52 protein-coding genes (2 of these 52 only partly in view) are annotated in these 57671 nt (G+C 68.2%); 29 read left to right on the plus strand and 23 right to left on the minus strand.

Annotated features, from left to right (window positions below):
- Both ACOQFL_RS01780 and ACOQFL_RS01785 read left to right on the plus strand, forming a co-directional pair.
- A protein-coding gene (locus tag ACOQFL_RS01780; RefSeq protein ID WP_435542304.1) for a PPE domain-containing protein crosses the window boundary here: on the plus strand, positions 1-395 show its 3' portion. It extends 1123 nt beyond the left edge of the window; 395 of the gene's 1518 nt are visible here — the last part of the coding sequence; the start codon falls outside the window, past its left edge; it ends in the stop codon at positions 393-395.
- A 64-nt stretch (positions 396-459) separates the two neighbouring features.
- Positions 460-1284, plus strand: a complete 825-nt coding sequence (locus ACOQFL_RS01785; RefSeq protein ID WP_435542305.1) for an ESX secretion-associated protein EspG — start codon at positions 460-462, stop codon at positions 1282-1284.
- Between the two features lie 66 nt (positions 1285-1350).
- Here the strand turns inward: ACOQFL_RS01785 and ACOQFL_RS01790 are convergent, their stop codons facing one another.
- Positions 1351-1755, minus strand: coding sequence for a hypothetical protein (locus tag ACOQFL_RS01790; protein WP_435542306.1), 405 nt, complete (start codon positions 1753-1755; stop codon positions 1351-1353).
- Positions 1756-1858: 103 nt separating this feature from the next.
- Entirely contained in the window at positions 1859-2467 is a 609-nt protein-coding gene (locus ACOQFL_RS01795; protein WP_435542307.1) for a hypothetical protein, read from the minus strand.
- 334 nt (positions 2468-2801) lie between these two features.
- On the opposite strand from ACOQFL_RS01795, the gene ACOQFL_RS01800 reads away from it, so the two are divergent.
- The 3 genes from ACOQFL_RS01800 (at position 2802) to ACOQFL_RS01810 (ending at position 6537) form a co-directional block, all read left to right on the plus strand.
- Positions 2802-3122: a type VII secretion target gene (locus ACOQFL_RS01800; protein WP_435542308.1), complete on the plus strand. Its 321-nt coding sequence runs from the start codon at positions 2802-2804 to the stop codon at positions 3120-3122.
- Complete coding sequence (locus ACOQFL_RS01805) at positions 3086-5479, plus strand: hypothetical protein (RefSeq protein WP_435542309.1); 2394 nt, start codon at positions 3086-3088, stop codon at positions 5477-5479. The genes ACOQFL_RS01800 and ACOQFL_RS01805 overlap by 37 nt, the downstream gene beginning before the upstream one ends.
- Before the next feature lie 431 nt (positions 5480-5910).
- On the plus strand, positions 5911-6537 hold the full coding sequence (locus ACOQFL_RS01810) for a hypothetical protein (RefSeq protein WP_435542310.1): 627 nt from the start codon (positions 5911-5913) through the stop codon (positions 6535-6537).
- A 93-nt stretch (positions 6538-6630) separates the two neighbouring features.
- Here ACOQFL_RS01810 and hypF read toward each other — a convergent pair whose 3' ends face one another.
- The gene (gene hypF, locus ACOQFL_RS01815; protein ID WP_435542311.1) at positions 6631-8979 is read right to left on the minus strand and encodes a carbamoyltransferase HypF; all 2349 of its coding nucleotides are present in this window, start codon (positions 8977-8979) and stop codon (positions 6631-6633) included.
- 205 nt (positions 8980-9184) lie between these two features.
- On the opposite strand from hypF, the gene ACOQFL_RS01820 reads away from it, so the two are divergent.
- The 3 genes from ACOQFL_RS01820 to rraA all read left to right on the plus strand — a co-directional run bounded on the left by ACOQFL_RS01820 (position 9185) and on the right by rraA (position 11733).
- A complete protein-coding gene (locus ACOQFL_RS01820; protein ID WP_435542312.1) occupies positions 9185-10054 on the plus strand; it encodes a metallophosphoesterase family protein in 870 nt (289 codons plus the stop codon).
- Positions 10051-10698: a 4'-phosphopantetheinyl transferase family protein gene (locus ACOQFL_RS01825; RefSeq protein WP_435542313.1), complete on the plus strand. Its 648-nt coding sequence runs from the start codon at positions 10051-10053 to the stop codon at positions 10696-10698. The genes ACOQFL_RS01820 and ACOQFL_RS01825 overlap by 4 nt, the downstream gene beginning before the upstream one ends.
- Positions 10699-11256: 558 nt before the next feature.
- Positions 11257-11733 carry a ribonuclease E activity regulator RraA gene (gene rraA / locus ACOQFL_RS01830; protein ID WP_435542314.1) on the plus strand — a complete coding sequence of 159 codons (477 nt, stop codon included), beginning with the start codon at positions 11257-11259 and terminating at the stop codon, positions 11731-11733.
- Positions 11734-11904: 171 nt separating this feature from the next.
- Here rraA and pgl read toward each other — a convergent pair whose 3' ends face one another.
- The 6 genes from pgl to tkt form a co-directional block, all read right to left on the minus strand.
- Positions 11905-12669, minus strand: a complete 765-nt coding sequence (pgl, locus tag ACOQFL_RS01835) for a 6-phosphogluconolactonase (protein ID WP_435542315.1) — start codon at positions 12667-12669, stop codon at positions 11905-11907.
- Positions 12669-13637 (minus strand): glucose-6-phosphate dehydrogenase assembly protein OpcA, encoded by a 969-nt coding sequence (gene opcA / locus ACOQFL_RS01840; RefSeq protein ID WP_435542316.1) that lies wholly within the window; start codon positions 13635-13637, stop codon positions 12669-12671. Before opcA ends, pgl begins: the two co-directional genes overlap by 1 nt.
- Positions 13634-15163, minus strand: coding sequence for a glucose-6-phosphate dehydrogenase (zwf, locus tag ACOQFL_RS01845; RefSeq protein WP_435542317.1), 1530 nt, complete (start codon positions 15161-15163; stop codon positions 13634-13636). Before zwf ends, opcA begins: the two co-directional genes overlap by 4 nt.
- A gap of 27 nt (positions 15164-15190) precedes the next feature.
- On the minus strand, positions 15191-16816 hold the full coding sequence (locus tag ACOQFL_RS01850; RefSeq protein WP_435542318.1) for a phosphoglucose isomerase-related protein: 1626 nt from the start codon (positions 16814-16816) through the stop codon (positions 15191-15193).
- Between the two features lie 258 nt (positions 16817-17074).
- Positions 17075-18181: a transaldolase gene (tal, locus tag ACOQFL_RS01855; RefSeq protein WP_435542319.1), complete on the minus strand. Its 1107-nt coding sequence runs from the start codon at positions 18179-18181 to the stop codon at positions 17075-17077.
- 52 nt (positions 18182-18233) lie between these two features.
- A complete protein-coding gene (gene tkt / locus ACOQFL_RS01860; protein ID WP_435542320.1) occupies positions 18234-20303 on the minus strand; it encodes a transketolase in 2070 nt (689 codons plus the stop codon).
- Between the two features lie 415 nt (positions 20304-20718).
- Here tkt and ACOQFL_RS01865 point away from each other — a divergent pair, with 415 nt between their 5' ends.
- The gene (locus ACOQFL_RS01865) at positions 20719-21765 is read left to right on the plus strand and encodes a DUF2157 domain-containing protein (protein WP_435542321.1); all 1047 of its coding nucleotides are present in this window, start codon (positions 20719-20721) and stop codon (positions 21763-21765) included.
- 28 nt (positions 21766-21793) lie between these two features.
- On the opposite strand, the gene ACOQFL_RS01870 is transcribed toward ACOQFL_RS01865, so the two are convergent.
- A complete protein-coding gene (locus tag ACOQFL_RS01870; protein ID WP_435542322.1) occupies positions 21794-22465 on the minus strand; it encodes a DedA family protein in 672 nt (223 codons plus the stop codon).
- 147 nt (positions 22466-22612) lie between these two features.
- Entirely contained in the window at positions 22613-24280 is a 1668-nt protein-coding gene (locus ACOQFL_RS01875; protein WP_435542323.1) for a purine-cytosine permease family protein, read from the minus strand.
- A gap of 293 nt (positions 24281-24573) precedes the next feature.
- On the opposite strand from ACOQFL_RS01875, the gene ACOQFL_RS01880 reads away from it, so the two are divergent.
- A complete protein-coding gene (locus tag ACOQFL_RS01880; protein ID WP_435542324.1) occupies positions 24574-24936 on the plus strand; it encodes a group I truncated hemoglobin in 363 nt (120 codons plus the stop codon).
- A gap of 90 nt (positions 24937-25026) precedes the next feature.
- Here the strand turns inward: ACOQFL_RS01880 and ACOQFL_RS01885 are convergent, their stop codons facing one another.
- Positions 25027-25995: a quinone oxidoreductase family protein gene (locus ACOQFL_RS01885; protein WP_435542325.1), complete on the minus strand. Its 969-nt coding sequence runs from the start codon at positions 25993-25995 to the stop codon at positions 25027-25029.
- Positions 25996-26171: 176 nt separating this feature from the next.
- Between ACOQFL_RS01885 and ACOQFL_RS01890 the strand changes: the two genes are divergently transcribed.
- The 3 genes from ACOQFL_RS01890 (at position 26172) to ACOQFL_RS01900 (ending at position 28161) form a co-directional block, all read left to right on the plus strand.
- Complete coding sequence (locus ACOQFL_RS01890; protein WP_435542326.1) at positions 26172-26492, plus strand: hypothetical protein; 321 nt, start codon at positions 26172-26174, stop codon at positions 26490-26492.
- The gene (locus ACOQFL_RS01895) at positions 26489-27418 is read left to right on the plus strand and encodes an ATP-grasp domain-containing protein (protein ID WP_503169957.1); all 930 of its coding nucleotides are present in this window, start codon (positions 26489-26491) and stop codon (positions 27416-27418) included. Before ACOQFL_RS01890 ends, ACOQFL_RS01895 begins: the two co-directional genes overlap by 4 nt.
- A 254-nt stretch (positions 27419-27672) precedes the next feature.
- Positions 27673-28161: a GbsR/MarR family transcriptional regulator gene (locus ACOQFL_RS01900; protein WP_435542327.1), complete on the plus strand. Its 489-nt coding sequence runs from the start codon at positions 27673-27675 to the stop codon at positions 28159-28161.
- Between the two features lie 58 nt (positions 28162-28219).
- Here the strand turns inward: ACOQFL_RS01900 and ACOQFL_RS01905 are convergent, their stop codons facing one another.
- From ACOQFL_RS01905 to mptB, 6 genes are all read right to left on the minus strand, one after another.
- Positions 28220-29191, minus strand: coding sequence for a COX15/CtaA family protein (locus tag ACOQFL_RS01905; protein ID WP_435542328.1), 972 nt, complete (start codon positions 29189-29191; stop codon positions 28220-28222).
- A 124-nt stretch (positions 29192-29315) separates the two neighbouring features.
- Positions 29316-29672 carry a helix-turn-helix domain-containing protein gene (locus ACOQFL_RS01910; RefSeq protein ID WP_435542469.1) on the minus strand — a complete coding sequence of 119 codons (357 nt, stop codon included), beginning with the start codon at positions 29670-29672 and terminating at the stop codon, positions 29316-29318.
- Positions 29597-30166: an SCO6745 family protein gene (locus ACOQFL_RS01915; RefSeq protein ID WP_435542329.1), complete on the minus strand. Its 570-nt coding sequence runs from the start codon at positions 30164-30166 to the stop codon at positions 29597-29599. Before ACOQFL_RS01915 ends, ACOQFL_RS01910 begins: the two co-directional genes overlap by 76 nt.
- Before the next feature lie 42 nt (positions 30167-30208).
- Complete coding sequence (locus ACOQFL_RS01920; RefSeq protein WP_435542330.1) at positions 30209-31054, minus strand: ABC transporter permease; 846 nt, start codon at positions 31052-31054, stop codon at positions 30209-30211.
- Positions 31051-31989: an ABC transporter ATP-binding protein gene (locus ACOQFL_RS01925; protein WP_435542331.1), complete on the minus strand. Its 939-nt coding sequence runs from the start codon at positions 31987-31989 to the stop codon at positions 31051-31053. Before ACOQFL_RS01925 ends, ACOQFL_RS01920 begins: the two co-directional genes overlap by 4 nt.
- A 286-nt stretch (positions 31990-32275) precedes the next feature.
- Positions 32276-33892, minus strand: coding sequence for a polyprenol phosphomannose-dependent alpha 1,6 mannosyltransferase MptB (gene mptB, locus ACOQFL_RS01930; protein WP_435542332.1), 1617 nt, complete (start codon positions 33890-33892; stop codon positions 32276-32278).
- Between the two features lie 137 nt (positions 33893-34029).
- On the opposite strand from mptB, the gene ACOQFL_RS01935 reads away from it, so the two are divergent.
- The 7 genes from ACOQFL_RS01935 to ACOQFL_RS01965 all read left to right on the plus strand — a co-directional run bounded on the left by ACOQFL_RS01935 (position 34030) and on the right by ACOQFL_RS01965 (position 40650).
- On the plus strand, positions 34030-34875 hold the full coding sequence (locus tag ACOQFL_RS01935) for a helix-turn-helix transcriptional regulator (RefSeq protein WP_435542333.1): 846 nt from the start codon (positions 34030-34032) through the stop codon (positions 34873-34875).
- A complete protein-coding gene (gene sufB / locus ACOQFL_RS01940) occupies positions 34872-36332 on the plus strand; it encodes a Fe-S cluster assembly protein SufB (RefSeq protein WP_435542334.1) in 1461 nt (486 codons plus the stop codon). The genes ACOQFL_RS01935 and sufB overlap by 4 nt, the downstream gene beginning before the upstream one ends.
- Positions 36332-37525, plus strand: coding sequence for a Fe-S cluster assembly protein SufD (gene sufD, locus ACOQFL_RS01945; RefSeq protein WP_435542335.1), 1194 nt, complete (start codon positions 36332-36334; stop codon positions 37523-37525). Before sufB ends, sufD begins: the two co-directional genes overlap by 1 nt.
- A 105-nt stretch (positions 37526-37630) precedes the next feature.
- Positions 37631-38404, plus strand: coding sequence for a Fe-S cluster assembly ATPase SufC (sufC, locus tag ACOQFL_RS01950; RefSeq protein WP_435542336.1), 774 nt, complete (start codon positions 37631-37633; stop codon positions 38402-38404).
- Positions 38401-39741 (plus strand): cysteine desulfurase, encoded by a 1341-nt coding sequence (locus tag ACOQFL_RS01955; protein WP_435542337.1) that lies wholly within the window; start codon positions 38401-38403, stop codon positions 39739-39741. Before sufC ends, ACOQFL_RS01955 begins: the two co-directional genes overlap by 4 nt.
- 10 nt (positions 39742-39751) lie before the next feature.
- Positions 39752-40213 (plus strand): Fe-S cluster assembly sulfur transfer protein SufU, encoded by a 462-nt coding sequence (gene sufU, locus ACOQFL_RS01960; RefSeq protein WP_092927881.1) that lies wholly within the window; start codon positions 39752-39754, stop codon positions 40211-40213.
- Positions 40210-40650 carry a metal-sulfur cluster assembly factor gene (locus ACOQFL_RS01965; protein WP_435542338.1) on the plus strand — a complete coding sequence of 147 codons (441 nt, stop codon included), beginning with the start codon at positions 40210-40212 and terminating at the stop codon, positions 40648-40650. The genes sufU and ACOQFL_RS01965 overlap by 4 nt, the downstream gene beginning before the upstream one ends.
- Positions 40651-40895: 245 nt before the next feature.
- Here the strand turns inward: ACOQFL_RS01965 and ACOQFL_RS01970 are convergent, their stop codons facing one another.
- Positions 40896-42368, minus strand: a complete 1473-nt coding sequence (locus tag ACOQFL_RS01970; RefSeq protein ID WP_435542339.1) for an MFS transporter — start codon at positions 42366-42368, stop codon at positions 40896-40898.
- A gap of 38 nt (positions 42369-42406) precedes the next feature.
- Between ACOQFL_RS01970 and ACOQFL_RS01975 the strand changes: the two genes are divergently transcribed.
- Positions 42407-42676 carry a hypothetical protein gene (locus ACOQFL_RS01975; RefSeq protein ID WP_435542340.1) on the plus strand — a complete coding sequence of 90 codons (270 nt, stop codon included), beginning with the start codon at positions 42407-42409 and terminating at the stop codon, positions 42674-42676.
- On the opposite strand, the gene ACOQFL_RS01980 is transcribed toward ACOQFL_RS01975, so the two are convergent.
- Together ACOQFL_RS01980 and ACOQFL_RS01985 are read right to left on the minus strand one after the other, a co-directional pair.
- The gene (locus tag ACOQFL_RS01980) at positions 42677-44473 is read right to left on the minus strand and encodes a GGDEF domain-containing protein (protein WP_435542341.1); all 1797 of its coding nucleotides are present in this window, start codon (positions 44471-44473) and stop codon (positions 42677-42679) included.
- Between the two features lie 384 nt (positions 44474-44857).
- A complete protein-coding gene (locus tag ACOQFL_RS01985; RefSeq protein WP_435542342.1) occupies positions 44858-46048 on the minus strand; it encodes a lycopene cyclase family protein in 1191 nt (396 codons plus the stop codon).
- A 64-nt stretch (positions 46049-46112) separates the two neighbouring features.
- On the opposite strand from ACOQFL_RS01985, the gene ACOQFL_RS01990 reads away from it, so the two are divergent.
- The 5 genes from ACOQFL_RS01990 (at position 46113) to ACOQFL_RS02010 (ending at position 52094) form a co-directional block, all read left to right on the plus strand.
- Positions 46113-47708: a deoxyguanosinetriphosphate triphosphohydrolase family protein gene (locus ACOQFL_RS01990; RefSeq protein WP_435542343.1), complete on the plus strand. Its 1596-nt coding sequence runs from the start codon at positions 46113-46115 to the stop codon at positions 47706-47708.
- Positions 47709-47771: 63 nt separating this feature from the next.
- Complete coding sequence (locus tag ACOQFL_RS01995; protein ID WP_435542344.1) at positions 47772-48449, plus strand: acVLRF1 family peptidyl-tRNA hydrolase; 678 nt, start codon at positions 47772-47774, stop codon at positions 48447-48449.
- A gap of 410 nt (positions 48450-48859) precedes the next feature.
- A complete protein-coding gene (locus tag ACOQFL_RS02000) occupies positions 48860-50488 on the plus strand; it encodes an ABC-F family ATP-binding cassette domain-containing protein (RefSeq protein ID WP_435542345.1) in 1629 nt (542 codons plus the stop codon).
- A 432-nt stretch (positions 50489-50920) separates the two neighbouring features.
- Entirely contained in the window at positions 50921-51130 is a 210-nt protein-coding gene (locus tag ACOQFL_RS02005) for a helix-turn-helix domain-containing protein (protein ID WP_017975887.1), read from the plus strand.
- Positions 51131-51284: 154 nt separating this feature from the next.
- Positions 51285-52094 (plus strand): enoyl-CoA hydratase/isomerase family protein, encoded by an 810-nt coding sequence (locus ACOQFL_RS02010; protein ID WP_435542346.1) that lies wholly within the window; start codon positions 51285-51287, stop codon positions 52092-52094.
- A gap of 214 nt (positions 52095-52308) precedes the next feature.
- On the opposite strand, the gene ACOQFL_RS02015 is transcribed toward ACOQFL_RS02010, so the two are convergent.
- Positions 52309-53052, minus strand: a complete 744-nt coding sequence (locus tag ACOQFL_RS02015; protein ID WP_435542347.1) for a sugar isomerase domain-containing protein — start codon at positions 53050-53052, stop codon at positions 52309-52311.
- A gap of 375 nt (positions 53053-53427) precedes the next feature.
- On the opposite strand from ACOQFL_RS02015, the gene ACOQFL_RS02020 reads away from it, so the two are divergent.
- On the plus strand, positions 53428-54144 hold the full coding sequence (locus ACOQFL_RS02020) for an Imm1 family immunity protein (protein WP_435542348.1): 717 nt from the start codon (positions 53428-53430) through the stop codon (positions 54142-54144).
- Positions 54145-54300: 156 nt separating this feature from the next.
- On the opposite strand, the gene ACOQFL_RS02025 is transcribed toward ACOQFL_RS02020, so the two are convergent.
- Positions 54301-55128, minus strand: a complete 828-nt coding sequence (locus ACOQFL_RS02025; protein WP_435542349.1) for a M55 family metallopeptidase — start codon at positions 55126-55128, stop codon at positions 54301-54303.
- Between the two features lie 156 nt (positions 55129-55284).
- Between ACOQFL_RS02025 and ACOQFL_RS02030 the strand changes: the two genes are divergently transcribed.
- Complete coding sequence (locus ACOQFL_RS02030) at positions 55285-57120, plus strand: ABC transporter substrate-binding protein (RefSeq protein ID WP_435542350.1); 1836 nt, start codon at positions 55285-55287, stop codon at positions 57118-57120.
- 3 nt (positions 57121-57123) lie between these two features.
- Positions 57124-57671, plus strand: the 5' portion of a protein-coding gene (locus ACOQFL_RS02035) for an ABC transporter permease (RefSeq protein WP_435542351.1). The gene runs 487 nt beyond the window's last position; only the first 548 of its 1035 coding nucleotides appear in the window; the start codon lies at positions 57124-57126; its stop codon lies beyond the right edge, outside the window.

Consider the following 57671-nt stretch of genomic DNA (forward strand, 5'->3'; position numbering starts at 1 on the left):
GCCCGGGAAGTGCGGGCGGCACCGGGGCGGGTGGCGGTGCCGCCGGGCGCGGCGCGGGCGGCGTCGGAGGTGTCGGCGGTGTAGGCGGTTACGTCGGTGGGGGAGCGGGTGGCGGAACGCCCGCCACGTCGGGCCGTGGCGGCACCACGCCGGGCTCGGGTGGTCGTTCGGGCAGCGCCCCGGTCCGGGGTGGCTCCTCGAGTTCCGGCACGGCGGCTACCGGCGCCACCTCGGGGCGTGCCGGAGGCGGACGCGCGCCGATGGCGGGCGCCCCCGGCGGGCGCGGTCAGGGCAGCGACGAGGACCAGGAGCACGAGCGTCCCAGCTGGCTGGAGGAGTGGGAGGACGTGTGGTTCAACGACATGCCCAGAACCGCTCCACCGGTCATCGAGTGACAACAGCGACGGTGCGCCCCCACCCTGAAGAGTCTCGGGCGCACCCCGGCACGAGAGGAACACCGTGGCCGTCTCCGGCCGTTGGCAGTTGCATCCGCTGCACCTGTACTTCCTGCACAGCTATCTCGGACTGGACGATCTGACGCTTCCGCTGGAAGTGGAACCCTTCACCCACACTCGGCAGCAGTTCGCCGAGGTGGGCAAGCGCGAGTACGAAACCATGCGCTCCGAAGGGCTGATCGTCGACGACGAGGTGGAGCCCGGACTCGCGCACGCGTTGACCGTGCTGGCGAAGCCCTACCTGTGGGTCGATTCGATGTGGTTGCCGAGGTTCGGCGAGTACCCGATGTGGCGCACGGTCGCCGCCGTGACCGCGGGCAACCAGGTGGTGCTCGGCGTGCAACCGCCGGGGGAGACCGAACGTTACGGTGGCCCGCTCACCGTAGAACTCCACGACCGGGTGAGCCTGTCCCAGGCGCTGCTGCCCACGCTGCCCCCGGCACCGCCGGGTAACCAGGGACCGGTGCGAGTCCCCGAGAGTTCCTTTCCCGGGCAGGAATCCGAAGCGGACTCCGAGACGCACGGTTTGCTGCGTCCCGCCGCGGGTTCCTCCGGCGGGGGCAGCGGCGAGCGGCAGTTGGCGCTCTACAGAGCACTCGGTGCGGCCGAACACCTCCGGGCGGGCCAGTTGGCCGCCAATGTCCGGGACCGCAACGGGCGCGTCACCCGCTCCCGGGTGGTGCGCTGGTTCGACAACGTCGAACCCGACGGGCGCTACCTCGACCACAACGAGCGAGGAAACACCGGAGAGCGAGTCTACGCACTCACCCCGGTGGACGCGCGCGCACTCGGCGGCAAGATCGAGGAGCTGGTGGCCGAGATCCGGTGACCCGGTCGACCCGTCGGAGCTTTCCAATGGGAGCCACGGCCACCGGAGCGTGGTGCTCGGGTTCGTTCAGTGCTTGCCACCCGGTAGCAGCTCGTGGAGGAACTCGATCGTTCGACAGTAGTTCTCGTAGGCCTCGGGATCGTCCGGGCCACCCGCCTCGATCATCTCCTCGTAGGCACGTGCCTGGGCGGAGACGGCGCTGTGTATCAGCAGCGCCTGCTGCCGGAACCCGTCGAGAGCATTCCGCAACAGGGCGCTGTCCATGCCGATCTCGTCCAGCCTCTCCAGCGCGGGCTGCTGGTCCGGGTGCATCCTGTCGGCCAGCAGCCGCCAACCCGCCGAATGGCTGCGCAGCAGCTCACCGTAGTCGCTGTAACCGGCGTTTCGGTCCTTCCCGGCCCCGGCCCCGGCCCCCAAGGGTCCGGAGGATTCGATGTCGTCCTGCTCGTCCCGACCGGCTGCCTCGTCCATTCCCCGATCGTGCCACGGAATACAGCTGTGCAGCGGTCGTGGTGGCCCGGCGGCTTGTTCCGAACCCCGGCCGGAGCACGATTCGCACAACAAAACCTCACTATCAGGTGAGGCGCTCGAGCAGCTCCGCGGCCAGCAGCAGGGCCACTCCGAAACCGGCGCACGGCAACGCCATCAGCACGATCCTGCCGAACTGCCGCTTCGACACCACCGCAAGCAACAGGATCACCAGTACGACCAGCAGGGTGCACACCAGGAACACGGGGTCGGCGCTGAGCGTGGGGTAGAGCTCCCGGGCGGCGTCACCGGACAACAGCCCGATGGCGGTGGTCGTGGCGATCGCCGCCGACCAGCCCTCCCGTCCGATGTGTCGGAACACCGTCCCGCAGGTGATACCCGCCAGCACCGCCACAGCCAACCAGGCGGTCATTCGTACCGGGTCGAGCGAGTACTCCGCCCCGGTGTACTGCAGCACGTGCACCCACTGCTTGCCGAGATAGAACACCAGCACACCACTCAGCAGCGCTGTCGATGCCCGACGGACCGCCGTACGCAGCGTGTGCCCCGCCGTGGTCGTCACTCCCAGCACGATCCAGATCAGGAAACCGTGTGCCAGCCATTCCAGCCCGGGCGCGTAGTAGGAAATCGCGGCCAACCCGCCGGAGAACATTCCCGACACCACGATTCCCAACTGGACACCCGTCGATTTCACGAGCGAACGATCGGAATGCGTTTCCTCGCGTTCCGCGACTGTGGCTGGCACTGCTCACTCTCTCGGACGACCGGCACCGAACAGTCGAATGCTACCGGATCGCGGGAATCGAGGCCGTGACCAGTCACTTCCGGGGCAGCGACACGCCGGGGTCTTACGTTCGACCCCCGACGGACCTCGCCGGTCCGCCACGGATCCCAGCGGCCGCCGGCCATCGTTCGACCGCTCCGTCGCGCGCCGTATGCGATCGCTCACTTCGGAGTGACGATCTCGCGGCACCTCGGTAACTTATCGATCCGCAACAGCGCTGTGTCGTTTTCCTGGGGGACGCGAGATGGGGAGTTCCGCCGATGGTGGTCGTTACGCCGTTCATCCCGAGGAGCTGACCAAGATCGGCGGGAGATCCGCTGATCTGGGGGAGAGGTTGCTCGAACTGAAGCGAGCCACGGCCGAGGAGTCCGCCGCGGCCGTTCGGACGCACGGTGACTGGGCGTTCTCGGCAGCGCTGGAACGGCTGCAGTCCAGCTGCGAGCACAACGTCGAGGGCTTCGGCCGCTGGCTCGACGACATGGGGGACAGGCTGATGGCCACGGCCCGGAACTACGAGGAGACCGACGAGTGGGCGGTCGCGAAGCTCCGAGGGGTGGGGGTCTGAGCGCCGTGGACTACCGGCAGCTGACGGAAGCCGAGCCTTCGGCGATCACCCGAGCCGCCGAGGCGTGGAGATCGCTGGCCGAGAAGTACGACAAGGTTCTCGGTGACTTCGACGCGGAGGTGCGGGACCCGCTCGACAACGAGGAGGCCTGGCACGGCGAGGCCAAGAACGCGGCCACCGCCCACGCCGAGCGCATCCGCGACAAGATGCGCGAGTACCTCGACAGGATCGAGTCCGTTTCCGGGACGCTGGAACAGGCGTCATCCGAGATCGAGACCTGCCGGGCGCGCCTGGAGCGGCTGTCCGACGAGATCAACGAGGGCGAGCACTGGACGATTTACCGCGACGGTCGGATCGAGTACCCCGAGGACCAACAGACCCGCTACGAGTCCTACGCCGCCGAGATCGAAGGGTTGCTCTCCAGAGCGGAACAGGCCGATCAGGACGCGGCCCGCGCGCTCGGCGAAGCCGACGACTCGCTCGGCTATCTCGACGAGGTGCTGCGCGAGGAGCGTGCCGAACAGGAGAAGGCAGCCAAACAGGCGGCCAAACTGGCCTCGCAGCCGCCGGGAGAACTGGACTTCGCCGAAGGCGAGCGGCTCGCACGCCTGCTGCGGGAAAACGGGCAGGACCCCGCGTTCGCGGGCGAGTTCCTGGAGCGGGTGCGGCCGAAACAGCTGCTCAAAATGACCGAGCACCTGCAGGACATGGGGATGACCCACTGGGACGGTCACCACGGGGAATCCGGTCCGAACCGCTCCGAGCTGATCGGCGAGCTGCAGCAGCACCTCGGCGAAACGCTGGCGGCCGGGACGAGCGAGAGCGGCAGGCGGTATCTCGGTGAGGACCTGCACGGTGACGGGGCGGACGACAAGCTCGAGAACCGGGCCGAGACCTACGGCAAGCGGCTCGTGCGGGCCGCGGAGAACTGGGACACCGGTTTTCTCGGCCTCGGAGATCACGAGGACACCGGCTACCGCGCGCTGGGGATGCTGCTGCACAGCGGCGAGTACGCCGCGGACTTCCTGAACCCGGTCGGGGACGCGATGATCGAGTCCGACAAGAAGGACACCTTCGACCGGCTCCAGAGCAGCGACCTCAACCACGTCGACGATCGCGGCCGAGGTGGTGACCCGCTCGTGGGGTTGATGACGGCGATGGAGCACAGTCCCGACGCCGCCGGTTCCTTCTTCGACCCGGCGCGGGAAACCGGCCACATGGGATATCTGTTCGAGCGGGACTGGCCTGTCGATACCTACGATCACGCCCCGGGACCTGGCAGCGACTACACGCCAAACGAACGGGAGAAGGGGCTGGGGCACGACGTGCTCGGCAAGGCATTGGAGTCGGCGACCCTCGGTGAGCAGCAGGGCACTGCGGAAGGGGCCCGCGTGATGTCGGGGGTGGTGCACGAGTTGGCCAACACCGAGCAGTCGATGGAGAACCCCGGCGAGGGGACGGTGCCGGGCTCGATGCGCGACAGCGTCGGCCGCATGCTCGCGCACAACATGGACGCGGTGCACGACTCCGGGGCCGTGTCCCCGAACAGCAGTGGTTCGCTGGGCCTGGACGGGGAAGACCCGAAGTGGGCGAAGGGCACGAGCGGGGAGATGAGTCCCCGGTTCAGCCAGGGCGAGGTGTACAAGGTGATGGGGTCGGCGGCCTACGATTCCGAGGCCTACGCGCAGCTGCGCGACGCCAACATGGTGCACACCGGGCAGCGGCTCGACGAGATCGCGGGCGACGAGGGTCGGTCGATGAGTGATCGGCGGGACCACATGGCAACGGTGGCGAAGGGGTCGGCATCGGTGTTCGGCGCGCTGGACGAGGCGCGTACCTACGCGGTGGACCAGGCCAAGGACGACGACGATGCCGACCACAACGCGATGATCGACGCGGGTGGCACGCTGGCTTCCTGGGCTCTTACCGGGGCTGGTGGTGCCGTCGGCGGGGCCGCGGGTGGGATCGGTGGTGCGGTGGGCGGTGAGGCCGTCAACCAGATCGCCGAGCAGCTCAAGCAGGACAGCTCCAATGTCGTGACCCGGGATACCGCCGCCATCAAAGAAGACGGCCCCAGCGATGCGAGTAATCTGCTGAATCAGGTGTTGTGGGAGAACCGGATGTGGCAGGAGGATGTCTACCCGCCGCCGATTTCCCCGGGATCCGAGGAACTCGAAAACCCGAACAGACTCGTCGATTCCGATGGAAATATGCCGCGCAGCATGAAAGACTGGATAAGCGAACGCGATCCTTATGGGTTCGATCAGCAAGTCGTGCAGAATACTTACCAGAACGGCGCCGCTGTATACTCCGATGCTGCCGGTCATCAACCTGTGTCGGCGAGTGAGACCGAATGAAGGGCATGCGAATTCTTTCGAATAGTTCTGTGGTCGGTTGTTTGGCTTTCCTGCTGATGCTGACTGGTTGCTCGGGGGTTGATGACAAAGGCAAAAATATTCCGGATTGGGTGCGGTCACCGCCGGAGTACTTATCGTGCGGAGGCGTGACGAGTTCGAGGCTGATGGTTGCTCTGATTCAGGCTGCGGGGCTTGGTGATCCGAGAGCCGAAGGATCAAGCATTGAAATAGACGAGGGCCGCCCTTCGGTCGACTGCAACCAAATAGGAGCGGGTGAGCTCGGAATCGGAAACTATCCAGCGGAGAGTGGTTACATGGCCAGCGGTTACAGGCCGCCTCCTCCGTTGTCGGTGCCGATTTCCGATCTTCCGGGGTTTGTGGTGCATGACTACGGAAGGCTGTACGTGTCGTGCACTATGGGCTCGGAAAAGGTGACTCTGAAAAATTCGATCAGTATCGATTCGACCGAGCTGGACAACCCTGATGCGCGGTTGGCGATGGCGCGGTTGTTGGTGGATATGACCAACAAGGCGCGTGCGCGGTTCGGGTGTGCGGAGTCGGCGAACGCATTGCCGTTGCCGAGTGAGTTGCCGGAGATCCCCGAGGTCGGGCGGGAGGCCGCCAGCCAGTCAGAGGACCCGTTCCGGGGGACGGCGTGTTCGTTCGTGGAACGGTCGTCGTTGCCCGATTACGAGCGGGAGCGGGGTGAGGAATGGGCGATGGGGACGCCGCAGCCCAGTGGGTTGATCAGTACCTGTGACATTCGGACCGGAAGCCTTGATTCCACGGACGGCGATGTGCCCGGCAGGCCGAGGTCGGCTTTCGTGATGTACGAGGGTCCGCTCGCGAAGGCGCGGCACGAGTCGGAGAAGTACTCGTTGCCGGAGTACGACGTGATGTGCCACGGCGAGCCGGTCTCGTTCCGGCTCTATACTCCCAGCGAGGACGACCCGGCGCACTGGGACAAGGATCCTGCCGATCAGCCGTCCGACAGTGGCCTTTTGGACCACTTCGCCCGCGCCGCCGCCGAGCGGGCCGGGTGCCCGCTGCCGGAGTGACGCGAGCGGGCCCCGGCCATGTTCGTCGCGGCGGCGTGACTCCGCTCGCTGACTCCCGGCTCGGGAGTCCGCGAGGTCCCGACCGGAGAGTCGCTACTCCCGCTCCGGGGAGTTTCCTCCTCGGCGGTCGCGTTCCCCCGCGATCGCCACCTGGCCGAGACAGATGCCGCCGTCGTTGGTGGGCACATTGGAGTGCAGCAGCACCCGGAAACCACTTCGCCGCAGCGCGTCCACGGTCCGCCGCAGCAGCAGCGTGTTCTGGAAGACCCCGCCGGAGAGCGCCACCTCGTCGACACCGGTCGTGTCCCGCAGACGTTCGCACAACCGAGCGATCAGCTCGGCGACCCCGTTGTGGAACCTGGCGGCGATCACCTCGTACCGTTGCCCGCCGCGTAGCTCGTCGACCACCGCCCGGACCAGCTGACCGGCGGGCACCGACAGCGGCGGATTCCCGACCTCGCTCGCCCCCGAATCAGGCAGCGTCACAGAGTCCGGCAGCGTCCCCGAATCCGGCAGCGCCACAGCATAGTGGCCACGTTCCTCCCGGTCCGCGAGCTGTTCCAGCTCGATGGCGGCCTGGCCCTCGTAGCTGACCGCGTCCCGGACGCCCAGGATCGCGGCCACCGCGTCGAACAGTCGACCGGCGCTGGAGGTGGGCGGCGCGTTCACCCCGCCCTCGCACATCCGGGCGATGGCCGACAACTGTGATTCGTTGCGGCGCAGCACCCCCAGATCGCCGGGTGCTTCGGTTCCGTAGCACGACAGCAGCTGTGACACCGCCATCCGCCACGGTTGTTTCACCGCTCGGTCCCCACCCGGCATAGCCACCTGTTCCAGATGCGCCAGTCGCCGGAAGTCCGCCAGATCGGCGAGCAGGAACTCCCCACCCCAGATCGTCCCGTCGGTGCCGAATCCGAGCCCGTCGAAGGCCACCCCCAACACCGGCCCGCGCTCGCCGTTGTCGACCAGACACGAGGCGATGTGCGCGTGGTGGTGCTGCACCCCCACCAGCTCCACGTCCTCCCGTTCCACGGCGTACTTGGTGGACAGGTACTCCGGGTGCAGGTCGTGGGCCACCACTTCCGGGGCGATGTCGAACAGCCGCTCGAAGTGCTCGATCCCCTCGGTGAACGAGCGCAGCGTCTCGTAGTTCTCCAGGTCACCGATGTGATGCGAGACGAAGGCGTTCGCCCCCTTGGCCACGCAGAACGTGTTCTTCAGTTCGGCACCACAGGCCAGCACCGGGCGTGGGAGTTCCCGCCGCAGCCGCACCGGCTCCGGCACCCGGCCACGGGAGCGTCGCACCGACAGCTCTCGCCCCTCGAAGGAACGCACCACCGAGTCATCGGTGCGCATGTGGATCCCGCGCTCGTGGCCGAGGAACACGTCCGCGATCTCGGCCAGCCGCTCCCGCGCCGTCGCGTCGCGGTAGGCGATCGGCTCGTCGGAGAGGTTCGCACTGGTCAGCACGAGCGGCCCCGTGGCCGCCAGCAACAGGTGGTGCAGCGGGGTGTAGGGCAGCATGACCCCCAGCTGCCGGTTGCCCGGTGCCACCGCCTCGGCCACGGCGGCATCCGGATGCCTGTCGAGCAGCACGATCGGTCTGCGCCGTGATTCCAGCAACTCCCGCTCGTGCTCGTCGACCTCGCACAGCGCGCGTGCTCCCGCCAGGTCCGGGGCCATCACGGCGAAGGGCTTCTCCTCGCGGTGTTTGCGTTTGCGCAGCGTCGCCGCCGCGTCGGGGTTCGCCGCGTCCACCGCGAGGTGGTAGCCCCCCAGACCTTTGAGCGCCACGATCCCGCCGTCGCGCAGCGCCGCCACGGTTCGTTCCAGCGGATCGCCGGGCAGCACACTTCCGGCCGAGTCGGTCAACCGGAGTTCGGGGCCGCAGGCCGGACAGCACACCGGCTGCGCGTGGAACCGCCGATCGGTCGGGTCGTGGTACTCGGCCTCGCAGTCGGCGCACATCTCGAACGGGGCCATCGTGGTCAGCGGCCTGTCGTAGGGAACGTCGGTCACGATGGTGAACCTGGGACCACAGTTCGTGCAGTTCAGGAACGGGTAGCGGTAGCGGCGGTCGCCCGGGTCGCCCAGCTCGGCCAGACAGTCCACACAGGTCGCGCTGTCGGCCGAGACGAGGGTGGCCCGTGGCCCCGAGGACTCGCTGAGCGCGATCTCGAACGTCTCGTCGCCACGGGGCTCGACCGCGGTCGCGGTGACCTCGTCCACCACCGCCAGCGGCGGTGCCTGCTCCGCCAGTGCCCTGCGGAACCGGCTCAGCAGTGAAGAGTGCCCCTCGGCGAACACGAACACCCCGTGCACGTCGTTTCCCACGAGGCCGGTCAGTCCCAGGTCGCGGGCCAATGTGTACACGAAGGGACGAAAACCGACACCCTGCACCACACCCGCTACCCGGATGTGCTCGCGAACTCGATCGTCCACTCGCTCAGTCTGCGCGTCCGCCGGGCGCGCGGCTACTCGAACGATCCCGCGTGTCCGGACCCGTTCGGCGACCGGTCCGCCGCCGTGTCGTGCGGCGGACCGGGGTGGGGCCATCCGTGGGAACCGGGTTCGCGCGGTCCTGCTTTCTCCGGATGTGTGACACATCTCCTCCCCAGTGGGGTGACCGGCCGGTAGGGTCTGGCGCATGGTGGCGCCGTCGTTACTCGCGACCAGCGATCTGCACGTATCGCACCGCGACAATCGCCCGGTACTGGATGAGATTCGGCCTCACACCGATGAGGACTGGTTGATCGTGGCGGGCGATGTCGCCGAGACGACCGAAACGATCGGCTGGGCGCTGGGCAAGCTGCGGGAACGGTTCTCCCGAGTGATCTGGGTACCGGGCAATCACGAGCTGTGGACTCCACCCGGGGACGACGTGCCTGCCAGGGGAGTGGAGCGATACGACCATCTGGTGCGGATGTGCCGGGAGCTCGACGTCACCACGCCGGAGGACCCCTACCCCGTGTGGCGTGACGAGCAGCGCTCGGTGGTGGTGGCCCCGCTGTTCGTGCTCTACGACTACAGCTTCCGGGCGCCCGAATTCGACGCCGAGCAGGCGCTGGCACACGCCTACGACACCCACGTGGTCTGCACCGACGAGGTGATGCTGCACCCCGATCCGTACGAGTCGCGCACCGAGTGGTGCCACGAGCGGGTGAGGCAGACCCTGCCGAGACTGGAGGCCATCCCGGAGCACCTGCCCACGGTGCTGATCTCCCACTGGCCACTGCACCGCGATCCGACCAGGCGGTTGTACTACCCCCAGTTCGGCATCTGGTGCGGCACCGAGCTCACCGCCGACTGGCACCTGCGGTTCCGGGCCGTGGCCGAGGTACACGGTCACCTGCACATCCCGGTGACCGACCGCATCGACGGTGTGCCCTTCGAGGAGGTCTCGCTCGGCTATCCCCGGGAGTGGCGCAGACGTGGTGGTCCGGGCGATCCGCTGCACAGCATCCTGCCCGCCGCGCCGGAGCGGACCTTCGAGGAACTGCTGAGGGCCCACCGGTGATCGAGCGAATCCTGCCGGAAGCGGCGGTTTCATCCGAGGTCTTCGGCGACGACCCGCAAGCGCGGCTGTTGCCGGCGGAGGAGCAGTACGTCGCCAGGGCGGTGGAAAAGCGCAAGCGCGAGTTCACCCTCGCCCGGAGCTGCGCCCGGCGCGCGCTCGACGAGCTCGGCCATCCCGGCTTCGCGGTGCACAGCGGGGAGCGGCGTGAGCCGATCTGGCCGCACGGCGTGGTCGGCAGCATCACGCACTGCCAGGGTTATTGCGCGGCGGCCGTGGCACCGGCCTCGGTGGTGTGCTCGTTGGGCATCGACGCGGAGATCGACGACGCGCTGCCCGAGGGCGTGCTGCGGCAGGTCACCCTGGAACGGGAACGCGAGCTGCTGGCCGGGTTGCCCGCCGGAGCCAACTGGGACCGACTGCTGTTCAGCGCGAAGGAGAGCGTCTACAAGGCGTGGTTCCCGTTGACCGGCCGCTGGCTCGGCTTCGAGGACGCCTTCGTGCGGATCGATCCCTCGGGCGAGTTCCACGCCGAGCTGGTCGAAGCTCCCGCACCGAGCTCGGCGGGCGGACTCACCGGCTTCTCCGGCCGGTTCCGCTTCGAAGCGGGCCTGGTGATCGCCGCCGTGACCGTCTTTCCCGACTGATCCGATGCCGTTCCGCGGAGTTCGCTCGGTTGCTTTTCCGCCGTGCGTTGCCCCACGGGCCGAGCCCCGGCCGCCCCCGCAGTCGGCGTCAATTTCCCGCGAAATCGCCGCCGCCCCAGCCACACCGCCCCACCGGGGCGTCAATTTCTCGCGAAATTGACACTCCGCTTCGACGCAAGTCGAACCCCGGCCACTCTCGCAGCAGTACCGACCGCGGGTGCTCCCGTGCGGCTCTCGCGAGGAAGGCCCGACGGGGCGTAGGTCGCTACTCGATGTCGGGTCTCCCCGCAGCGAGAGCCGTGCGAGAGGTTCCGCCGGGTGCGACTCGGTTCGCCACGCATTCTCAGGAGTTCGTTCGGATGAAGCGTTGGTTCAGCACTCGAAGAAACCGGGCCGAGTGGCCCCGGTGCGTGAGTCGGATGCATTGCGAGGCCGGGCCGCTCGCCGCGTAGGTCGCTACTCAAGAGCCGGCCCAACGCCGCAAGGCGCCGACTCACGTGCCGGCTACCCGAGCATCCGGGCAAGTCTCCCACAAATTTCCCTATGAAAGGAGTGGAAATGACCACTACCGCTGATCTGGCCGACCGCGACGGCGCCGAGGTCCGCAGCTGCGACCTGCAGCTGCGGAGCTTCGGCAACCGCGAGGTGTTTTCCGGACCGATCCGCACGGTGCGGTGTTTCCAGGACAACGCGCTGCTCAAGAGCATTCTCTCGGAGCCCGGCGAGGGCGCGGTACTGGTGATCGACGGGGCCGGTTCGGTGCACACCGCGCTGGTCGGTGATCTGATCGCCGAGCTGGGGCGCTCCAACGGCTGGAACGGGCTCGTCGTCAACGGCGCGATCCGGGACTCCGCTGTGATCGACGGGATGGAGTTCGGTGTCAAGGCGTTGGGCACCAATCCGCGCAAGAGCTCCAAGTCGGGCGCCGGTGAGTCCGATGTGGTCGTCGAGTTCGGTGGGATCGACTTCGTGCCCGGCGAGTACCTGCTCAGCGATCACGACGGGGTGGTGGTCAGCCGGACCCCCTTGGGCTGAGCGGCTGGACTGGCTGGCTGGATTGATCGGACTGACCGGGGGGTCCCGGTTCGATCGTCGAGGATGCTCGGTCGGTTCTCGCCGGGCGCCGCCCCGGCGGTACCGGGGCGGCGAGGCGTGCTCGGAAGGCTACGAGCGAGTTCGCGCGGGGCGAGCGCTCGGCACGCGTTCTCAGTCGCCGAGCGGGGAGTCCTGGGCCGCTTCGCGGTCCAGCAGCCACAGCGTGCGATCCCGTCCTCGGGCACCCGCGGCGGGGATGTCGACCGGATCGGCCCCGGTCAGTGCCCGAGACACCGCCTCGGCCTTGCCCGCCCCCGTGGTCATCAGCCACACCTCGGAGGCCGACTCGATCGCGGGCAGGGTCAGCGAGATCCGTGTCGGTGGTGGTTTCGGGCAGTCCCGAACCGCCACCGCGGTGCGCTCGCGTTCACGTACGTAGGGCGTGTCGGGGAAGAGCGAGGCGGTGTGCCCCTCCTCGCCGACGCCCAGCAGCAGCACGTCGAACCGGGGGACCCCGGTCTCCGACTCCGTGCCCGCCAGGGTGCGCAGCATCTCGGCGTAGTGGTTCGCCGCCGATTCGGCGTCCGCGCCGAAGCGGCCGTCGGAGGAGGCCATCGGGTGCACGCGCCGCGGGTCGAGTGGCACGTGATCCAGCAGTGCCTCGCGCGCCTGGGTCTCGTTGCGCTCGCCGTCACCCTCGGGCAGGAACCGCTCGTCGCCCCAGAACAGGTTCACCGCCGACCAGTCCACGGCCGAGCGGGCGGTCGAGTTCCGCACCCGTTCCAGCACGCCGATGCCGGTGCGCCCGCCGGTCAGCACCACCGAGGCGACACCGCGGGCCACCTGGGCGTCCACGATGCTGGTGAGCAGCCTGGCGGCCGTCGCCTCCGCGAGCACATCCGCGTCCGGGTGCACGATCATCTCGTTGTCGCTCATCACTGTTGTCCCGCCGAGACCGGTTCCGCCTGTTCCTCGTTCTCGGAGCTCTCGCCCCGCACCACGTCCGAGAGTCCGCGTAACGTGTTCTCGTAGATCTCGTCCGGTCCGAGTCTGCGCAGTTCCTCGGCCAGGCAGTCGCGTACCGCCCTGCGGTTCAGCGTCACCCTGCGGTCCTGCTGGCCGGGTTGGGTGAGGTAGCCGACCTTGCCGTCGGGTCGAACCACCTCCACGTTCCCGCTCGAGCGTTCCAGCACCGCCGAGACGATGCCGGGACCCCGGTGGACCTCCCGGCGCACCGGGATGCCGAGGCTGGCCGCCAGCCAGCCCGCCAGCAGATCCGTGGAGGGCGAGTCGGACTCGCCGCTGACCACGGCTCCCTCGATCGGCTCGAACGGCGGCAGGTCCAGCGAGGCGGCCAGCAGGGCACGCCACGAAGTGAGCCGGGTCCAGGCCAGGTCGGTGTCGCCGTCCACGTAGGAACGGACCCTGGTGCGCAGCGCCTCGATCGGGTCCGGTTCCGCGGCGGCGTCGGTGATCCGCCGGTGCGCCAGCTCCCCGATCGGGTCCTGGGCCGGGAACTCGGGAGCGTCGTTGGGCCACCACACCACTACCGGGGCGTCCGGCAGCAGCAGCGGCACGACCGATCCCGCCCCCTCCTCGGCGAGCGGACCGTACAACCGCAGCACCACCACTTCCGAGGCCCCGGCGTCACCGCCGATGCGGATCTGGGCGTCCAGCCGGGCAGCGGCCTGCCTGGCACCCTTGGCGACCACGATCACCCGCGCCGGGTGTTCCCGGCTGGCCTCGTTGGCCGCCTGGATCGCCTCTTCGGTTTCGGTCCCGTCCCCGGTGACGATTACCAGCGTCAGCACTCTGCCGAGTGCGACGGCACCACCGGACTCGCGCAGCTCGACCATTTTCTTGTTGACCTGCGAAGTGGTGGTGGAGGGCAGATCGACGATCACGGCCGCCTCCATACGCGTCCAGTGCGGGCCAGCATCGACTCCGCCGACGGTGGCCCCCAGCTTCCTGCCTTGTACTTCTCCGGATATCCGTTCTCGGCCCAGTAGTCCAGGATTGGATCCAGGATCTGCCAGGACTTCTCCACTTCCTCGTTCACCGGGAACAGTGACGGTTCGCCGAGCAGCACGTCCAGCAACAGCCGTTCGTAGGCCTCGGGGGAGGACTCGGTGAAGGCGTGGCCGTAGCCGAAGTCCATCGTCACGTCCCGCACCTCCATCGAGGTACCGGGAACCTTCGCGCCGAACCGCATCGTGATGCCCTCGTCCGGCTGTACCCGGATGACCAGGGCGTTCTGGCCGAGCTCCTCGGTCATGGTGTCGTCGAAGGGCTGGTGCGGCGCACGCTTGAACACCACGGCGATCTCGGTGACCCGCCTGCCCAGACGTTTGCCCGTGCGCAGGTAGAACGGCACACCGGCCCAGCGGCGGTTCTCGATCTCCAACGTGATCGCCGCGAAGGTCTCCGTCTTGGAGTCCGAGGCGAAACCGCCCTCCTCGTGCAGGCCGGGAACCTGCTGGCCGCCCTGCCACCCGCCGGTGTACTGCCCCCGTGCGGTGGTGTCGGCGAACGGACCGACCGGTTTGGTCGCCGAGAGCACCTTGCTCTTCTCGGCGCGCAGGTCGCCCGGCGCGAAGGACAGCGGTTCCTCCATCGCCGTCAGCGCCAGCAGCTGCAGCAGGTGGTTCTGGATCACGTCGCGGGCCGCGCCGATGCCGTCGTAGTAGCCCGCACGACCGCCGAGCCCGATGTCCTCGGACATGGTGATCTGTACGTGGTCGACGTAGTGGGCGTTCCACAACGGTTCGAACAGCTGGTTGGCGAACCGCAGCGCCAGGATGTTCTGCACCGTCTCCTTGCCGAGGTAGTGGTCGATGCGAAACACCGAGTCCTCGGGGAAGACCTCGTTGACGATCCTGTTGAGCTCCTTGGCGCTCTCCAGGTCGTGCCCGAAGGGCTTCTCGATGACCACCCGTCGCCACTGGTCCTCGGTCTGCTCGGCCAGGCCCGAGTTGGACAGGTGGGTCAGCACCGTCGGGAACATCGAGGGCGGTACCGAGAGGTAGAACGCGTGGTTACCGCCGGTGCCGCGCTCCGCGTCGAGCTGTTTGACCGTCCTGGTCAGCCGGTCGAAGGTGTTCGGGTCGTCGAAACTGCCGGGGACGAATCGGATCCCCTCGGCCAGTCGATCCCAGACGGCCTGGTGGAACGGGGTGCGCGCGTTCTCCTTGACCGCCTCGTAGACCACCTCGCCGAAGTCCTGGTTCTCCCAGTCACGTCTGGCCACTCCCGTCAGGGCGAATCCCGGCGGCAACAGCCCCCGGTTGGCCAGGTCGTAGATGGCGGGCATCAGCTTCTTGCGGGACAGATCCCCGGTGACGCCGAAGATCGTCAGGCCTGCCGGGCCCGCGATGCGCGGCAACCGCTTGTCACGCGGATCGCGCAGTGGATTGTGCTCGGGGGAGCTCACGTGTTTTCCTTTCCTGCCGCTCGCGCCTCAGCCCGCCGTACGCAGATCCTGCACCGCTTTGACCAGCTCCACCAGTCCGGTGGTCCGGTCAGTGAGGTGCAGTCGGAGCACCGGCCGGTTCTGCTGCGCGAGAACCTGGCCGTCCCCCAGGGCTTGGGCACGTTGCAGCCCCGAGAGGGTGTACGGACGTCCCGGAACCTCCATGTCCTCATCGACCGCGCCGGTCAACTGCAAAAACACCCCGTTCTGATGGCCGCCCTTGTGGTACTGGCCGGTGGAGTGCAGGAAGCGGGGCCCCCAGCCGAAAGTCGTCTGCAGCCCGCTGCGGCGAGCCAGCTCGGGGCGCAGCACGCTGATCGAGGCGTCGTCGATCCGGTCCAGGTAGGCCTGCACGGCGAGATAACCGGAGTTCGGCGCGGCGTTGAGCAGCGCCCGAAGCGCCTCGGCCACGGTGCCGACACCGGGGGAGAGCCAGTCACCGGCCGTGTGGATCTCGATGGCCCCGTCCACGGCGGCCGGGGTGGCCACCGGGCCTCCCGCCGGGCCGTCCAACAGGCCGCGTGCCGCCTGCTTGGCTGCCTCGACGTCGGGCTGGTCGAACGGGTTGATGTCGAGCAGCCTGCCCGCCAGTGCCGTGGTGAACTCCCACAGCAGCATCAGGCCACCCAGTGAGCCGTGCGTGCCCACCGCCGCGGCACCCGCCGCGGGGCCGATGGCCACCGGCGTGGCGTCGCCACCCGCCGTGGCGAAACCGGGCGCTTCCACGTTCTCCACCGGCACGGGCAACAGCCCCACCCCGGACTTGCCGGTGGACTCGGCGATCAGCTGTTCGACCCAGTCGGCGAAGCCCACTATCCCGGATCCGCTGTCGGCGAGTACCACCTTCTCCGCCCCTGACCCGTGGGCGGCCGACAGCGCGGCGGCCAGCCGGATCGCGGGGTTCGACTCGTCGTCGGCGCTCACCGAGGGGAAAACCGCCTCGGCGTCATCCAGCAATCCGGCGACGTCGGCACCCGCCAGACCGGCGGGCACCAGACCGAAGGCGCTCAGCGCCGAGTAGCGTCCGCCGACGTTCGGGTCGGCGGTGAACACCTTGCGGTAGCCGGACTCCGCCGCGGTGGTCTGCAGCGGGGAGTCCGGGTCGGTGACCACGATAATGCGTCGCGCGGGGTCGATGCCCTCCTCGGAGAACGCCCGCTCGAAGATGCGTCGGTGGCTCTCGGTCTCCACCGTGGTGCCGGACTTGGAGGAGACCACCACCACGGTGCGCTCCAGCTCGCCCTCCAGGGCGTCGCGCACCTGGGCCGGATCGGTGGTGTCCAGCACGACCAACGCGGTGCCAGCCGTGGACGTGATCACCTCCGGAGCCAGCGAGGAGCCGCCCATGCCCGCCAGCACGACCCGGGTCAGGCCCTCCTCGTAGAGCTCGGCGCGTAGCGCGTCGATCTCGGCGACCAGGCCGCGCGAGGTTTCGTGCAGGGTGGTCCAGGACAGCCGGATCGATGCCTCCGACTCGGCCTCCGGGCCCCACAGCGTCGGATCCTGCGCGGCGAGTCTGCTCGCGGCACGGTCGTTGACCAGCCGCTGGACCAGGGGCTCGGCCTCCCGTGCCAGCGAAGGATCGGTGATCTCGGCTGAGGTTTCAGTCGTCATATGGTTCCTTCGCGTTCGATCGTCAACACACGACGAGACGGATGGTGCACACGTTTACAGGCGGCCGCCGGTTCGCGAGGTCCTTTCACGAGCGAGGGCGTGGCACGGAAGGAGTTTCCCGGTACCACCGCCGTGTTCCGGCCGGTCGTCCGTGCCGAACACCCACTCGTCAGGATTCCTCGATCCGACCGGGCGGCCGCCTGCGTTCGCGCGGTTCTCACCCGTGCGGGGAGTGGCCCCCACACGGGTGAGGCACCGTTACCGAGCCTGTTCGAGCAGCTGCGAAACCGTTTGCAGCAACTCGTCCCAGGACTTCTCGAACTTCTCCACGCCTTCCCGCTCCAGCACGGCGTAGACGTCGTCGACGTCGATGCCGATCTCGGACAACGAGTCGAACACCTGCTGCGACACCCCGGCGGTGCCGCTGACCGTGTCGCCCAGGACGTTGCCGTGATCGGCGACCGCTTCCAGAGTGGACTCGGGCATGGTGTTGACCGTGTGCGGCGCCACCAGCTCGTCGACGTAGCGGGTGTCGGAGTAGGCGGGCTCCTTGACACCGGTCGAGGCCCACAGCGGCCGCTGCCGGTGCGCGCCCGCCTGTTCGAGGGGCTGCCAGCGCTCGCCGGCGAAGACCTCCTCGTAGGCCGCGTAGGCCAGCCGGGCGTTGGCGATGGCCGCCTTGCCGTACAGGTGTTCGGGGGCGTCGATCTTCTTCAGCCGCTTGTCGACCTCGGAGTCGACGCGGGAGACGAAGAACGAGGCGACCGAGAAGATCCGGCTGATGTCGTGGCCGTTCTCCCTGGCCCGCTCCAGGCCGGTGATGAAGGCGTCCATGACCTCGCGGTAGCGCTGCACCGAGAAGATCAGCGTGACGTTGACGCTGATGCCCTCCGCCAGCGTGCGCGTGATCGCGGGCAGTCCCTCCAGCGTGGCCGGGATCTTGACGAACAGATTGGGGCGGTCCACCGCCTTGGCCAGTTCCTGGGCCTCCTTGACCGTGGCCTCGGTGTCGTGGGCCAGGCGCGGGTCGACCTCGAGCGAGATGCGGCCGTCCTCACCACCGGTGGCGGTGTGCACCTCGCGGAAGACGTCCGCGGCGTCGCGGATGTCCTTGGTAATCAACTCGCGGACGGCCTCGTCCACCCCGGCACCCCGGTCGGCGAGTTCGCGTACCTGGTCGTTGTAGTCCTCGGCGTTGGACAGCGCGCTCGCGAAGATCGTGGGGTTACTGGTAACCCCCACCAGGTTCTTGTTCGCGATCAGCTCGGCCAGGTTGCCCGAGTTGATCCGCTGCCTGGACAGGTCGTCCAGCCAGATGGCCACGCCTGCGTCGCTGAGTGCCTGCAGATTGTTGTTGCCGCTCACTAGTTACCTCCGTCGTTCGCAGCGGTTGCGGTTCGGTCGGGTGCGACCGTTCTCAGTTCGACCGCGCGCTGCTCAGGCTCCGCCGGGCGGCTGCGACCACGGCTTCGGTGGTGATGCCGAACTGCTCGAACAACGTCTTGTAGTCGGCCGAAGCACCGAAGTGCTCCAGCGAGACGATCTCGCCGCTGTCACCCGTGAAGCGGTACCACGGTTGTGCGATGCCCGCTTCGACGGCGACCCGCGCCCGGACCGCGGACGGCAGCACCCGCTCCCGGTAGCTCTCGTCCTGCGCGTCGAACCACTCGACGCACGGCATCGAAACCACGCGAGTGGGGACGCCCTCGTTCTCCAGGATCCCGCGGGCCTCCACAGCCAGCTGCACCTCGGAGCCGGTGGCGATGAGTACCAGCTCCGGTGTACCCGAGGAGGCGTCGGCCAACACGTAGCCACCCCGCGCGACACCCTCGCTGTCGGTGCCCTCCAGCGTCGGCACGCCCTGGCGGGTCAGCGCCAGTCCGGCCGGTCCCTCGGACCGTTCCAGCACGCTCTTCCAGGCAGCCGCGGTCTCATTGGCGTCGGCCGGTCGCACCATCGACAGCCCGGGGATCCCGCGCAGACTCGCCAGCTGCTCCACCGGCTGGTGGGTCGGTCCGTCCTCACCCAGTCCGATCGAGTCGTGGGTCCAGACGTAGATGGTGGGAACCCGCATCAGCGCCGCGAGCCGTACCGCGGGCCGCATGTAGTCGGAGAAGATCAGGAAGGTGCCGCCGTAGGGCCGGGTGCCGCCGTGCAGCGCGATCCCGTTGAGCAGCGACCCCATGGCGTGCTCGCGAACACCGAAGTGCAGCGTGCGGCCGTAGGGCTGCGCCTGGAACATCCCCGTGGAGATGCTCTCGGGGCCGAACGAGTCGGCGCCCTTCATCGTGGTGTTGTTGCTCTCGGCCAGGTCGGCCGAACCGCCCCACAGCTCGGGAAGCACATCCCGGAGCGAGGCCAGCACCTCGGCGGATGCCTTGCGGGTGGCGATGCCCTTGGCGTCCGGCTCCCAACTTGGCAGCGCGTCCGCCCAGTCAGCGGGCAGCTCACGGGCACTCATCCGATCGAGCAACGCCTTGCGCTGCGGATTCTCCGCCGCCCACGAGTCGAAGGCGATCTGCCACTTCTGGTGCGCGGCCCTGCCCTGCTCCGCGACCGTGCGGGTGTGGGCGATCACCTCGTCGGCCACCTCGAAGGACTTCTCCGGATCGAAGCCCAGTGCCTTCTTGACCTCGGCGACCTCCTCGCCGCCCAGCGCGGCGCCGTGGGACTTGCCGCTGTTCATCTTGTTCGGCGCCGGATAGCCGATCACCGTGCGCAGCACGATCAGGCTCGGACGCTCGGTATCGGCGCGTGCGGCCTCCACCGCGTCCAGGAAGCCCCGCACGTCCTCACCGCCGTCGACGGTGACCACGTGCCAGCCGTAGGCCTCGTAGCGCTTGGCCGTGTCCTCCGACAGAGCGATGTGCGTGTCGTCCTCGATGGAGATCTCGTTGGCGTCGTAGATCACCGTGAGGTTACCCAGCCGCTGGGTTCCGGCCAGGGAGGACGCCTCGGAGGTGACACCTTCCTCGATGTCACCGTCGGAGGCCAACGCGTAGATCTGGTGGTCGAAAACGCTCTCGCCCGGCTCGGCGTCCGGGTCGAACAGACCGCGCTCGCGCCGGGCGGCCATCGCCATTCCCACCGCGTTGGCCAGTCCCTGGCCCAGCGGGCCGGTGGTGGTCTCGACACCCGTGGTGTGGCCGTACTCCGGATGTCCGGGCGTGGCCGAGTCCCAGGTGCGCAGTGCCTTGATGTCTTCCAGCTCCATCCCGTATCCGCACAGGTAGAGCTGCAGGTACAGCGTCAGGCTCGAGTGCCCGGCGGAGAGCACGAAGCGATCCCGGCCGATCCAGCTCGCATCGTTGGGGTCGTGGCGCAGTACCCGCTGGAACAGCGCGTACACGGCCGGGGCCAGGCTCATCGCGGTACCGGGGTGGCCGTTGCCGCACTTCTCGACCGCGTCGGCGGCCAGCACGCGGATCGTGTCCACGGCGCGTTGGTCCAGCTCGGTCCAGTCCTCGGGAACTCGTTTGGTGGTCAAACGGGCAAGGTCGTCTGTGACGGACACTCCTCGCGGCTCCAGTTTCCCTCGCGCGGTGAATCCGGTCGAACTTGACCGATTCGTTCCGCTGTTATCCCTCGTCCAACGTGCAGCGTAATCCTGTTGTGTGGCCGGTGTCGCGACCCGTCCGCCTGGTGGATGCGTTCGATGCCTCACCTCCGTTCGTGTGAAGCCACGAAACGGGCTCTTCGTGGCTGGACCGTCACTTCCGGTGATCACCGATGGCCCCTCCCACCCTCGAGTGGTAACCGGTGGGAGCACGGATTCGTTTCCCGCGAACAGGGTGTCGACGTCGCGGTGAATACGATGATCCGATCGCAGTCGGAACCGTCGGGAAGCCCGGGGTCACTCGGGTGGTGCCGAGCGGGCCGAGACCTCGAGCCGGAGACGAACAGTGACGAACCGGACACGGACGAACCGGACGCGGCGCGCCACGTTGTACGAGCTGGTCGACAACGGGGTGCTCAGCGCGGAGCAGGCCGAGGCAGCCCTCGAAGCGCTGCGGCGGAGCGAGGAGTCACGAACCGGATCCAGCCGGGTACTGCGGGAAGCAGCGGGCTACCTCGGTGGCGCGCTGGTGCTCGCCGGGGGCGGCCTACTGGTCGAACTCACCTACGACACCCTGGCCCGGCCGACCCGCGTCGCGATCCTGATCGCGGTTACCCTGCTGTTCGCCGCCACCGGGCTGTATCTGCTCGGCGGGCGGCCGGGCCCGCACACCCGGGAGACCGTGCCGGGAGCACGGCGTCGACTGTCGTCCCTGCTGTTCGCGCTCTGCGCCCTCACCGGCGCTTCGGCGGTCGGCGTGGCGGTGCCCGACTTCGTGCTGCTGCCCGCGACGGCCACCGGGCTGGTGCTCGCGCTGCTCGGCCTGCTGGCGGTACGGGCCTCACCCGGCCTGCTCGCGCTGGCCGTGGCGACCGTCGCCACGGTGCACTCGTTCGCGGGATTCTGGTTCGACCACGTGCTGCCGGACCGAGCCCCGGGGCCGGAATTCGGGCAGAGCGAATTGAGCGGACTGCTGCTGTTGCTGCTCGGCACGCTCTGGTGCCTGTGTGCCGCACGGCGGGTGATGGTCACGCCGACCTTCGCGCTGGCGCTCGGGGTCACCATCGTGCTGCTCGGTTCCTTCTGGGTCTCCTCGGTGGGCCAGACCTGGTGGGGTCACGCCCTCGCCCTGCTCGTGGCAGCCCTGCTGCTGGCCGGATTCGTGCGGCGCCGTGACCTGGTGCTGCTCGTCGGCGGGTTGGTGGCACTCGTCGCGGGGGTGCGCGACACCGTCTCGGACCTGTTGGGAAGCGTCGGGCTCGCGGTGCTCGTGCTGGTACTCGGGGCACTGACGATGTCGCTCGGCGCGTTCGCGATGCGCCGCCCGGAGACCGCCGGGTCGCATTCCGCGCGAGGTGGAGTCGCCGGGAACGGTTCCGAAACCGACGAGTGACGTACCCGGTGCCCCGGGACGGGCGAGCTCACTCGGCCTCGGCGGAGCACTCCCCCTCGGGGCAGTGCTCCGAGGCGGCCCGTGGCCGGCTGCGCGCACGAGCACGCCGAACGAGCACGAACCCCGCTACTCCGACGGCCAGCACGCCGAAGACCACCCAGCTGGCGTTGCCGAGTACCGCCCCCACACGCTCCAGCGAGGCCCTGGCCAACGCACCCGTACTCACGTAGACCAGCGACCACAGTGCCGCCGCGGACAACGAGGCCAGCAGAAAGCGGTTGTAGCGCAGCTGCGAGACCCCCGCCGCCGCTGGGGTGAAGGTCCGGACTATCGGCACCAGTCTGGTCAGAAAGATCGCCAATCCCCCGTGCCGGTCCAGTGCGGCGGTGGCACGGTCCCAGCGCTCCAAGCCCATGCGCCGCACGATCGAGGTGGAGCGCATCGCGGGCCCGTAGCGTCTGCCCAGCAGGTAACCCACGTGGTCACCTCCGGAGCCGCACACGGTGACCACCAGCAGCATCACACCGAGCAGTGCCCGGTTGTCCACGGAGGCGCCCGCGATCAGCACCCCGGTCTCGCCGGGGATGAACATTCCCATCCCCAGTCCGGACTCCGTGAACGCCATGACCCCCGCGACGGTTAGGAGCAGTTCGTCGGGAAGTGACGAAAGCGTGTCCAACACGTCGGAGACCAGCGACATTCGTGTGCTCCAGAACTATGTAGTGATCGCGCGGGAGTTCCCGCACGATCCTACACAGTCCTATTTCGATTCAGCTTTTCTGCTTCACCGGCGGGAACGGTGCGACAACGACTGTTTTCCCCACCGCGAGGTCCCGGTAGCCGACCGTCATGTCCCGGTTACCACTCGCTCCCGTTCACGGGGGAGCGTGCTCGACTGCGGCGGCAGCAGATGCGTTCCGGTCCGGTCCGTGGTGGCGCACAGCGAGCAGACGACGTCCTCGTGCGTTGGGCAGGCCAGCACGTCGGGTCGTTCGAAGTCCTGCTCGCACACGTGGCAGCGGTACGAGGTCGCCACCGGCGTGCCTGTACTGTCGAACCTGGGTTCGGAGATTCCGTCGTCGGTGCGTCGCAGATAGAACCTCCCCTTGGTGACGATGGCGACCAGCGGGGGCAGTGCCAGTGCGAGCAGCACGGCCGCGATCGGGGAGTAGGGCTGCAGCACGGGACCCAACGCTCCGAAGTACATCGCGATCGAGATCACACTGGCCGTAGAGAACGAGACAACCCCGACCGGGTTGATCGGGTGCAGCATTCCCCTGCGGTACTCCGGCACCCGCGGTGAGAGCCGCAGTAGGTACTTGTTCAGCACGATGTCCGAGGCGACCGTGACCACCCAAGCGATCGCGGTGTTGGCGTAGAAGCTCAGCACCGAGTTCAGGAACGCGAACATGTTCGCCTCCATCAGCACCAGCGCCACGGCGAGGTTGCCGAACACGAACACGTTGCGTCCCGGATAGCGTCGCGTGAGCCTGGTCATCGAGTTGGTCCAGGTCAGCGAACCGGAGTAGGCGTTGGTGACGTTGATCTTGATTTGACTGACCACGACCAGCACCACGGCCAGTGCCACCGCGAGCCAGCCGGGCAGGAACAGTTCGTAGACGCCGAGGAACTGCTCCACCGGTTCGGTCGCTGCGGAACCGGCCAGCCCCAGCACGAAGAACGCCAGGAAGGCCCCGGTCGCCTGCTTGAGCGCGCCGAGCACCACCCAACCCGGCCCGGCAGCGATCACCGAGATCCACCAGCGCCTCGAGTTCTCCCGGGTCTTGGGAGGCATGAAGCGCAGGTAGTCCACCTGCTCGCCGATCTGGGCCATCAACGACAACGCCACCCCGGCACCGAGCAGCACAGCGGCCACGCTCACACCACCCGAGCCGTCCCGTCCCGTGAAGGCCAGCCATTCCCCCAGGGAGCCGGGATCACTGAGCACCAGGTAGGCCATCGGCGCGACCATCAGCAACAGCCACACCGGCGTCGTCCAGACCTGCAGTTTGCTCAGGGCCGACATGCCGTGAATCACCAGTGGGATCACGATCAATGTGGTGATCAGGTAACCGAGCCACAGCGGTATCCCTAGTCCCACCCGCAGCCCCTGCGCCATGATCGCGCCCTCGGTGGCGAAGAAGATGAAAGTGAAGCTTCCGAAGATGACGCTGGTCAACACCGAGCCGTAGTAGCCGAACCCGGATCCGCGAGTGACCAGGTCGAGGTCGATGTTGTAGCGCGCGCAGTAGTAGGCGATGGGCAGTCCGGTGGTGAATATGATCAGCGCGGCCACCGCTATGGCCAGTAGCGCGTTGAGAGTGCCGTGCGTGAGTCCGATCCCGGCTCCGATGGAGAAGTCGGCGAGGTAGGCGATTCCGCCGAGCGCCGTGGTCGCGACCACGGGAGGACTCCATCGGCGATAACCGCGGGGTGCGAACCGCAGGGTGTAGTCCTCGAGCGTTTCGTCGGCCGCTCGGGTGGTCGTGCTCACGTCGCTGGTCTGCCGCGGCAATACGCGCTCCTCTCAACGCTTCGTCCTCCCGGAGGACTGATCCGGGACTGATCCGGGCGCGGCGAGATTCTGGGGCGTTTCTGTTGCGCGGCGACTCCGAGCGTGTTTCCGGTGTGTTTTCTCCCGATGCTCCGTTCGAAAAGGCACGGCTCGCTGGCGGGAGCTTCGGATCGGCCGGTGTTCGTCGGCAGGGCCGTGAAGTTACGCCCGGTGTTTACGCGGCAATTACGTCCCGGAAAAGCGAGCAGGATTCAATCGGGGGTGAACTCGAATTCCCGGTTCCGGAGGCAGTGATGATCACTATTCACGAGCAGCTCGGTGGCGAGCCTCGCATACGCGAAGTCGTCTTCCGGTTCTACGAAAAGGCACTGGCCGATTCCCGACTGGCCGGGTACTTCCACCGGGTGGATCTGAGTTTGCTGCGGGAACACCAGGTGCGGCTGTTCACCGCCGCGCTCGGTGGTTCCGGCGCGGTCGTCGAGGCGGGCACGAGCTCGGAGGAGGGGATCCACCACGACGAGTACGACTTGGTGATCGGGCATCTCGCGGATTCGCTGCGTGAGAGTTCCGTGCCGGAGCCGCTGCTCACCGGAACCCTGTTCGCCATCGCGCCGCTGGCCAGGGATGTGATCACCGCTCCCGTGGTGACCACGTGAGAGTGCCGTCCGATTCCGTCGGGCAGCTCGTTTCCCAGGGGTGAGACCGATTCCGCCGGGACGGACAGCCCCGCCCCGGCGGAATCGCGATCAAGGTTCCAACAGGACCTTCCCGGTGGTCCGACGCCCTTCCAGTGCCTCGTGGGCTTCCGCCGCCTCGGCCAGCGGGTAACTGCCCCCGATACGGATCCGCAGTTCGTTGCGTGTGATCAGGTCGAACAACTCCCCGACCCGCCAGTCCAGCTCCGCGCGATCCAGCATGTGATGCGCCAACGTCGGCCTGGTGAGAAAAACCGAACCCGCCGAGTTGAGCCGCTGCGGATCCACCGGCGGCACCGGCCCACTGGCGGCGCCGAACAGTGCCAGCGTGCCGCGCGGACGCAACGAGGCCAGGCTCGCGTCGAAGGTGTCCCTGCCCACCCCGTCGTAGGCGACGTGCACCCCCGCTCCGCCGGTCAGTTCCCGCACTCGTGAGGTCACGTCCTGCTCGGTGTAGCGAATGACGTCCTCGGCCCCCGCCTCCCGTGCCAGTCGTTCCTTCTCCGGAGTGGAGACGGTGGCGATCACGTGGCCCCCGTGCAGCGTGATCAACTGCGTCAGCAGCAGTCCCATTCCACCGGCCGCGGCGTGTACCAGCGCGACCGTGCCCGGCTTGACCACGTGCGTGGAGGCGGTGAGGTAGTGGGCGGTCAGCCCCTGCAACATCGCGGCCGCGGCGGTGCGCTCCCCGAGGGTGGTGGGCAGTGACACCGCTTTGTTCGCGGGCACCACGGCGCGCTCGGCGTAGCTTCCCGGAACCATGGCCCACGCCACCCGGTCGCCGATCTCGAACCCACTCACACCCGAGCCCACGGACAGCACGGTCCCGGCGCCCTCCGAACCCGGTGTGAACGGCAACGCCACCTGGTAGATCCCGCCGCGCTGATAGGTGTCGATGAAGTTCACGCCGCTCGCGGTGATCCCGACCAGCAGCTCCTCCGGGCCGGGTTCGGGGTCCGCCACCTCGACGGTGTGCAGCACTTCTGGGCCGCCGTGCTCGGTGACCTGGACAGCGCGCATGTGCCGGCCTCCTGATCCGTGGTTTCGCCTGGCAGTTCCGTGGCGTTCGATCATGCCACGAGAACTCCGTTCGGCACCGCTCAAGGTGACCCCCGCGGCATGTCCCCACCGCTCAATCGGTGGCGTGGGTCACGCACCGCGCCCTCACCGGTCGGGCTACCGTTACGATCTGTCTCGTGACTACGCAGCAGACTGGTGAGACCGCGTCGACGCGGCCCCCGAAACGTGCCGTGGCCACTGCCGCCGAGTTCGTGGCCCGCCACGGCGGTTCGGCACGTGCCGTGGTGGAGAACCTCGGCAAGGGCGGGGCACGGATAGTTCTCATCGGCCAGGACGGCGCGCTCGGCGACGTGCTGGTTCCCGACCCGACATCGGGTGAGGCGGTCGTCGAGGCCGTGGAAGGCCTGGACAGCGGAGACTGGGACACCGAGACCGCGGCGGCGTTGACGATCGGACCCGCCCACCGCAGGAAGATGGCGGGAGCACGCGCGAGGTGACCACGGATCCGCATCACGCCCGCGGTGCTCCTCGTGTGCTGCTGGCGACCTACTCCGACATGCCCGAGTCCCACGAGGACGAGCGGTCGTTGTCCGCCGCGCTCGAGGAGCTCGGGATAGCCAGCCGCTGGGCGGTGTGGGACTCCACGGCCGAATCCTTCGCGACCGCCGACCTGGTGGTGCTGCGCAGCACCTGGGACTACACCTCGCGATTGAAGGAGTTCGTGGACTGGTGCGAGTCCGTACCGGCGTTGGCGAACCCGGCGCGGGTGGTGCGCTGGAACAGCGACAAGCGGTACCTCGCGGAGCTCGCCGAGGCCGGGGTGCCGGTAACTCCCACCCGGGTCGTGGATCCCGGTGATCGCGCGCTGGACGAGAAGAACCCCGCGCTGCCGGAGCGGGAGTTCGTCGTCAAACCCACCGTCGGTGCCGGCTCGCGGGGCGCGGCGCGGTTCCTGCCCGGGCAGCGCGACCGGGCCCTGCGGCAGCTGCGTTCGTTGCACGATGAGGGCCTCTCGGCGCTGGTGCAGCCCTACCAGCCCGTGGTCGACCGGGAGGGTGAGACAGCGCTGGTCTTCTTCGGCGGCCTGTACTCACACGGTTTCGTCAAGGGGCCGCTGCTCGACCCGGCCGATGACGCGACTGGTTCGGTGGGGCTCGGCAAGGGACCGTTCGCCACCGAGCCCGCTCCCGCGCTGCGGCGAGTGGCCGAGGACGTGCTCGACGCGACCGGAGAGCTGTTGGGCGTGGCGCGGTACGAGTTGCTCTACGCGCGCGTGGACCTGGTGCGCGGCGAGGACGGCGAACCCATGCTGCTGGAGCTGGAGCTGATCGAACCGCGGCTCAATTTCCTGCTCGCCGACCGGGCGGCTCCGCTGCGCTTCGCCTCGGCCGTGCGCGCCGAGCTCTCGCGCCGTGCCGACTGACCCGCACCTTGCCGCCTGACCGGAGCGCTCCGTCCGGCTTCTCACGGGACCGGTTGGTGGGCTCCCACCCCGGACGCGCGTGAATTTCGCGCGAAATCGCCGCGGCGGGTAGCTGCAAACCACCACGCCGGGTAGGCGTAAAACGCTGCGGCGGGTAGCTGCCTTGCCTCCAGTGTCGGTTCCACTTATGGTTTCAGCGTCGAACGAAACCGATCACGGTGCTCCCGTGGTCCGGACCGGAAGCGAGCACGCCAGTGGTCGAATACACCCAGCGCACGGACCGCCCCGCCATGTCGGAGTGGATCGAGCAGATGGCGGCCTACTTCGAGTCCACCGAAGGGATGCCGCTGATCGCCGGGCGAGTGCTGGCCTTCCTGCTGATCTGCGATCCGCCGGAACGCACCGCAGCGGAACTCTCGCACGCGCTCAGCGCCAGTACCGGCTCGATCAGTACCAACATTCGGTTCCTGGTACGGCTGGGGATCGTCTCCAAAACCACCAGGCAGGGCCGGGAGGCCGCGCTCTACCGGGTGGAGGAGCATCGGTGGCCGGAGCTCGTCAGCGCCCGGATGCACCGCATGGTCGAGCTGGAGAGCCTGATCGACTCCGGACTGCGTATGTTCAGCGGGCAGGGAGAGCGTGCCCGCAGACTGCGGGCGGTACACGAGTTCTACCAGTGGCTGTCCGAGGAGATCCCGGAACTGTGGCGCCGCTGGGAACGGGACGCTCGCAGGCGGAGCTGATCCGGCGGACTCCGATCGCCGGTCCCGGAACGCGTCGAGCCCACGACCGCGGGAGCGTTCAGCTCCCCACCGGTTCGCTCGCGAGGTGGGCCGAGCGCGGCTGTCGCCGGTTGGGCGCCGGGCCCCGGTGGCGGGACTCCGCCCACAGTAGGGACACCGTGGCGATCACGACCGTGGCTCCGAGGACGTGTGCCACCACCAGAGCTTCGGGGACGCCGGTGACGTACTGCACCGAGCCGACCACCCCCTGCGCGAGCACCACCAGGCAGGCGGTGGCGTAGGCACGCAGCAGCCCCCGGGTTGGCGAGGTTCCGCGCAGCCAGAACCCGAACACCGCCAGCAGACAGAGGTAGGCCATCACCAGCAGTCCGTGCAGCTGGGTCAGCAGCGGAATGGAGACCGGCAGCCGCGGGGTGCTCGGATCCCCGGCGTGCGGTCCCGCCGCCGTGACCAGCGTGCCCGCGAACACCATCGCGGCCGCGACCGCCGTCAGCGCCACCAGAACCCCGCGCATCCTGCCGCTGATCACCGGATACGGTTTCTCGTCGCCCTCGCCCGCTGCCTTGACAAGCAATCCGGAGATCCAGATCAGTACCGCCGAGGCCATGAAGTGCAGCGAGACGCTCCACCAGCGCAGATCCAGCAGCACCGTCATACCGCCGATCACGGCCTGCACCGGAACGCCGATCAGCACCAGCCCGGCCAGCAGCCGCAGCCTCGGGCGGGCCGGGCGCACTCGCCACGCCAGTAGCAGGCAGAGCAGCGCCGTGGCCGCGACGACCCAGGTAAGCAGTCGGTTGCCGAACTCGACGGCTTGGTGCAGCGGAGCGATGTCGGCGTGCGAGACCGGCACCATGCTGCCGGGAAAGCACTGCGGCCACGTGGGACAGCCCAGTCCCGAGCCGGTGACGCGCACGACCGCGCCGGTGACCGCGATCATCATCTGGGTGACCAGCACCGCGACGGCCGAGGCGCGCACCAATCGGGCGGAGGGTCGAGTTATTCGTTCTGGCAACGACAGGGTCGGCACGTGACGATGGTAGGCACACCGGGGTGTTGCCCGGGGCGGGGGCTCGTGTGTCGGTGTCGCACGCCACGGTGGTGATTCCCGTGGGGCGGGGACCACCACCGCGGGAGGGCGGAGCTCGGGCGGGTCAGTGCTCGAAGATCCGCTTCGGCACCGCGCCGGCCTCGTGGAGCTGTTTGCTCAGTGCGCCGCCGTGTTCGAGCAGTGTGGAGAACTCGGAGTTGTCGAGTCCGCGCCACGGGTCCAGCGAAGCCGTGTCGGTGGCGTCCTCGATCTCGTCGAGCAGTCGCTCACCGGCTGTTGTCACCGTTCCGGAGGATTCCAGCAGGCCCCGGTCGGCCAGTTCCAGTTGCGTGTCGGTCCACTGTTCCTCGGACCAGGCCCGGGTCTGTTTCAGTGTCGCGGCGTTCATCCCGCGGCCGGCCGCGCTCTGCAGCACGAGGGCCTGCAGCGGGCCGAGCCCCGCCTGTTGCAGTACTGCGATGTGCGCGTCGCCCCTGAATCCCGTAACAGCGTCAGTGCGTGCCACAGGCGCAGGTGCGGTTCGTCCGGGTACTCGATCTCCGCGTGTCCGGCGAACAGTGGTTTGCCCGCGGGTGAGCATTTTTCGGCGGCCTTGGCCGCCAGCCGTCCGGCTTCCTCGACCGCGTGCGAACGGAGCGTTTCCGGTCCCAGCATTCGTTCCAGGGCCCCGGAGACCGCGCGGAACCGTGCGGCGATGATGTCGTCCGGACTGGCGAGCGACCAGGCCGCGGGAATGTGCTGCCGCACCAGTTCGGGGTTGAAGTTGTAGAAGGTGGCGGCCACCACATTCGCCCCGACGGTGCCCAGTGGGGCCGCACGGCTCGCGAAGTAGGCCCTGCTCCAGGAGTCGATCCCGAGCTCGGACATTTCCCGCTCCAGCTCGGGAGCGAAGTAGATCATGACGTGCGGCAGGTCGAGCGCCTTTTTGGCCCGGCGTGCGTGTTGGGTTTCCATGGTCCGCACTCTAGTGATCCCCGGATCGCGCCGGATCCGGGATCAACTGAGGCGGGTGGTGCGTACCGCCAGGGCTCCGGTGACCGCTCCCCAGCACAGCAGCACCAGTAGTGCTCTCGCGGTGGGTGCCGTTCCGTCGGCGAGGCAGGCGCCGAGGGCCTCGGTCAGGGCGCCGGAGGGGAGGTACTCGGCGAGTGAGCTCATGAGGCCGGGTAGGTGCCGGGCGGGGATCGCCAGTCCGCCCGCCAACAGCAGCGCGAACCAGATCGTGTTGGCGACGGCGAGTACCGTTTCGGCCCGCAGCGCGCCGCCCACGAGCACTCCGCCCGCACCGAAGACGAGTGTTCCCAGGATCAGCACGGGCACCGCCGTGGCCACGCCGGTCCAGGAGGGGTGCCAACCGAGTGCGAGGGCGGTGCCGCCGAGGACCACGGTTTGCAGTGCCACGACCAGCAGGGCGGCGAGCACGCGGCCCGCGATCAGCACCCAGCGGGGTAGGGCGGTGGTGCTGAGGCGTTTGATCACGCCGTAGCGGCGGTCGAATCCCAGTGCGATGGCCTGGCCGGTGAATCCGGTGGACATCACCGCCAGCGCGAGTATCCGCGGGGTGACCGAGTCGACGCGTGGTTGTTCCACCAGCCCGATGTCGAGGGTGCTCATGCCGATCAGCAGTACGAGCGGGATCAGCAGGGTCAGCAGCGCTTGTTCCGGGTGACGCAGTGTCAGCAGCGATTCCGCCCGTGTCTGGGTGACCAGCATCCGCAGCGGATTCGCTCGTCCGGGGGAGGGGCGGAACGTTCCCGGTGCGAAGGTGGGGGGGCGGGTGGTGCGTTCCGGTTCGTTCGCGGGTTCCCCGTACGCGCTGTCGGAGCTTTCCTGGCGTGTCAAGCGCGCGTCTCCTGTCCGGTGAGTTCGAGGAACACGTCCTCCAGGCTGCGTCTGCCGATCCGCAGTTCGTCGGCCATCGCTCCGTGTTGGGCACACCAGGCGGTCACGGTGGAGACGGTCTGTGGGTCGATGTGTCCCCGAACCAGGTACTGCCCCGGCCGCACCTCCTGGGCGGAGCATCCCTCCGGTAGCGCGGTCAGCAGTGGTTCGAGGTCCAGCTTGGGGCGGGATCGGAAGTGCAGTTCGCGGTGCTGTTCGTCGCCGGAGGTGAGTTCCTCGGGGGTGCCTCGTGCCAGCACGTGGCCGTGATCGACGATCATCACCCGGTCGGCGAGGGTCTCGGCCTCGTTCATCAGGTGAGTGGTAAGCAGCACACCGACCCCGTCGGCGCGGAGTGCCGACATCAGTTCCCAGACCAGGTTGCGTGCGTGGGCGTCCATTCCGGCGGTCGGTTCGTCGAGGAAGACCAGTTCCGGCCTGCCGACCAGTGCGCATGCCAGTGACAGCCGTTGTTGCTGGCCGCCGGACAACCGCTTGTAGGGGGTGGTGCGCACTCCGTGGAGGCCGAGAATGTCCAGTAGCCAGGCCGGGTCGAGCGGCTCGGCGCAGCAGGCAGCCACCAGGCGCAGCATCTCCTCGGTGCGTACACCGGGGTAGGCACCGCCGCCCTGGGGCATCACCCCGATGCGGGGGCGGAGGCGGGCCCCCTGGTCGACCGGATCGAGTCCGAGCACTCGGACCTGCCCGGCGTCGGGACGCAGAAAGCCCTCGCAGATTTCCACGGTGGTGGTCTTGCCCGCGCCGTTCGGGCCGAGCAGGGCCAGCATCTCACCGCGTGCCAGGTGCAGGTCGATCTCGGACACGGCGGTGTTGCCGCCGAATCGTTTGGTCAGCCCCCGTGCCCGCACAGCGGCGGAGTCGGCGTCTGGGTTCACGCTCCGCCAGCCTAATACCGTTCTTCCGGCACGGTTTTCGTAGGTGCTCGTTCGGCGGAATCTCCGCACGGCTCTCGCCGCGGGGAGGCCCGACATCGGGTGGTTACTGCACCACGTCGGGTTTTCCTCGCGAGAGCCGCACCGGAGAACCCGCGGCGGTGCCGACCGCGAGTGTGGTGGGAGCGCGGCCCGCGGGAGTGGTCGGAGTTCGGCCCTGCGGCGAGGGCGCGGCGATTTCGTGGGAAATTGACGTCGCACTGGGGTTCCCCCCCGATGCGTTCGGGATCTAATGGGAGTCCGGTGTGGCCGGTCGACGGAGTGTGGGCAGCAGCCGCGGCACTCTGCCGCGGGTGAGCAGCAGGATCACGGCGAACGCGATCAGGGCGGCGATCACGGCGAACGGGATCATGTAGTAGCGCAGTACGTACCCGGCGCCCGTCGGGGGTACCAGCAGCGCCACCGAGGCGCTGATGGCGATGGTGACCACTCGGAATCGCGAGTCGTTTGTGGAGACCGCAAGCGGGGCGAGCGCCCACAGCAGGTACCAGGGGTGCAGCACGGGGCCGAGCAGTGCCACCGCCCCGAGGGTTATTCCCAGCCCGGTCAGGGGCTCGATTCGGCCGCGGAAGGAGCTCCACAGCAGTCGCAGGCACACCAGTGCGCTGATGCCGTAGCCGACCACCTTGGTGATGCTCAGCATCGCGTCGGTGTGATTGCCGAGTCGTAGCAGCATGCTCACGCCACCACCGCCGAACATGCCGATCGCCGTCATGGGGGCCAGCCATGTCTTGATGCGGTTCGGCACGTCGAACGTTTCCAACCAGCCCAGGCCCCAGCCGCTGGTCAGTGTGATGACCGTCATGGTCGCGAGGAACACGGCGACCATCGCGGCGGCCACGAGCAGCAGGTCGGTGAGTCGGCCGCCGCGTCGGCGCGCCAGATACATCCCCAGGAAGCCGAGGGCGATGAAGGCAGGGGGTTTCACGGCTCCGGCCACGACTATCACCACCGACCCGAAGACGAGTCCCAATGGCCGTGGCAGTCGCAGCCCCAGCTCGATGCCCGCCAGCATCAGGCCCATCAGCAGGGCCTCGTTGTGCATGCCGCTGACCACGTGGAACAGCACGATCGGGTTGGCCGCGCACAGCCACAGCGCGCACACGGGTGGCACGCCGCAACGCCTGGCCAGGTGGGGAATGGCCCAGACGGCAAGCGCCAGCGACAGCAGCATCACCACGCGCCACAGCAGCACGCCGAACACGATGTTCTCTCCGACGATCGCCGCGATGCCCCTGCCGAACATCAGGAACAGTGGCCCGTAGGGGGCGGGAGTGTCTCGCCAGATGTTGGGGACGTTGGCGGTTAGCGGGTTGTCCACGCCCAGCGCTTCGGAGGGACCGAACTCGTAGGGGTCGGCGCCGCTGGCCGCCACCGCGCTCTGTGCGAGGTAGGCGTACATGTCGCGGCTGAACAGGGGTGGAGCTATCGCCAGCGGGAAACCCCACATGACTATGGTGCGGCCGAGCTGGGTGTGTGAGACGAGGCGGCTCCGTCCCGGGAGTGCGAGTCTGCCCAGCCACAGCCAGCCGATCACGACCATCAGCATGCCCAGCCAGGCGCAGGCCATCGCCACGGTGGGCATGCGGGCGGGCAGGCTCAGCACGCGGATGCCGGAGATCGGGTTGGCCACCGGTGCCGCTCCCGCGCCTAGTGCGGCGAACGCGAGCAGCAGGGCACCGGTGGTGCCGAACCGGCGTACGAGTGCCAGCTGGCGGCGTTCGTTCCGATCGAGTGGTCCCGGGATGTCGTTCGTCGTCGGGGCGATCGTGGTGGTTCCGACGTCCTCTCGTGTTCGGTCCCGCCCGCCGGAGTCGCCCGTGTCGGTTGTTTCGCCTGCCGCCATGTTGACCGAGCCTAGCCACTCGACCGACGGGTACGTGGCAAGGGCGAGTGATGCGTCCGTGCGATCGGAATGTGAGACAACTCATGTGCCGGGGCCTGCCACTGTCTTGCCTTTCCAAATTAGGTAACATCAGTGTTGTGAAAAACGTCGGAACCTCCCCAGCGGGCGCGGCGGTCGAGTGGGCCGCCGACGAGCCGGGCTCTGCGCGGCAGGGTGCGGCTCCGAGCGCCGGTGACGGGCGGACCCGGCAGCTGGTCGCCCGGACAGTGCTCGAACAGGGCCCCGTCACGGCGGCCGGGATCGCCGAGCGACTCGGCCTGAGTCCGGCGGCGGTGCGCAGGCATCTCGATGCTCTCGTCGCCGACGGCGAGGCGTGGATCAGGGAGTCCTCGTCTCGTGGACGCAGGGGGAGGGGACGTCCGGCCAAGCTGTTCCTGCTGACCGAGAGCGGGCGGGCACGGTTCGGCCATGCCTACGACGATCTCGCTGTCTCGGCCTTGCGTTTTCTGGCCGAACAGTCCGGCGAGCAGGCGATTCGCTCGTTCGCCGAACGGCGGATGGCTGCTCTGGTCGAGCACCACCGTGACGCGTTGGCCGCGAGTGGGAGCGTCGCCGAACGTGCCCAGGTGTTGGCCGACGCGCTCACGCGGGAGGGCTATGCCGCTTCCGCGCGAACCGTCGGGTCGGGGGAGCAGCTTTGCCAGCACCACTGCCCGGTGGCGCATGTCGCTGCGGATTTTCCGCAGTTGTGTGAGGCCGAGACGGAGGCGTTCGCCGAAGTTCTCGGCACCCACGTGCAGCGGCTGGCCACGATCGCCAACGGCGACGCGGCCTGCACCACGCACGTTCCGCACGCACGATCGGAGGACCGTACGGCGAGCCGTTCGGAAACCGATCACAACGCTGTCGCTTCGGGGTCCGCGTCGCGGAGTCCGGACCGACAGGACACTGCCCCGAGTCCTCATGGAGGGGAGCCCGTATGACTGCCGCTGCGGAGCAGCGCACACCCACCACGGTGCCCAGTTCCGAACCAATGTCGCAGGAAGAGACCCTGGCCACGCTCGGCAACTACGAGTACGGCTGGTCCGACCCGGACGTCGCGGGCGCGAACGCGCAACGCGGCCTCAACGAGGACGTCGTCCGGGAGATCTCGGAGCGGAAGGGCGAGCCCGACTGGATGCTGCAGGCGCGGCTGAAGGCGCTCGGCCTGTTCGAGCGCAAGCCCACGCCTGCCTGGGGCGCCGATCTCTCGGAGATCGACTTCGACAACATCAAGTACTTCGTGCGTTCCACCGAGGAGCAGGCCCAGACCTGGGACGATCTGCCCGAGGACATCAAGAACACCTACGACAAGCTGGGGATCCCCGAGGCGGAGAAGCAGCGTCTGGTCGCCGGTGTCGCCGCGCAGTACGAGTCCGAGGTGGTCTACCACAAGATCCGCGAGGACCTCGAGGAGAAGGGTGTCAAGTTCCTCGACACCGACACCGCGCTGCGGGAGCACCCCGAGATCTTCGAGGAGTACTTCGGCTCGGTCATCCCGGCCGGTGACAACAAGTTCTCCGCGCTCAACACGGCGGTGTGGTCCGGTGGCTCGTTCATCTACGTGCCCAAGGGCGTGCACGTCGACATTCCGCTGCAGGCCTACTTCCGGATCAACACCGAGAACATGGGCCAGTTCGAGCGCACCCTGATCGTGGTCGACGAGGGTGCCTATGTGCACTACGTCGAGGGCTGCACCGCGCCGATCTACTCCACCGACTCGCTGCACTCGGCCGTGGTGGAGATCGTGGTCAAGCGCAACGCCCGCTGCCGCTACACGACCATCCAGAACTGGTCCAACAACGTCTACAACCTGGTCACCAAGCGTGCCAAGGCCGAAGAGGGCGCCACCATGGAGTGGGTCGACGGCAACCTGGGCTCCAAGGTGACCATGAAGTACCCGTCGGTGTTCCTGATGGGTGAGCACGCCAAGGGCGAGGTGCTCTCGGTGGCCTTCGCCGGTGAGAACCAGCACCAGGACGCGGGCGCGAAGATGGAGCACATGGCGCCGCACACCTCCTCCTCGATCGTCTCCAAGTCGATCGCGCGCGGCGGTGGGCGCACCTCCTACCGCGGGCTGGTGAAGGTGGCCAAGCGCGCCAACCACTCCTCGTCCAACGTCAAGTGCGACGCCCTGCTGGTGGACAACATCAGTCAGTCGGACACATACCCGTACGTGGACGTCCGGGTCGACGACGTGACGATGGGCCACGAGGCCACCGTGTCCAAGGTCAGTGACGACCAGCTGTTCTACCTGATGCAGCGGGGTCTGACCGAGGACGAGGCGATGGCCATGGTGGTGCGCGGGTTCGTCGAGCCGATCGCCCGCGAACTCCCCATGGAGTACGCCCTGGAACTGAACCGTCTGATCGAGCTGCAAATGGAAGGGGCCGTCGGCTGATGACGGAGTCGACTCTCGAAACGTCCGGCCAGAACGGCCTCGACGAGCGTGATCCGCAGAACTCCGCGGTGCCGCCGCGGAGTTCCCGCGGGCACCGTTTCACCTCCTACGACGTGCGTGCCTTCGAGGTGCCGGGTGGTCGTGAGGAGGACTGGCGTTTCACACCGATGAAGCGGCTGCACGGGCTGCACGACGGCTCGGCCGAGGCCACCGGCTCGCTCGACGTGGAGGTCAGCGGGGACTCCGCCGTGAAGGTGGAGACCGTGGACCGCTCCGACGAGCGGCTGGGCACGGCCGGAGCTCCCGCCGACCGGATCGCCGCCCAGGCGTGGAGCTCGTTCGGCGAGGCCACCGTGGTCACGATCCCGAAGGACACGCAGGCCGCCGACCCGATCACCGTCACCGTGCACGGTCCGGGGCAGGACCGGACCGCCTACGGGCATCTGCAGGTGCGGGCCGAACCGCTGTCCGAGGCCGTGGTCGTGCTGGACTACCGCGGTTCCGGCGTCATCGGCGACAACATCGAGATGATCGCCGAGGACTCGGCCCGGCTGTCGGTGGTAACCATCCACGACTTCGCCGACGACGCCACCCAGGTCTCCTCCGAGCACGCCTACCTCGGCAAGGACGCGGTGTTCCGTCACTTCGCCGCCTCGCTGGGTGGTGACCTCGTGCGGGTCAACACCAAGGTGACCTTCGGTGACCGCGGCGGGGACGCCGACGTGCTGGGGGTGTACTTCGCCGACAGCGGCCAGCACCTGGAGCACCGGCTGTTGATGGACCACGCGCAGCCGAACTGCCGCAGCAACGTCACCTACAAGGGGGCGCTGCAGGGCAATTCGGCCCGCTCGGTCTGGATCGGCGACGTGCTCATCCAGGCGGCCGCCGAAGGCACCGAGACGTTCGAGCTGAACCGCAACCTGGTGCTCACCGAGGGAGCGCGTGCCGACTCGGTGCCCAACCTGGAGATCGAGACCGGTGAGATCGCCGGGGCGGGCCACGCCAGCGCGATCGGGCGTTTCGACGACGACCAGCTGTTCTACCTGCAGGCCAGGGGGATCCCGTACGACCAGGCACGCAGGCTGGTGGTACGCGGGTTCTTCGGCGAGTTGCTGCAGAAGATCACGGTCGACGAGGTCCGCGAGCGGCTGGAAGCCGCGATCGACAAGGAACTGGCGGCGGTCGGAGCATGAGCCGGCCACGGCCGGAACGCCCGTCGTTTCGGCCGCCCGCCCACCGCCGCTGACGCGGCAGCACGACACAGCTTTTCGCGCAACCACCTGGAGAAGACGAACACGATGGCCACCCTGGAAATCAAGGACCTGCACGCCGAGGTCGAGACGGAGGAGGGCTCGAAGGAGATCCTCACCGGCGTGAACCTCACCGTGCGCTCGGGCGAGATCCACGCCTTCATGGGACCGAACGGTTCCGGCAAGTCCACCCTGGCCTACGCGATCGCCGGGCATCCCAAGTACAACGTCACCTCGGGTTCGGTGCTGCTCGACGGTGAGGAGGTCCTGGAGATGACCGTGGACGAGCGCGCTCGCGCGGGCCTGTTCCTCGCCATGCAGTACCCGGTCGAGGTGCCGGGTGTTTCCATGTCGAACTTCCTGCGCAGTGCCGCCACCGCCACCCGGGGCGAGGCCCCGCAGGTTCGGCACTGGGTCAAGGAGGTCAAGCAGGCGATGAGCGACCTCGAGATCGACGAGTCGTTCTCGGAGCGCAGCGTCAACGAGGGCTTCTCCGGCGGTGAGAAGAAGCGCCACGAGATCCTGCAGCTCGACCTGCTCAAGCCGAAGTTCGCGATCCTCGACGAGACCGACTCCGGTCTGGACGTGGACGCGCTGCGCGTTGTCTCCGACGGCATCAACCGCTACACCGAGAGCGGTGACAAAGGTGTCTTGCTCATCACCCACTACACGCGCATCCTCAAGCACATCAAGCCCGACTACGTGCACGTGTTCGTCAAGGGCCAGGTCGCTGAGTCCGGTGGTCCTGAGCTGGCCGACGAGCTCGAGGAATCCGGCTACGTCCGCTTCACGGAGAAGAAGGAGGCAGCCGCGCAGTCATGACCGTTGAGCCTCCCGGTGTCCGGGGGTCGGACACCACGCAGACAGGTGCGGGCACCGCACCGGCACCGCTGGACGTGGCGGCACTGCGCGCCGACTTCCCGATCCTGCGGCGTACGGTGCGCGAGGAGCGTCCCCTGGTTTACCTGGACTCCGGGGCGACATCGCAACGCCCCACCCAGGTGCTCGACGCGGAGCGCTCCTTCGTGGAGACCTCCAACGCGGCGGTGCATCGTGGTGCTCACCAGCTGGCCGAGGAGGCCACGGACGCCTACGAGGGCGCGCGTGCCAAGATCGCCAGGTTCGTCGGTGTGGCGACGAATGAGATCGTGTTCACCAAGAACGCCACGGAGGGCGTCAACCTCGTCGCCTACGCCATGAGCAACGCGGCCACCGCCGGTCCGGAGGCCGAACGGTTCCGGATCGGCCCCGGTGACGAGGTCTTGGTCAGCGAGATGGAGCACCACGCCAATCTCGTGCCGTGGCAGCAGCTGTGCCAACGGACCGGTGCCACGCTGCGCTGGTTCGGGGTCACCGACGAGGGCAGGCTGGACCTGTCGGAGCTGGAAACCCTGATCAACGAGCGCACCAGGGTGGTGGCGGTGACCCACCAGTCGAACGTGCTCGGCACGGTCAATCCCCTCGAAGCCATCGTGGATCGGGCGCACCGCGTCGGCGCGCTCGTGGTGCTCGACGCGTGCCAGTCCGTCCCGCACGGGCCGGTCGATTTCGCCGCGGCCGGGGTCGACTTCGCGGTGTTCTCCGGGCACAAGATGCTCGGTCCGTCGGGCATCGGGGTGCTCTACGGCAGGCACGAACTGCTTCGGGCCATGCCGCCGTTCCTCACCGGCGGATCCATGATCGAACTCGTGCACATCGACCGTTCGACCTTCGCCGAACCGCCGCAGCGTTTCGAGGCGGGTGTTCCGATGACCTCGCAGGTGGTCGGTCTCGGCGCTGCCGTGGACTACCTGTCCGTGGTGGGAATGCAGCGGGTGTCCGCGCACGAGCACCGGCTGGTCGAGCGGGCGCTGCGCGAGCTGTCCGCCGTGGAGGGGGTACGCATCATCGGTCCCGTGGACACCGAGAACCGTGGTGGTGCCGTGTCCTTCGTGATCGACGGGGTGCATCCGCACGATGCCAGTCAGGTGATGGACGATCAGGGTGTCGAGATACGAGTTGGCCATCACTGTGCCTGGCCGCTGCACCGCAGGATGGGTGTGCCCGCCACGATCAGGGCCAGCTTCTACCTCTACAACGAGTTGGACGAGGTCACCGCTCTGGTGGATGCTGTCCGCGAGGCCCAGCGTTTCTTCGCGGTGACACCGACGGCAGGCTGAGGATGTGGTGATGCAGCTCGAACAGATGTACCAGGAGATCATCCTGGATCACTACCGGAATCCGCACCGGCACGGCCTGCGGGAACCGTTCGACGCCGAGTCGTTCCAGGTCAACCCGACCTGCGGTGACGAGGTGACGTTGCGGGTGCGGTTGGTCGGCAGTGGTACGGAGGCGACGGTGGCCGACGTCTCCTACGCCGGACAGGGCTGCTCGATCAGTCAGGCTGCCACCTCGGTGCTGACCGACCTGGTGGTGGGCCGTCCGTTGCAAGAGGCACTGGACAAGCAGGCGGTCTTCACCGAGTTGATGGAGGGCCGCGGCCAGGTCGAACCCGACGAGGACGTCCTGGAGGACGGAGTCGCCTTCGCGGGGGTCGCCAAGTACCCGATGCGGGTCAAGTGCGCACTGCTGGGTTGGATGGCATTCCGGGACGCCGTATCGCGTGTTGTCGATGAGGTGGGAGCGTCATGACCAGTACCGAGAACCAGACGCAGGACCAGCGGGGCACCGCTGCCCCCGAGGACGGCACCGAAGTGGTGCGCGGGGTCGAGGGTATGCCGGAACCCCCGGCCGCCACGGCCGAGCTGGCGGCTGTCGAGGACGTCGAAGAGGCCATGCGGGACGTGGTCGACCCCGAGTTGGGGATCAACGTGGTCGACCTCGGCCTGGTCTACGGTGTCCAGGTCGAGCAGGACAACTCGGCCTCGATCGACATGACGCTGACCTCGCCCGCGTGCCCGCTCACCGACGTCATCGAGGAGCAGACACGTTCGGTGCTGACCGGCGGTCCCAACGGTGGTCTCGTCAACGATTTCCGGATCAACTGGGTGTGGATCCCGCCGTGGGGTCCGGAAAAGATCACCGAGGAGGGGCGTGAGCAGCTCAGGGCACTGGGCTTCACGCTCTGATCGAAGTTTTCCGGTCGGGTTGTCGAGGCACTCGCCTCGGCCGCGTTCGGGGAGCGAGCGCTCCGGGTGAGTCCGGAGTGACAGCGGTCCACGGAGGCACCTCGGGGACGTCGGTTCACGGGTCGGATCCCGTCGAACCGGCGTCCTTCTTTCGTGGGGCCGTTGGGACTTTCGTGGGGCCGCCGGGACCCGCGGCTGTGGTCGGACGGTGCACGGGGGCTGAGCGGAACCGGGGCGAGGCGGTCCTACTGGGAGGAGGAACCGTTGCTTTCCGCCTCGTGGGCCGTCAGGGGCTTGGCCAGGTTCTCCAGGGTGGCGCGTTCGGCACGTACGCCGAGTGTCAGTTCGGCGATCCCGCCCAAAAACATCACGGCGGCACCGATCAGAAACGCCAGGGTCACATTCCCCACCTGCTCGGTTTCGATGAGCTGCCCGAACAGCAGTGGGCCGGTGATTCCGCCGACCGCCGTGCCGACCGCGTAGAAGAACGCGATCGCCAGCGCGCGGGTCTCCATCGGAAACACCTCGCTGACGGTGAGATAGGCGGCGCTGGCGCCCGAGGAGGCGAGGAAGAAGATCCCCACCAGCAGCGCCAGGAACGTCCACCTGTTCAACATCCCGTACAGCAGCAGCATCGCCAGCGGCACCGTCAACAGCGCCGAACCGATGTAGGCACCCGCGATCATGGGGATTCGGCCCACCGTGTCGAACATTCGGGACAGCACCACCGGGCCGGTGAAGTTGCTCAGCGCGTAGATGACGATGAACACCGGCACGATCGTCGAGGAGACGCCGAAGAAGGTGCTCAGCAGGGTCCCGAGGTTGAAGGTGAGACCGTTGTACAGAAACGCTTGGCCGACGAACAACGCGATTCCCAGCACCGAACGGCGAGGGTAGCGCCGGTAGGCGGTCTCGGCGATCGTGCGGAACGGGATGGATCGACGCTGCCGAACCGTGATCGACTCGCCGGGTTCCTCCAGCCGGGTGCCGCTCCGTTCGGTCACGTCCCGCTCGATGCGGTCCACGATCCGCTCCGCCTGGTCCTGGTAGCCGTGGATGAACAACCAGCGCGGGCTCTCCGGCACGTTTCTGCGTACGAGCAGGATGCCCAGCCCGAGTATCGCCCCCACGCCGAACGCCACCCGCCAGCCGAGGGCGGCGTCGAACACGGCCCGGTTGAGGAAGAAGACCGCCGCTGCCGCACCGCCCGCCGCGCCGAGCCAGTACGAGCCGTTGATGATCAGATCGACCCGGCCGCGTACCCGGGCCGGGATGAGTTCGTCGATGGCGGAGTTGATCGCGGCGTACTCGCCGCCTATCCCCGCCCCGGTGACGAACCGGGCCAGGTAGAAGTACCAGGGGGCGAAGGCGAACGCGGTGGCCACCGTGGCGAGCAGGTATATCAACAGGGTCAGCAGGAACAGCTTCTTGCGGCCGAACCGGTCGGTGAGCTGGCCGAAGAACAGCGCACCCGTGCAGGCCCCGAGGACGTAGATCGCGGCGGCGATACCGATCTGCCCGGAACTGATGGAGATACCGCTGTCGGACTCGATCAGTCGGGAGGCGACGGATCCGACCATGGTGACCTCGAGACCGTCGAGGATCCACACGGTTCCCAGCCCGATAACCACTCGCCAGTGGAATCGGGACCAGGGCAGTCGGTCCAGCCGTGCCGGGATTCGGGTTCGGATCGTCCCCAGTTCGATCGCCATCGCCATGGGGCATACCCGCTGAGCCTGTGGGGTATGCCTCCCACATGTTCGGATGTCGAGTGCTGGGGCATCGCTACCGCTTCCGCGCCGTGGAACGGGAGCTGCGGTGGCAGTGCGAGCGCGGCTGCGGAGCGGGCGGCAGCAAGAGCTACGAGACTGCCGAGCGGGCGGAGCGCTATGCCGCCGCGCTGGATCGGGAGGATCGGGCCGCTCTCGGTGAACGCGCCCCGTTGATCGGGTTGTTGCCGCTGCGGTTGTGGCGCTCGATGGGCCGAAAGGGGCAGGGAAGTCGTTCTCCGAGCTCGCGGAGCTGATCACCGACCGTTCCGGTAACGGGCCCCGGGGCCACCCGGCCGTGGAGGAGGTGGGTCCGGATCGCGGGTGGGAAATCCCGGTTCGCCCTGCTCGGGGATGTCCTCGTGGGAACCGCGTACCACGTCGATCCGGTCCGAACCGATCCGTGACATCACCCAGCTGGAGCCGCTCAGTGACTTCGCGTGTTTTTTCAGTGGCACCAGCAGACGCGAGGCCTCCTGGTAGGAGGTGGTTCCGGTCTGGGTACACACCAGCGTGGAAAGCGAGAGAGTGACGTCGATGCCTCCGGCGCGTCTGGGTGGGTCCAGCACCATCCGCGCCAGGTTCACCAGATCGTCCAGATCGGCGACCAGCAGGAAGTCGTCCCCGCCGACGTGTCCCACCCGCACCGAGCCCAGCGAGGTCGCCGCGTCGGTGAGTGTCCTGCCGACCGAGCGGATCAGCTCGTCCCCCGCGGAGAACCCGGCGGTGTCGTTGACCGTCTTGAACCCGTCGATGTCCAGCCAGCTCAGTGCGAACACCTCGCCCGCGGCGATGCGGCCGTCCACGTCGCGTTGGATCGCGTCGCTGCCCGGTAGTCGGGTGAGCGGGTTCAGCGCCGCCGCCTCCTCGGCCTTGAACTCCGCCATACCGCGAATCAGATGCACCGCACGCACGGTTCCGAGGCATCTGCCCGCCTCGTCCACCACGATCGCGTCGTCGTGCACCCGGGTGTGATCGGCCCCGCTGACCAGGGTCAGTGCTTCCATCGCGGTGGTGGCCGTGTTCACCAGCCTCGGTTCGTCGGCCAGGCGTGCCGCCGGGCGTTGCGCGTGCAGCGCGTGACCGTACGGGCCGGTTACCGCCAGCAGGAACCGGTTGCGGTCGATCGAGTACTCGGGACGGTTGTGCTCGTCCACCAGCACCACCCCGCTGATCTCGGGGTGATCCGCCAGTACGCCACGTACCGAGTCCGCTGTGGCGTCCCGGGAGAGCATCGTCGCCGGTGACAGGAATTCGGTCACCCGGGGGCCCGCCGGGGTGGGTTTCGAGCCGCCGTACGATTCGTCGCTCTCGGCGACGGCCTCGGGGATCTGCAGTGAGGTCGGTGGACGCCGGGCCGCCGATGCCAGCAGGTTGCCCTGGACCACTCGCACACCCGCGGCGCGCAGTGCTGTCAGCTGCTCCTCCCGTTCCGGCCCTTCGGCGATCAAAATGGCGCCGGTGGCGTTGCACAGCCCCTGTAACGATTCCAGCAACGCGGCCTGCCCCGCGTTGTCGGGAAGGCCCTCGATGACCCCGTGGTCGAGTTTGATCGCGTCCGGAGCCAGCTCGGCCAGCAGCGTCAACGGTATGTCGCCGTCGCCGACACCGTCCACCGCTATCCGGTAGCCGTGCGAACGCAGGTTCGCCACCTCCGAACGCAGTTTCCGCCCGTCGAGTCGGGAGAACGGCGGCGCGAGCTCGAGCGTGATTTCCGTGGCGCGCCGCCCCACCTCGGCCAGTTTGTCGTGCAGCGCGCGCAGCCGGTGCGACTCGTGTGCCACGGTTCCGCCGAAGAGGTTCAGGTGCAGCGGCAGCAGCGACTGCTGCTCGTGCGCACGGTCCACGGCAGACACCGCCAGGTCCACGTCCAGTTCACCGACCCGCTTCTGCCGGGCGGCTTCCCGGAAGAAGTCCGTGATGTGTCCGTCGGCGGGGCGGGCGAGCGCCTCCACGGCGACCACCGCTCCCGTACGGATGTTGATCAGCGGCTGGAAGGCGAACCGCACATCGTTGGCCGGTCCTAGCACGTGATCGATGTTGCCGGGATTCATGTCGTTTCAGCGAGCCCGTTCACCAGCTGTTCCATGACATGTAAACGCTCCTGTCCGTTGTTCTTCGACAACATAGCGCGCTCGCTCCTCTCGTGGCAGCAATCGCGAGCTGAGAATGTGGTAACCGGCACAACACGATGACCACGATTGGGCACGTGGCGTAGCGAACTCCTCCGTTCGGATGCCGGAACGTGTCCACCGGCCGCGACGCCGTGCTTGCTCGAAGGTTGGGCTTCGGTCGAAAGCGGGGCTTCCGCGATGAGGCCGCGCGCGAGGCGAAACCACCGACGCGACCGATGCGGCGCGCTCGCCGGATCCGCACGATGCCGGGTTTTCACGACCGGCCGAATCCCGCCGGAACACCGCCGCCGGCCGGTGGAGCCGTCAGGAAGCCGGACCCGCCACTCCACCCACGACCAGTCGTGCTCGCAGCCACCAGGGGGAGCGGTTGAACAGCTCGGTCATGGCCTCGCGGCAGTCCCGGGGTGAGGCCAGCGGCGCCAGGAACGCCCGCTGCTGCCGGGGCGGCATGTCGAAGAACACGTCGAAGAAGGCCGGAACCATTCGTGGCGGCATCGCCAACAGTCCCTCGGCCGCACGCAACCGCAGCTGCCGCGTGGCCAGTGCCGCAAGTGGCCACAACACCGAGCGGGCCTCCCGAGCCGCAGTGACCGGATCCCGCTCCAGACCGTCACTCAGGGCCGCGGCCACGAGCGGTGCCAGCTGCAGCACACCGGCGACGCTGAACCCCGTGGTCGGGTGTATCAGGCCGGCGGCGGCGCCGAACGGCACCGTCGCGAACGGAACGGTGCGCTGCCGCTCGGGCACCGGATCGTCCAGCCGGAATCGCACTCGTTCCTCGGGACTCCGGTCGGGAACGGTCACCCCCGCCGTTCGTAGCCGGGAGCTCAACCGTCGACGCAGCGTCGCCAACGGAAGCCCCGGCCGCCGTGCCAGCGCGGTCTCCTCCAGCAGGGCTCGGCCACCCGGCAGCGGGACGGCGTAGAGGAAACTCGGCCACGGCTCGTCGCTGGAGGGTGGCTGGCGCCAGTCCATGAACACCCCCCGGTCCGCTCCGACCAGTCGCTCGGCGTGCTCGCCGGGAAGCACCATGCCCACGGCGGTCTGTTCGCTGGCCACTCGCTCGACACGCCCACCCGAGAGGATCCGATTGCTGCCCGAGGCGTCCACCAGTACCGCCGCGCGCAGTTCGCGCCCGTCCCGCAGCCGCACCGTGCGGCCCGAGGTGTCGTGCTCCACATCGCGGACCGTACCGGTGACCTCGCGGATCCCGTCGCGGTGCAGCAGCCGTCGCAGCGCCGGGTTGTCCAGCACGCAGTACTCGCCGTGCAGCAGATGCGGTCGCGTGCCCACCGCGGTCGTCCTGGTCGTGGCACTCGCTACCGCGGTTTCGGCTACGGCACGGGGGAGGTCGGCCCGCCAGCAGGCATAGGTGTTCGGCCATGGGCGACGCGGCACGGGGTCCACGAGCGTGACCCGCAGTCCGGTGTCGGCACAGGCCGCGGCCATCGCTCTGCCCGCCGGGCCGCCTCCCACCACCAGCACGTCCACCATGCGTCCATCAGATCACGGCGATTCGCGGCAGGGCAGCCGGCGGTGGGCGCGCTAGCGTTGCGGTATGGAGCCCCAGCCGCCGTCCGGGCGAACCGCTCGGCGCGGCCACCTCGTTCGCACCGCGGCGGAGCCCGCGCGGGTTCCCCAGCCGTACGATCTCGCGGCGAGCCCGTTCCGGGCCGATCGGGACCGCATCTCCGGCTCGGCGTTCTTCGCCCGTCTCGGGGGCGTGACCCAGGTCGTCAGCCCGAGCGGATCGGGGTTGCTGCTGCACAACAGGTTGACGCACAGCCTCAAGGTCGCCCAGGTGGCCAGGGCGGTCGGTGAGAGTCTGTTGGGAGATCCCGAGAGTCGGGCCGCGGTTACTCGGCTCGGCGGATGTGATCTCGACGTGGTGGAAAGCGCGGGTCTGGCGCACGATCTGGGGCATCCGCCGTTCGGTCATCTCGGCGAGCGGGTGCTGGATCGCCTCGCGCGAGAGCGCTTCGGGCTCGTCGACGGTTTCGAGGGCAACGCGCAGACTTTCCGAATCGTCAGCAGCATCGACGTACGCGGTGGCGGCGGGGACGGTCTCGACCTGACAGCGGCGGTGCGGGCGGCGCTGCTGAAGTACCCCTGGACCCGGCTCGCGGCCCCCGATCCGCGTTCGCTGCCGGTGCCACCCCGTGGCGCGTCCGAACCGGAGGACGCGCCCGGCACCGGGGCCGCCAAGTTCTCCGCCTACATCACCGAGCTCGACGACATGCTGGACTGCCGGGCTCCGTTCGCCGGGGCGTTGGCGGGCTGGCAGCAGACCGTCGAGGCATCGGTCATGGACACCGCCGACGACATCGCCTACGCCATCCACGACCTGGAGGACTTCCACCGGGTGGGGATTCTGCAGCACGCGACGGTGTCCACCGAACTGACCGAATGGCTCGGCAGGGCGGCGGAACTGGCGAGGTTCGACGACGCCGAGCTGCGGCGCCGGGCAGAGGCTCCGGGGCACTCACTGGAGAGCCTGCGCAGGCGCCTGCGTGCCAAGGACGCCTGGATCGCCGATGACGACGCCTTCGTCGGGGCGGTCAAGAAGGTGCAGTCCGACCTGGTCACCAAACTGCTGGAACAGCCGTTCGATCGTTCCAAGCAGGCCGAGCGTGCCGTCGCGGCCTTCTCCGGAATCTGGACGCGTCGACTGGTGCGGGGCGTGCGGGTGGAGCTCGATCCGACCACTCGTTCCGGCCACGTGGTGCTGGACCGCGAACAGTGGCACGAGGTGCAGATACTCAAGTTCGTGCACCGTCGGTTCGTGCTGCAGCGCCCCGATCTCGCACTGCACCAGCGTGGTCAGGACCGGTTGTTGAGCAAACTGGTGCAGGCGCTGGACGAGTGGCTGATCGACCGTAGCGAGTCCGCCAGGCTGCCGCACCGGTTGCGCGATCTGTTCGAGCACGCCGCCGTCGAACTCGACGTGGTTCGACGTGAGGCTCCCACCTCGTTGCTCCCGCACTCCGAGCGAGCCTCGGCCGAGGCCCCCGAGGGGGCGCAGCTCGAACGGATGGCCCGGGGCCGAGCCGTCATCGACTTCGTCGCCTCGCTCACCGACGAGCAGGCAGCCGCCCTGTTGGAATCGCTGTCCGGTCGCACCACGCAGCTGTGGTCCGACACTTTCGTGCTCTGACGGCACACCCTCGAAGCTCCTCGGTTCCGGGAAGGCCCGAGCGGACAGTATGATTCCCGAACCGTGGGCAGCAGGGTGCGGCAACTACCCGGCGGCGGTAGAGCGGTGGAGGTGGAACCGAATCGGCTGGCCGGTTGGTTCGAGCGGTTCGGACGACGCCACGAGGGGGTGGCTCGCACCTCCGAAACGACGAGCGTTGTACGGGTGAGCGCCGTGGACGGCGCGGAGGCCGTGGTACGGGTGCCGTTCGGCGGCTTGGCCGAGCCGGGCGGTGAAGCGGAGGGACTCGCGATCTCCGGGTTGCTCGAACACGTCTCGCGTTCGCGACGCCTCGGCCTGATCCTGGTGCGGCACGGAGCTCACAGCATCGGGGTGGTGCAGGACGGCGAGGTCGTGTCCTCCACCACCGACCGGCATTACGTGCAGGGCCGAACCAAGGCCGGTGGCTGGTCGCAGAAGCGCTACGCGCGCAGGCGGGCCGGGCAGTCGCGCAAGGCGGTGAGCTCGGCTGCCGACGCCGTGGCGGAACTGCTGCTCCCGGTACGTCGGGAGCTGGACGGTGTCGTCCTCGGTGGCGACCGCGCGGCGCTGGACGAGCTGGCGGCGGACTCGCGCCTGGCCGGGATGCTGGCCGCGGCCGAGCCGCGTGTGCTGGACACCCCCGAGCCGAGGCTGACGGTGTTGCGGGAGGCCGCCGGGCGCGCGCTTTCGATCGAGGTGGAGGTCCGGGAACCGGATTAGTGGGTTCTCGTCGCTTGCCCCACCGGCTCGGTTCGGAAACCCGGGTGAACAACCAGAGCAGCTGTCGAAAACCCTTCGCCCGACCGGTATGATTGCGGTGGTTTGTGATCGCTTTCCGTCGCGGCGCGTGTGGTGGACGGACGTCGGTCGTCGCACCCGGCGTGCCGAGGTCGATGGGGAGTCCCCGCCGCGTGACCGGATGGTTACGGTCCGGTGGGCCGTGGCTTGGCCGTGGTATTCCCCACGGTACGTGGGCGCTGCCGCGTGCCGTTCGCGCCGTGAAGTTTTCTGTTCTCGTGGGGAGTCGTCCCGTGCGGACGCGGCCGACGCGGTTCACGGTCGCGTGACCGCCGGACGACGGTGCCCACTGACAAGCACGTTCGCCGATATGTCTCGATCCGGAGTTTGCGTTGATCTCTGCCAGTGGCCTCGAACTCAGGGCCGGTTCCCGTATCCTCCTCGCGGACACCTCACTGCGTGTTCAGCCCGGTGATCGAGTCGGCCTGGTCGGACGGAACGGCGCGGGCAAAACCAGCACGCTGCGCGTGCTGGCCGGTGAGGGCGAACCCTACGGCGGCGAGATCACCAGCCACGGCGAGATCGGTTATCTGCCGCAGGACCCCAGGGAGGGGGATCTGTCGGTCACGGCCAAGGATCGGGTGCTCTCCGCTCGCGGGTTGGACCGCATCCTGCGCGACATGGAGAAGACGCAGTCCGAGATGGCAGAGTTCGTCGACGACTCCGCGCGGGACAAGGCCATCCGCAAGTACGGCAAGCTGGAGGAACGGTTCGCCGCCCGTGGCGGTTACGCCGCGGAGGGCGAGGCCGGGCGCATCTGCAGCAATCTCGGCCTGCCCGACGGGGTGCTGCAACAGCCGTTGAGCACGTTGTCCGGGGGGCAGCGCAGACGCGTCGAGCTGGCCAGAATCCTGTTCGCCGCTTCGGAGACCGGTCCCGGTGGCGCGTCCAACACCACTCTGCTGCTCGACGAACCCACCAACCACCTCGACGCGGACTCGATCAACTGGCTGCGGGACTTCCTCAAGGTCCACGACGGCGGTCTGGTGGTCATCAGCCACGACGTCGAGCTCATCGACGCCGTGGTCAACAAGGTCTGGTATCTGGACGCGGCGCGCGGTGTCGCCGATATCTACAACATGAACTGGCAGCGTTACCAGGAGGCCCGCGCCGACGACGAGAAGCGTAGGCGCCGGGAGCGGGCGAACGCCGAGAAGAAGGCGGCCACCCTCAAGGCGCAGGCGGACAAACTGGGGGCCAAGGCCACCAAGGCCGTGGCCGCGAAGAACATGGCGCGGCGGGCCGATCAGATGATCGCCGAGCTGGACGAGGACCAGCCCACCGAGCGGACCGCCAAGATCAGGTTCCCCTCGCCCGCGCCCTGCGGCAGTACACCGATGACGGCGCGGGGACTGTCCAAGTCGTACGGCTCGTTGGAGATCTTCAGCGGGGTCGACCTCGCGGTGGACCGCGGCTCCAAGGTGGTGGTGCTCGGGTTCAACGGTGCGGGCAAGACCACGCTGCTGCGGCTGCTGGCGGGCATGGAGACGCCGGACGCGGGCGAGGTGCAACCGGGCTACGGCCTGCGCATCGGCTACTACGCGCAGGAGCACGAGACGCTGGACACGAACGCGACCGTCTGGGAGAACATCCGCACGGTCGCGCCCGACACCTCCGAACAGGAGTTGCGCACCCTGCTCGGCGCGTTCCTGTTCGCGGGCGAACAGTTGCAGCAACCGGCCGGAACCCTGTCCGGCGGGGAGAAGACGCGGCTCGCGCTCGCCGGGCTGGTCTCCAGCGCGGCCAACGTGCTGCTGTTGGACGAGCCGACCAACAACCTCGATCCGGCCAGCCGGGAGCAGGTGCTCGACGCGTTGCGCAGTTTCACCGGTTCGGTGGTGCTGGTCACCCACGATCCGGGAGCCGTGCAGGCGCTGGAGCCGGAGCGGGTGATCCTGCTTCCCGACGGCAGCGAGGACCACTGGTCCGAGGAGTACATGGACTTCGTGCAACTCACCTGATCGCGGTTTTCCGGGCTGCCCGGGGCGGAGCGGAAGAGCCCGTCCCGCGCCGCCCCGGGCGCGCGCACGAGCTCACTCCCGGTTCGAAGCTCGTGCGCCGCGAGTCGGGCTCCACTCACGGGTTTCGCTCCCGACGCCCTCCCGATCGATCATTCGGGCTGGACCGATTCGGGCCGATGAATGCCGAGGGGCGGAGCGGTTCATTCTCGCGTCAGCGTTCTCACTGAACGGATGCTCGTGTGTCGGAAACGAAATGTTGATCTTGTTTCGTGTGCCGCAATACCTGATTTCCATGATCAATAGGAATATATCTGCCCGTTGACCGGGATCTGTTGGCAAGGTCGTCTGGCGTTTCGGGCTTTCCTGTTCGATCATTGGCCTGACAGGGGTCGCGAGCGGCCCGACCTGTTCTACGGGGAAGGCGGGGACACAGTGGTTGATCTGAAGAAGGGTGCGCGAATCACCGGAAGCGCACGAGACAAACTGGCCAGTGACCTCAAGAAGAAGTACGAGAAGGGGGCGAGCATTCGTTCCCTGGCGGAGGCGACCGGTCGTTCATACGGTTTCGTGCACCGCGTACTGGTCGAGTCCGGAGTTCAATTGCGGGGGCGCGGTGGTGCGACCCGCTCCAAGAAGAAATAGGTATCCACGGCTGCGGCGTGCCCGGCACGCTGTCGACACCGGGCACGCCGTGTCCGAACGGTCCGTACCACGCGGCCTCCGATCGCGGCTCCATGATCGGTCTTCTAGGGTGGTTGCCATCCCGACCGCTGGTGTGTAGCGACGGAGGACCCGTTTGACGGAATCGGCAATTGATCCCGGTGTACTGGATCGTGGGCACGTTCGACTGATGGTGCGCGGTTCCCGCGCGACGATCGTTCTCGATCGACCGGATCAACTCAACGCGCAGACGCCGGACACCTGGAAGGCGTTACGCGAAATCGGACAGAACCTCGCACCCGAGGTGCGCGTCGTCGTTGTCCGGGGGGAGGGGAGGGCGTTCTCCGCCGGGCTGGATCGGCGACTGTTCGAGTCCGAACAGGTCGACGGTGCGCCCGGGCTGCTGTCGTTGGCCTCCAGCCCGGTCGAGCAGGGGGACGCCGACATAGCCGCGTTCCAACAGGGATTCAGTTGGTTGCGTGACCCCGAGCGGGTGACGATCGCGGAGGTTCGGGGCCACGCCATCGGCGCGGGTTTCCAGCTGGCACTGGCCTGCGACATGCGTGTGCTGGCCACCGACGCCAAGCTGCGCATGGCCGAGACCAGTCTCGGTCTGGTTCCCGACCTCGGTGGGACGTTGCCGCTGGTTCGGGCCGTCGGTTACTCCAGAGCCGTCGAGATGTGCCTGACAGGGCGTGAGGTGGATGCCGACGAGGCCGCCCGGGTCGGGCTGGCCAACTCGGTGGTCGAACCGGAGCAGCTGGAGGACGCCACCGATCGGCTCGTCGAGGCGATCACCCGGTCGCCCGCCGGGGCGGTCCGCGAGACTCTCGCGCTGTTGTCCCAGGCGGAGGAGGCCGAGGATCCCGAGCAGCAGTTCGCCGCGGAACGAGCGGCTCAACTGCGCAGGCTGCGGGAGTTGATGGGTGGTTCCGGCAGCGAGTAGAGCTCCTCCGGAATCGCCTGTTCGGGCGGTGCGGGCCGTGGGACGGAGTCGGGCACGGGCCGCACCGAACCACGCCTCGGCACGGCCGAGTCGATCTGGTTCGCCGGGTCGCTCGGGTTCGCCGGGTCGCGACGGTCCGGACCCGTTTCGGTCTAGACCAGTCGCGACGGCGGCGTAGAAGTGATTCACGACCGTTCCCGGCGTGCGCGCCGGTTCAGCGCAGCCGCGGTACGCGCTTGCCGTAGTGCTCCAGCTGCTCGGCGTTGGCCTCGTCACCGCCGGGAACGTTGGAACTGCGCCACCACGGCAGCGAGACGCCGGTCTCACCGGCACGTTCGTACGTCTCGACCATGAGCAGATTCCACAGGAACACGTTGGCCAGTGAGGACCCCGGTGCCGTCGCCGGTCGCTGTTCGGGGTGTGTGATGTCGCCCGCCGGGACCATGGTGTCCAGCACGATCGTGGCCTGGTCCGCCAGTGTGCCCACTTCCGAGCGGCGTGGGGCTCCCGCCGCCGCGGCGGGTGAGGTCACCGCGATGACCGGTGACCCTTCGCGGCGTGCCGCGGCCGCCAGTTCCACCGGATAGGGATTGATCCCCGAGTTGGAAAACACCACGAGCACATCGGTACCCCCGCGCAGTCCCGCCTCCCGGAGCACCTCCCCGGCGAGACCCTCGCGCCGTTCGGTGGCCGTGCTGGTCGCCGCGCCGTGCAGTGGGAGCAGGTCCGGGTGGTACAGCGGACGAACCGCGGCCAGTCCTCCCGCTCGGTAGAAGCTTTCCAGTACACCGGCAAGGGAGTGCCCCGCCCCTGCGGTGAACACGAGACCGTCTGCCTCGACGCAGTCGATCAGCGTTCTCGCCGCCTCACCCAGTGCGGCCCTGTTGTGCTCGGCCGCTCGATCCAGGTCCTGCAGGCTCCGTTCGGCGTGCTTGCGTGCGTGCGAACCGTCCGTCATGCCGTCCTCTCGGCTGGATTCTGCTGTCGTGAGCCGATAATCGCAGCGGTATCCCCGAGGCTGTGCCATGTGTGACAGATCACTCCCGGTCGGGTGTCTCGGGGCGTGTGCCGTGGCTGCGGCACCGGTCGCCGGAAACCGGGAGTCGAGCGGGGTGGAGTGTTGTCCACCGTCCGGTGATTTCCATCGGTGCCGTATCGGATCCCTTCGAGTACCCACGGTAATCTCCGGAGCGGTCCCGGACTCGGCCGACGCCGCTTTCGGTCACCGGCCCGCTCGGTCGCCGTCCGAGGCTGGCAGCATGATCGCAACAGCTTGGTGGGTTCCAACGGGTGCCACCAGGGAAACGGGTACACGGATTGGAACACGGAAGGCATGTCGAATCCGCCGTCACACGACGAGCCGACCGCGCCGGGGAACTTCTCGGAGATCTTCGCCCGCTTGACGGATGTGCCGTTGGACCATGTGGACAAGCTGCTCGACACCACCGAGTCCGTCTACGCGGACCTCAACAGGGTGATGGAACATCCTTACTGGGCGGATCTGGTGTTTCACCAGGGCGCCGCGCTGCGGGCATTGCGAGAGGCCCGGGCCGAGCTCGATGCCTTCCGCGCCGAAGCCGTCGGAGCGCGCAACACCGAACTCGGGATCACGGTCGCCACCGGAGTGATCGGGGACCAACGGGAGTACGCCGAGCGCGACGAGCGCAAGCGTGAACTGGTGGAAAAGTTGCTTCGGCCGCCGCGCCAGGGGCGGGCCTGCCAGCTCTACGTCTGGGACCGCCCGTACGAGAACGAGGAGGAGCCCGGCCCCTACAGCGGGATTCGGGTGGTGACCTCGGCCGACGACGAGATGGGCGTACTCAACTACACCGAGGAGGACGAGGAGGGGCAGCTCTCCTCCTGGCAGACCCGCACCAGTGATCCCGATCCACAGGCCCCCGTGCTGCGTTTCGACCTCGGTAGTCCGCTGGCCTTTCCCGCCGACTCGGTACTGGGCTTCGCCGAGCTCCGCGCGGCGTTGGACGAGTTCGTCGGCACCGGCGCCTGTCCCCGGTCGGTCCACTGGCAACAGGCTCGCTGGGGCCGATAGCGGATCGCAGGCGACTCACGTGCCCGCCGGGAGCAACCGGTACCCCCTCGGAGTAACCGGTACCGTCTCGCCCCCGGCTGTGGGGTCTCCCGGAACGAGCGTCGGCGGGAGGCTCCACCCGGCGAGTGGCTCGACGACCCGAGCGGAAAACCTCGATCAGCCGTAGAGCTCCTGCACGGCTCGGGAGGCCACGGTCGTGATCACCTTGAACGTTTTCATCGCCGTCGTCATGTCGGCTGCTTCGAAGTCCACCGCACGAGGCCCGGTTCGTTCCACGGTGGGGATCAGCTCGACGGCATCGGCGAGGTGCGTACCGGTGAACTCGAGTTCGATCCGGTGGGCCGAGGTTTTGGGGCTGCCGCGTCCCGCCTGCCGCATAGCCTGTTCTGCGGCGGTGCCGATGTCGGAGGCGGTGCGTTCCGGCGGCGAGCAGACCGCGGCGTACCTGCTCACGCACTCCTTGACCGCGACGTTGTGGCTGCTCGGGGCGTAGTCCCGCGCGTCCGAGCAGGTCAGATCATCTCCGGTGACCAGCAGTACCGGGACTCCGTACTCGGCGGCCAGCGCCGCGTTGAGCCTGCCCTCGCTCGCGTGCGCGCCGTCCAGCCAGACCCCGAGCAGCCCGTTCTCCATGTAGGTGTGTGACAGCACGCCGTCGGCACCCGCGCCGGTGTGGTATCCGAGGAACACCACCCCGTCCACTCCCGAGTCGACCCCCTCCATCATCGACAGTGGTTTGTGGCGTCCGGTCAGCATTCGTGCACGCGTGTCGAGTCGCTCCAGCAGCAGATGCCGCTGGATCGAGTGCGCCTCGTTGACCAGCGTCGCGTTCGCGCCACCTGCCGCGAGCCCGGCCACGCAGGCGTTGACGTCGCCGGTGAACAGTTCTCGGAAACGTTGCCAGGCTTCCGTGCCCGCTACCACGTCGTCCGTACCGGTGACACCGGTGGCGCCTTCCATGTCCGCAGAGATCAGGATCCGCACGGTCGTCCACCCTAGACGCCCGGTGCCGTCCCGGGTAGTTCCGAACCGCGCATGGCGTTTCGGCGTGCTCGCCACGCCGAACCGGTGAATCATTGACCGGGAACCGTTTCGAGTGGTTCGTTCGTCACGAAGAGCGAAAGGGTGATCACGGTGGGTGTGAGATCTTCAGGGGCTCGCGGAGCGGCCCCACGCGCCCTGCTGCTGGTCCTCACCCTGCTTCTCGCGGCGTTGGTGCCCGCCTTCGGGAAGCACACGCCCGCCACCGCCGCTGATTCCCCGAACGGGGGAGAGGTCACCCTTCGGGTGGGTATTCAACAGGAATTCGACTCGCTCAACCCGTTCCTCGGGTTCAGTCTCGCCTCGACCGACGTGTTCCGGTTGATCTACCCCACCCTGACCACCTACAGCCCCGAGGACTTCTCGGTCGTACCGGAACTCGCCACCGAGTGGAAGTCCTCCGAGGACAAGCTCACCTGGACGTTTCACATCAGGCAGGGAGTGAACTGGTCCGACGGAAGGCCCGTGACCGCCCACGACGTGGCCTACACCTTCAAGCGGATGATGAACGATCCCGCAGCGGCCACGGCCAACGGCAACTACGTGGACAACTTCAGTTCGGTGACCGCTCCCGACGATCGCACCGTGGTGATCCGCACCGAGAGTCCACAGGCCACCATGCGCTCCATCGCCGCACCGATAGTTCCCCGCCACGTCTGGTCGAGGATCGACAACGTGGCCGAGTTCGCCAACCAGCGGATGCCCATCGTGGGCAGTGGTCCGTTCGTGGCCACCGAGTACCGTCCCCAGCAGCATCTGACGCTGCGCGCCAATGAGGACTTCTGGCGTGGCGCCCCCACGATCGACCGGCTGCGGTTCGTCAACTTCGAGAACAGCGACGCCGCCGTGCAGGCGCTGCGTAAGGGCGGGATCGACGTGGTCCGAGATCTCACGCCCACCCAGTTCGACGCGCTGCGAGGCGCCGACGACATCCACCGGGTACGCGGCAAAGGGCGGCGATTCTTCGAGATCGTACTCAACCCGGGTGCCGCCAACAGCGCGGGCGACCCCATCGGGACCGGGCATCCGGCCCTGCGCGACGCCCGTGTGCGCAGGGCTATCGATCGGGCCATCGACCGCGAACGCCTCGTCGAGCGGGTGCTCGGCGGTTACGGCACCGTCGGCGCGGGGTACCTGCCCCCGATATTCGAGGACTACTACTGGACACCTCCGCCGGAGGCGAGACGCCCGTTCTCGATCGATGCCGCCAACCGGGCGCTGAACGAGGCGGGCTATCCCCGCGGGCCCGACGGTGTTCGCCGTGGTCAGTCCGGCAGGGTCCTGGACTTCGAGTTCGTGCTGCACGGGGACTCGCCCACCGACGCGCTGGTCGGGAAGTTCGTCAAGGAGTGGTTGTCCCGGCTGGGAATCCGGGTTCGGCTACAACCGGTTTCGGACAACCAGGTCAACCAGCGCACCACGGCCGGTGACTTCGACATGGTGGTCAGCGGGTGGTCGGTCAATCCCGATCCGGACTACGTGCTGCGGCTGCAGACCTGTGGCGCCAGGCCCAAACCCGACGGGGGCGGGCTGCCCGACAGTTTCCTGTGCGATCGGCGCTACGACGAGCTCTACGCCCGGCAGCTCGCTGAGTTCGACCACTCACAACGGGTCGAACTGATCCGAAAGGCACAGCGCCGGTTCCACCGGATGGCCACCGGCCTGATCCTGTTCTACCCCGACGCGCTGGAGGCATACCGCTCCGATCGTTTCGAGGGATTCGAGTCGCAGCCGTCCGAGGGCGGGGTCATCACCGCACAGCAGGGCTACTGGGGCTACTACGGCGCCCGCCCCACCGAACAGGCCCGAACGGCCTCGGGCGGCACCGGATACCGCTCGGCGGCATTCATCGTCGTCGGAGTGCTCCTGCTGGGTGCGGTCGTGGTCGCGTCAGTCGCCGCGCGTCGTCGACGTACAGCGGAACACCGGGAATAAGCCATGACGAACACCCGTGACGAACTCGAGACCCGCGGCCCCACGAGCGGGCCGCCACCACTGCTGCGGTTCGTGGCCGCGAAGCTCGGCGGGGGTGTGGTGAGCCTGTTCCTGGTGGCAGTGCTCGGTTTCTTCCTGTTCCGGGTACTGCCGGGGGATCCGGCTCGCACTATGACCAGGTCCACACCGGTGAGCGCCGAACAGCTGGCGGCGCTGCGGCACCGCTTCGGCCTGGACCAGCCGCTGTACCTGCAGTTCCGCGACTTTCTGCTGAACCTGCTGCACGGCGACCTGGGGACCTCCTACATCTACAACCGTCCCGTGGCGGAACTGATCGTCGAGCGGATCGGGCCCACCGTGTTGCTGGGGGGTACCGCCACCGTGTTGGCGGTGCTGGTCGGGCTCTGGATGGGCACCCGCGCCGCCTGGCGGCAGGGCGGTGCGGTGGACCGGTGGTTCACCTCCGTGGGGCTGACATTGTGGTCGGTGCCCACCTTCTGGCTCGGCCTGCTGCTGCTGATGGCTCTCGGGGTCGGTGTCGGTCCGCTTCC

The sequence above is a fragment of the Actinopolyspora sabaoui genome (assembly GCF_051225635.1).
GTDB lineage: Bacteria > Actinomycetota > Actinomycetes > Mycobacteriales > Pseudonocardiaceae > Actinopolyspora.

Bases quoted from the DNA above. Each gene is read 5' to 3' on its own strand.
- ACOQFL_RS01800 (WP_435542308.1), top strand. From the start codon at position 2,802: ATGGGGAGTTCCGCCGATGGTGGTCGTTACGCCGTTCATCCCGAGGAG.
- ACOQFL_RS01870 (WP_435542322.1), bottom strand. From the start codon at position 22,465: ATGTCGCTGGTCTCCGACGTGTTGGACACGCTTTCGTCACTTCCCGAC.
- ACOQFL_RS01915 (WP_435542329.1), bottom strand. From the start codon at position 30,166: ATGGAAACCCAACACGCACGCCGGGCCAAAAAGGCGCTCGACCTGCCG.
- ACOQFL_RS01850 (WP_435542318.1), bottom strand. From the start codon at position 16,816: ATGACGACTGAAACCTCAGCCGAGATCACCGATCCTTCGCTGGCACGG.
- ACOQFL_RS01885 (WP_435542325.1), bottom strand. From the start codon at position 25,995: ATGCGCGCTGTCCAGGTCACCGAGCACGGCGGCCCAGAAGTGCTGCAC.
- ACOQFL_RS01790 (WP_435542306.1), bottom strand. From the start codon at position 1,755: ATGGACGAGGCAGCCGGTCGGGACGAGCAGGACGACATCGAATCCTCC.
- ACOQFL_RS01985 (WP_435542342.1), bottom strand. From the start codon at position 46,048: ATGGTGGACGTGCTGGTGGTGGGAGGCGGCCCGGCGGGCAGAGCGATG.
- rraA (WP_435542314.1), top strand. From the start codon at position 11,257: ATGACCACTACCGCTGATCTGGCCGACCGCGACGGCGCCGAGGTCCGC.
- sufD (WP_435542335.1), top strand. From the start codon at position 36,332: ATGACGGAGTCGACTCTCGAAACGTCCGGCCAGAACGGCCTCGACGAG.
- ACOQFL_RS01820 (WP_435542312.1), top strand. From the start codon at position 9,185: ATGGTGGCGCCGTCGTTACTCGCGACCAGCGATCTGCACGTATCGCAC.
- ACOQFL_RS01990 (WP_435542343.1), top strand. From the start codon at position 46,113: ATGGAGCCCCAGCCGCCGTCCGGGCGAACCGCTCGGCGCGGCCACCTC.
- pgl (WP_435542315.1), bottom strand. From the start codon at position 12,669: ATGAGCGACAACGAGATGATCGTGCACCCGGACGCGGATGTGCTCGCG.
- ACOQFL_RS01955 (WP_435542337.1), top strand. From the start codon at position 38,401: ATGACCGTTGAGCCTCCCGGTGTCCGGGGGTCGGACACCACGCAGACA.
- ACOQFL_RS02020 (WP_435542348.1), top strand. From the start codon at position 53,428: ATGTCGAATCCGCCGTCACACGACGAGCCGACCGCGCCGGGGAACTTC.
- ACOQFL_RS01970 (WP_435542339.1), bottom strand. From the start codon at position 42,368: ATGGCGATGGCGATCGAACTGGGGACGATCCGAACCCGAATCCCGGCA.
- ACOQFL_RS02015 (WP_435542347.1), bottom strand. From the start codon at position 53,052: ATGACGGACGGTTCGCACGCACGCAAGCACGCCGAACGGAGCCTGCAG.
- ACOQFL_RS01980 (WP_435542341.1), bottom strand. From the start codon at position 44,473: ATGAATCCCGGCAACATCGATCACGTGCTAGGACCGGCCAACGATGTG.
- ACOQFL_RS01965 (WP_435542338.1), top strand. From the start codon at position 40,210: ATGACCAGTACCGAGAACCAGACGCAGGACCAGCGGGGCACCGCTGCC.
- ACOQFL_RS01880 (WP_435542324.1), top strand. From the start codon at position 24,574: ATGATCACTATTCACGAGCAGCTCGGTGGCGAGCCTCGCATACGCGAA.
- ACOQFL_RS01975 (WP_435542340.1), top strand. From the start codon at position 42,407: ATGTTCGGATGTCGAGTGCTGGGGCATCGCTACCGCTTCCGCGCCGTG.
- sufC (WP_435542336.1), top strand. From the start codon at position 37,631: ATGGCCACCCTGGAAATCAAGGACCTGCACGCCGAGGTCGAGACGGAG.
- mptB (WP_435542332.1), bottom strand. From the start codon at position 33,892: ATGGCGGCAGGCGAAACAACCGACACGGGCGACTCCGGCGGGCGGGAC.
- sufB (WP_435542334.1), top strand. From the start codon at position 34,872: ATGACTGCCGCTGCGGAGCAGCGCACACCCACCACGGTGCCCAGTTCC.
- sufU (WP_092927881.1), top strand. From the start codon at position 39,752: ATGCAGCTCGAACAGATGTACCAGGAGATCATCCTGGATCACTACCGG.